A 46,194-nucleotide genomic window follows, 5' to 3' on the forward strand; every position below is an offset into this window, starting at 1 on the left:
CGGAAGCTAAGCCTTTCAGCGCCGATGGTACTGCAGGGGGGACCCTGTGGGAGAGTAGGACGCCGCCGAACAATTATTGGCCTCAACCCCCGCACACAGTGCGGGGGTTGAGGCATTTCTGCGTTCATGTCGAGGTTTTCAGCACGCCGTGCTTCGGGTATGATCTCTCTCGTTGCCCCGCCCCAATAGCTCAGTCGGTAGAGCGTCTCCATGGTAAGGAGAAGGTCTACGGTTCGATTCCGTATTGGGGCTCCAACACGAAGAAGGGCCCAGCCTGTTGGCGGGGCCCTTCTTCGTTGGGTCCTACTGCGGCTCCGGCACACGCATCGCCAGGATCGCCATGTCGTCCGACGCCGGCTCCGCCGCGAACCTCTCCACCGCTCGCAGCACACGCGACGCGACAGCTCCGGCCGTGAGGCCCGTACAGCCCGTCAGTACGTCGACGAGGCCATCGTCGCCCAGCATCCGCGCACCCTCGCGGCGTTCGGTGACGCCGTCGGTGACGCAGAGAAGCACGTCGCCCGGGTCGAGGGTGACCATCTGCTCGTACAACTCAAGGTCGTCCATGACACCGAGCAGCGGCTGCGGGTCCGCAGCCGCCTCCACCGAGCCGTCCTGGCGCAGGCGTAGCGGCAGCGGGTGGCCCGCGCAGACGACCTTGAGGACCGCGCTGCCGTCCTCCTGGGGCCACAGCTCCCCGTACAGCAGCGTCAGGAAGCGGCTGCGCGCGCCCTCGTCGAGGATCGCCGCGTTCAGGCGCTCCAGCACCGCCGGGCCGCTGAAGCCCTCGCGGGCGAGGAGCCGGAGCGCGTGCCGGGCGAGGCCTGTCACCGCTGCGGCTTCCGGGCCTGTGCCGCAGACGTCGCCGATCGCGAAGCCGTACGCGCCGTCGCGGATGGGGAAGAGGTCGTAGAAGTCGCCGCCCACCTCGTTGCCCTCGCCCGCCGCGCGGTAGATGACCTCGACCTCGACGTTGGGCACTTGGGGCAGTTCCGGCGGTAGCAGGCTGCGTTGGAGGGACTGACTGATCGCCATGCGCTCCGAGTACAGGCGCGCGTTGTCGAGCGCGAGCGCCGCTCGGCGGGACAAGTCCTCGGCCAGTTCGAGGATTTCCTGGCGGAAGTGGTCGTCGGACGGCTTGCCGAGGGTCAGCATCCCGATCACGCGGTTACGCGCGACGAGAGGCAGCACGACGGTCTCGCCGCCAACCGCCGCCGCTGTGGCGAGCGTTGTGCCGATTCCGGACGAGACGGGCGTGGAGGCCCCTCCCAGTTCCCTCATGGACGTACGGAGCGCCGCCTGGTGCGCGGCGTCGGCGGGGCCGGTCCAGACTCGGGCGCCCGGAGTGGGGACCGGGTCGGGCGGGTCGATCTTGGAGAGCAGGGCCTTGAGGCCGTCGATGCGCTCCTCGTCCTCGTGCAGCACGTAGGAGAGGTACGGGTCCGACGCCTGGTCGGCGATGGTGTAGACGGCGCACCAGGTGGCGAGCGTCGGCACCGTCATCTGGGCCATCAGCGCGAGTGTCTGGTCCCGGTCGAGGGTGCCGGCCAGCAGGTCGGAGGCCTCGACCAGGAAGGAGAGAGAACCGCGCCGCAGGCGTTCCAGCTCGCCGAGTCGGGCCGACTCGACGGCCAGCGCGATCCGGTCGGCGGCGAACTGGAGGCGCAGCGCCTCCTCGTTGGAGTACCGGCCCGCCGATTCGGCGGCGACGCCGAGCGAGCCGGTGAGCCGCCCCTCGACCTTGAGCGGGACGGTGACGACGGAGCGCATGCCGGTGCCGTTGAGGAGCGGGACGGCGCCGGGGACGATGGCGAGGTCTTCGTGGACGGCGGGCATACGGGCGGAGCCGTACCGCCCCGTGCCGGCTTCCACCGGGACGCGGGCGAAGCGCTGCCGGGCCGAGGGGAGGCCGGTGGTGGCCCGTACCTCCAGCTCCGTCTCGTCGTCGGTGGCGAGCAGGAGGAAGGCGGAGTCGCCTTCGAGCATGTCGCGGGCGCGCTCCACGGTGCGCTGGAGCAGACCGTCGAGGTCCTCGGGCGCCGGTGAGCCGATGAAGACCTCGAAAGGGTCCACCGTGCGGCTCTCGGCGCCGGCCTCGGTCGCGGGGGCGCGCTGCGGGGTCTGGATGATGGCGCGTTCGTCGTCGCGCACGAGGAGGCAGACGGTGGACGGCTCGCCCTCGGTGTCGCGCACCCGGAGGTGGGAGGCGTACACGGGGATGACTCGGCCGTCGCTGCCCCGGATTCCGTAACTGCCCTCCCAGCGCGACAGCAGCAGCGCCTCGGCGATGCCGGTGCCGATGCCCGGTGTGTGCGGCCAGGCGGCGTAGTCGGTGAGGGGTTTGCCGACGACCTGGTCCGCCGGGTAGCCGAAGAGGTGTTCGGCGTCCTCGTTCCAGGTCGAGACGGCGCCGGTTCTGTCGATCTGGATGACGGCGACCCTGACCCGTTCGTCGGTGACGGGCAGGAGCGCGTTCGGGATGACCGGGCCGGCGGACCGCGCGCCCACGGGGCGGTCCGGGAGGTCGAGCTGGAACCAGACCTGCTTGTGTGTCGGGGTGTAGTCGACGCCCCAGCGCGATGCCAGTGCCGCGCAGAGCAGCAGCCCGCGGCCGTTCTCCCGGTCGGGGCTGCCCAGCGACAGCCCCGTTCCCTGCAATGGGATCTCACGTTCGGGATAGTGGTCGGAGACCTCGACGCGGACGCCGTCCTCCGTACGGAGGCAGAGCACGTCCGCCGATGTGCCGGCGTGGATGACGGCATTGGTGACGAGTTCGCTGGTGAGGACCACGGCGTCGTCGACGACGTCGGAGTAGCCCCAGCCCTGGAGCGTGTCACGGACAAAGGCGCGGGCGGTCGCGACGGACCGCCCGACAGGGTCGAAGCTGGCAGCCGCCCGCGCGGTGATCACATAACTCCTCGTACGCGTCTCGACGCCCGGCTCTGCCATGATGCGGCCCCGCCCTCCCGGTGCCCGGTGTGGTAGTACGTTCGCCATACCGCCCCGGCCGGGCGGACCGGGACAGTTGGACAGCCGGATGCCAGGTTACTTACCTTCGCTGCGAGGGCGGATGCCGGTCGTCACTGTTTCCGCCTACCGGGGGTGGGGACGCTAAGCGAAGCTGCCGAACTGTTATCGCCAGGTTCAGCCGTGGTGAAACACTGGGCAGGATCCCAAAGACAGTCCGAGCAACAGTCTGAGCAGTCAGTACGGTCAACCCCCGCGGGAGGGACACGGTGGAGTCTGGCGTGGCGGCGCGTGGCAACAGCACGCGCGCAAAGGGCGGACGGTCCCGGAACAACGGGGCCACTGAGGTCGATGCGGCGGCGCTGAGCAGACTGCTGACGGCCCTGGTGGCGATGCGGGACGGCAACTTCCGTAAACGCCTTACCGTCTCCGGTGACGATGTGATGGCGGAGATCGCCGCCGTGTTCAACGAGGTGGCGGACCGGAACCTGCACCTCACGGGCGAGCTGGCCCGCGTACGGCGCATGGTCGGGCGCGAAGGGAAGCTCACGGAGCGTCTGGAGACGGGCGCCTGTGAAGGGTCCTGGGCCACTGCCATCGACGCCTCGAACGCGCTGGTGGACGATCTGGCGCGCCCCGTCTCGGAGGTCGGACGGGTGCTGTCGGCGGTCGCCGAGGGTGACCTGGAGCAGCGGATGGAGCTGCGCTCGCACTTCGCCGAGGGCTCGGCGGGGACGGAGCGCCCGCTGCGCGGTGAGTTCCTGAAGGTCGCCCGGACCGTCAACAACCTGGTCGACCAGCTGTCCGCGTTCACCGACGAGGTGACGCGTGTGGCGCTGGAGGTCGGTACCGAGGGCAAGCTCGGCGGTCAGGCCAAGGTGCGCGGTATGTCGGGTTCGTGGAAGGACCTCACGGATTCCGTCAACACGATGGCGTACCGCCTCACCGCTCAGGTGCGTGACATTGCTCTCGTTACGACGGCTGTCGCCAAGGGCGATCTGTCGCGCAAGGTCACCGTGCATGTGGCCGGCGAGATGCTTCAGCTGAAGAACACCGTCAACACGATGGTGGACCAGTTGTCGTCGTTCTCCTCCGAGGTCACGCGGGTGGCCCGTGAGGTCGGCACCGAGGGTGAACTCGGTGGTCAGGCGACTGTGCCCGGCGTGGCCGGGGTGTGGAAGGACCTCACCGATTCGGTGAACACGATGGCCGGCAACCTGACCAGCCAGGTGCGTGGCATCGCCGAGGTCACCACCGCCGTGGCGAACGGCGATCTTTCTCAGAAGGTCACGGTGAGCGCGCGCGGTGAGGTCGCGCAGCTCGCCGAGACGATCAATCAGATGACCGAGACCTTGCGTACGTTCGCCGACGAGGTGACGCGGGTCGCGAGCGAGGTCGGCGGCTCGGGTGTGCTCGGCGGGCAGGCGCAGGTGCCGGGCGCCGCGGGCACGTGGAAGGACCTGACGGACTCGGTCAACACCGTCTTCCGCAATCTGACCACCCAGGTGCGGGACATCGCGCAGGTGACGACGGCGGTCGCGAACGGTGACCTTTCTCAGAAGGTCACCGTCGACGTGGCCGGCGAGATGCTCGAACTGAAGAACACCGTCAACACGATGGTGCGGCAGCTCAATTCGTTCGGCTCCGAGGTGACGCGGGTCGCCCGCGAGGTCGGCGTCGAGGGCCAACTGGGCGGCCAGGCCGAGGTACCGGGCGCGGCGGGCACGTGGAAGGACCTGACGGACTCGGTCAACACCGCGTTCCGTAACCTCACCGGCCAGGTGCGGGACATCGCTCAGGTGACGACGGCGGTCGCGAACGGCGATCTTTCTCAGAAGGTCACCGTCGACGTCGCGGGCGAGATGCTCGAACTGAAGAACACCGTGAACACGATGGTGGCCCAACTGTCGTCGTTCGCCGACCAGGTGACGCGGATGGCGCGTGACGTGGGTACGGAGGGCAGGCTCGGCGGCCAGGCGCGGGTGGACGGCGTCTCCGGTACGTGGAAGGAGCTGACGGACTCCGTCAACTTCATGGCCGGCAACCTGACGGACCAGGTGCGGCAGATCGCGCAGGTGACCACGGCGGTGGCGCGTGGTGACCTGTCGCAGAAGATCGACGTGGACGCCCGTGGCGAAATCCTGGAGCTGAAGAACACCATCAACACGATGGTCGATCAGCTCTCGGCCTTCGCCGAGCAAGTGACCCGCGTGGCCCGTGAGGTGGGCACCGACGGCAGGCTCGGCGGTCAGGCCCAGGTGCCGGGCGTCGCCGGTGTCTGGCGCGATCTGACCGACTCGGTGAACGGCATGGCGGGGAACCTGACCTCCCAGGTCCGTAACATCGCGCAGGTCGCCACGGCGGTGGCGCGTGGCGACCTGTCGCAGAAGATCGACGTGGACGCGCGCGGCGAGATCCTGGAGCTGAAGAACACTCTCAACACGATGGTGGACCAGCTGTCGAACTTCGCGGAACAGGTGACACGGGTCGCCCGCGAGGTCGGTACGGAGGGCATGCTCGGCGGGCAGGCCGAGGTCCAGGGTGTCTCGGGCACCTGGAAGGACCTCACCCAGTCCGTCAACTTCATGGCGAACAACCTGACTTCCCAGGTCCGCAACATCGCCGAGGTCACGACGGCCGTCGCCAAGGGCGACCTTTCGAAGAAGATCACCGTCGACGCCAAGGGCGAGATCCTCGACCTCGTCACGACCGTCAACACGATGGTCGACCAGCTGTCGAACTTCGCCGACGAGGTCACCCGCGTGGCCCGCGAGGTGGGTACGGAGGGCATCCTCGGCGGTCAGGCGCGGGTGCGCGGTGTCACCGGCATCTGGAAGGACCTCAGCGACAACGTCAACACCATGGCCAACAACCTGACCAGTCAGGTGCGGAACATCTCGCGCGTCTCCTCGGCCGTCGCCAACGGTGACCTGACGAAGAAGGTCACCGTCGAGGCGCGCGGTGAGGTCGCCGAACTCGCCGACACCGTCAACATCATGGTGACGACGTTGTCCTCGTTCGCCGACGAGGTCACGCGGGTCGCCCGCGAGGTGGGCACCGAGGGCGAGCTGGGCGGCCAGGCGCGTGTTCCGGGTGTCTCCGGGACCTGGAAGGACCTCACGGAGTCGGTGAACTCGATGGCGTCCAACCTGACCGGTCAGGTGCGCCAGATCGCCACGGTCACCACCGCCATCGCCAAGGGCGACCTCACCAAGAAGATCGACATCGATGCCCGCGGTGAGATCCAGGAGCTGAAGAACACCATCAACACGATGGTCGACCAGCTCTCCTCGTTCGCCGACCAGGTCACGCGCGTGGCCCGTGAGGTGGGCACGGACGGGCAGTTGGGCGGCCAGGCCCGCGTCAGGGACGTCGACGGGACCTGGCGCGACCTCACCGAGTCCGTGAACGAGATGGCTGGCAATCTGACCCGTCAGGTGCGGGCGATCGCCGCCGTCGCCACCGCGGTGACCCGCGGTGATCTGAATCTGAAGATCGACGTCGACGCCGCGGGCGAGATCCAGGTCCTCCAGGACAACATCAACACCATGATCGCCAACCTGCGCGACACCACCCTCGCCAACGAGGAGCAGGACTGGCTCAAGGGCAACCTGGCCCGTATCTCCGGACTGATGCAGGGACGCCGCGACCTGGACGACGTGGCCTCGCTGATCATGAGCGAGCTGACCCCGGTGGTCTCGGCGCAGCACGGCGCGTTCTTCCTCGCCATGCCGACCGGCACCGGCACCGCCTCCGAGCTGGGGACGGGCGGCGGGCGCGACGGCTCGTACGAGCTGTGCATGCGCGGCAGTTACGGCTACTCGGCCGGTGCGATGCCGACCTCCTTCCGGCCGGGCGAGACTCTCATCGGTACGGCGGCCGAGGAGAAACGCACGATCCAGGTCAACGTTCCGCCGGGCTATCTCAAGATCTCCTCGGGGCTCGGCGAGGCGTCACCGGCGTACGTGATCGTGCTGCCGGTGCTGTTCGAGGGCAAGATCCTCGGTGTGATCGAGCTGGCGTCGTTCCAGCCCTTCACCCAGATCCAGCGGGACTTCCTCAACCAGATCGCGGAAATGATCGCGACGAGCGTCAACACCATCAGCGTCAACACCAAGACCGAGGTGCTGCTCAAGCAGTCGCAGGAGTTGACGGAGCAGCTGCGGGAGCGCTCGGCGGAGCTGGAGAACCGGCAGAAGGCGCTGCAGTCCTCCAACGCGGAGCTGGAGGAGAAGGCGGAGCTGCTGGCCCGTCAGAACCGCGACATCGAGGTGAAGAACACCGAGATCGAAGAGGCGCGGCAGGTGCTGGAGGAGCGCGCCGAACAGCTCGCGGTGTCGATGCGCTACAAGTCCGAGTTCCTGGCGAACATGTCGCACGAGTTGCGTACGCCGCTGAACTCGCTGCTCATCCTGGCGAAGCTGCTCGCGGACAACGCGGAGATGAACCTCTCACCGAAGCAGGTGGAGTTCGCCGAGACGATCCACGGCGCGGGCTCCGACCTGCTTCAGCTCATCAACGACATCCTCGATCTGTCCAAGGTCGAGGCGGGCAAGATGGACGTCAGTCCGACGCGGATCGCGCTCGTGCAGCTCGTCGACTACGTCGAGGCGACGTTCCGGCCGCTGACGGCGGAGAAGGGGCTCGACTTCTCCGTACGGGTCTCGCCGGAGCTGCCGGCGACGCTGCACACCGACGAGCAGCGGCTGCTCCAGGTGCTGCGCAACCTGCTGTCCAACGCGGTGAAGTTCACCGATACGGGCGCCGTGGAGCTGGTGATCCGGCCCGCCGGTGCGGATGTGCCCAACGCGATCAGGGAACAGCTGTTGGAGGCCGGTTCGCTGCGTGACGCGGACGCCGATCTGATCGCCTTCTCGGTCACCGACACCGGTATCGGGATCGCGGCGAGCAAGATGCGGGTGATCTTCGAGGCGTTCAAGCAGGCGGACGGTACGACGAGCCGTAAGTACGGAGGCACGGGTCTGGGTCTGTCCATCAGCCGGGAGATCGCCCGGCTGCTCGGCGGCGAGATCCACGCGGCGAGCGAGCCGGGCCGCGGCTCGACGTTCACGCTGTACCTGCCGCTGCACGCCGCTGAACTGCCCCCGCAGGGCTACCCGCAGCTGACTCCGGGCATCGAGCCGCTGCGTGGTCGTGGCGGCTCCGCGGGCCTGTCGCCGGAGCGGGCGCGGCTGGACCGGCCCGCGGGCCCGTCGGAGCCCCGTGGGGGGCCGGCCGCGCTGTTCCGGCGCCGTCGCAAGGCGCTGGGCGGTCCGGAGCAGCTGAACTCGCTGTCAGGGCGCCCTGGCGGGCCGGGAGGTCCGCCGAGTGGGCCGGCGGGTGGTGGGAACGGTTCGGCGGGCGTGGCCAACGGCTCGCGGCCCTCGGGGGGTTCGGAGGCGGACGCTTCGTGGGCGGCCGACGGGCAGGACGCTCCGGAGGAGCGGCGTACGTACTCGTTCGGCGGCGAGAAGGTGCTGATCGTGGACGACGACATCCGCAACGTCTTCGCGCTGACCAGCGTCCTCGAACAGCACGGTCTGTCGGTGCTGTACGCCGAGAACGGCCGTGAGGGCATCGAGGTGTTGGAGCAGCACGACGACGTGACGCTGGTGCTGATGGACATCATGATGCCGGAGATGGACGGATACGCGACGACGACGGCGATCCGCAGGATGCCGCAGTTCGCCGGGCTGCCGATCATCGCGCTCACCGCGAAGGCGATGAAGGGCGACCGGGAGAAGGCGATCGACTCCGGCGCATCTGACTATGTGACAAAACCGGTCGACCCCGATCATCTTCTGTCAGTCATGGAGCAGTGGATGCACCAAAAGTGACAAGGATTCGACGCTGGGAGCGACTTCAGAAGTGACCGGCGGTTGTGTGAACCTGTGGAAGAAGGTGAGTTCTTGTGGTCGTTCACGTGTGGGCCACCGCTAATCGGGGAACTTTCCCGGCTCCTGTGACGTTTTTGCTACGTGCACAGTGACATCGCGGTGACAGGGTGTGGCGACAGGCGGGGTGCGGCTACCATGACCGGCACAAGGACGGACGGCGTAAGGGAGTCGTCCCCTGGGGCGGCGCCCGGTGCACAGCCGGGGCGAGGAGGGCGGGCCATGGTGCAGAAGGCCAAGATCCTCCTGGTCGATGACCGGCCGGAGAATCTGCTGGCGCTGGAGGCCATCCTCTCCGCGCTCGATCAGACGCTGGTGCGGGCATCGTCAGGGGAGGAAGCGCTCAAAGCGCTGCTGACGGACGACTTCGCGGTCATTCTGCTGGACGTCCAGATGCCTGGGATGGACGGTTTCGAGACCGCCGCGCACATCAAGAGGCGTGAGCGGACACGGGACATCCCGATCATCTTCCTCACGGCCATCAACCACGGTCCCCACCACACCTTCCGGGGCTACGCCGCAGGCGCGGTGGACTACATCTCCAAGCCGTTCGACCCGTGGGTGCTGCGGGCGAAGGTCTCGGTCTTCGTCGAGCTGTACATGAAGAACTGCCAGTTGAGAGAGCAGGCCGCACTGCTCAGGCTGCAACTGGAGGGAGCGGGCGAGGTCAAGGAACCGGCGGGGCTACTGGCTGAACTGTCCGCCCGGCTCGCCGCAGTTGAGGAACAGGCCGAAGCGCTCTCCAAGCAGCTTGACGACGAGTCCGCGGACGCGGCGGCCGTCGCCACGGCCGCACATCTGGAGCGCAAACTGACTGGACTCCGCCGGGCGCTGGACGCCTTGGAGCCGGGCAGCGGAGGCGGCTCCCCGCTTCCCTCACCGAGCTGACCGAGCAGGTCCCCCGCGCCTCAACGCGCCCATGGGCGGCCCGTTTCGCACCGCTCCGCGGTCCGCCGGGAGCCCGAGCAAGTACGCCGGAGCCCGCCGGGAGCGCCTGAGGGCGCGTCAGTTCGCGGCCGACAGTGGACGACACGAACGGGTGAAGCAGTGGGCACACGTGTCCGCCGCCGTTCACACCGGTAACCTCACCCCCATGGCCTCACGTACGTCCGGCAAGGGTTCCCAGGGCACGGCGGGCACCGCGAAACCGCGTGCCGGCCGTACGAGCGGTGCCGCGAAGAAGTCGGCCCCCGCCGCCAAGGCCGCGGCGAAGAAGACATCTCCCACAAAGAAGTCACCGGCCAAGAAGGCTCCCGCGAAGAAGGCCGCGGCCAAACCGGCACCCAAGCCCGCACCGTCCCCGACGAACGGCGTCTACCGCCTCGTACGCGCCCTCTGGCTGGGTCTCGCGCACGCGGTCGGCGCGATGTTCCGCGGCATAGGGCGGGGCGCGAAAGGCCTCGACCCGGCGCACCGCAAGGACGGCCTCGCCCTCCTGCTGCTCGCGCTCGGCCTGATCGTCGCCGCCGGTACGTGGTCGAACCTGCGCGGCCCGGTCGGCGATCTCGTGGAGATGCTGATCACCGGCGCCTTCGGCCGGCTCGACCTGCTCGTCCCGATACTGCTCGGTACCGTCGCCGTCCGGCTGATCCTCTACCCGCAGCGGCCCGAGGCCAACGGACGCATCGTCATCGGCCTCTCCGCGCTCGTGATCGGCGTCCTGGGGCTCGTTCACATCGCCTGCGGCTCGCCGGGCCGGGACGCCGGTACGGAGGCGATGCAGGACGCCGGAGGGCTCATCGGCTGGGCAGCGTCCATGCCGCTGATCTTCGCCATGGGCGAGGTCCTGGCCGTACCGATGCTGGTGCTGCTCACCGTCTTCGGGCTGCTCGTCGTCACGGCGACGCCCGTCAACGCGATTCCGCAGCGGCTGCGGCAACTCGGCGTCCGGCTCGGCATCCTCGATCCCTCCCCGGCCGATCACGACGACGAGGAGCGCGAGCACGAGCAGGAGTACGGGAGCGACGACGAGCGGTACGACGACCAGTGGCGTGAGGCGCTGCCCGCGCGGGGGCGCCGCTCGACGGCGCGGCGCGGCGAGGCGCCCGACGAGTACGACCCCGACCAGGCGGAGGTCCAGGCGCTGGCCCGCCGTCGACGCCCGCGCAAGCAGGCGGCGCAGCCCGCGGCCGGCCGGCCCATGGACGCCGTCGACGTGGCCGCCGCCGCTGCCGCCGCGCTGGACGGAGCCGTGCTCAACGGGATGCCGCCCTCGCCGATCGTCGCCGACCTCACCCAGGGCGTCTCGGCGGACCGCACGCGGGACGCGGCGAGGGCGCGGCCGGGGGAGGGGCCGTGGGAGCGCTCCGTACCCACGGCGCGCGAGCCCGAGCCGCGCGGCGGTGGTGCGGCGGCGCAGTCGCTGCCCGGCGCCGTCGCCGACCTGACCAAGCCGCCGCCCGCGCAGGACCGCCCGCTGCCCCCGCGCGCCGAGCAGCTTCAGCTCGCCGGCGACATCACCTACTCCCTGCCGTCGCTGGACCTGCTGGAGCGGGGCGGCCCCGGCAAGACCCGCAGCGCCGCCAACGACACGGTCGTCGACTCGCTGACCAACGTCTTCATGGAGTTCAAGGTCGACGCGACCGTCACCGGCTTCACCCGCGGACCGACCGTCACCCGCTACGAGGTGCAGCTCGGCCCGGCCGTGAAGGTCGAGCGCATCACCGCCCTCACCAAGAACATCGCCTACGCCGTGGCCAGCCCCGATGTCCGGATCATCAGCCCCATCCCCGGCAAGTCCGCCGTCGGCATCGAGATTCCGAACTCCGACCGGGAGATGGTCAACCTCGGCGACGTCCTGCGGCTCGCCGACGCCGCCGAGGACGACCATCCGATGCTGGTCGCGCTCGGCAAGAACGTCGAGGGCGGCTACGAGATGGCCAACCTCGCGAAGATGCCCCACCTGCTGGTCGCCGGCGCCACCGGATCCGGCAAGTCCTCCTGCATCAACTGTCTGATCACCTCGGTGATGGTCAGGGCGACCCCGGAGGACGTCCGGATGGTCCTCGTCGACCCCAAGCGGGTCGAGCTCACGGCGTACGAGGGCATCCCGCACCTCATCACGCCCATCATCACCAACCCCAAACGGGCCGCCGAGGCGCTCCAGTGGGTGGTGCGCGAGATGGATCTGCGCTACGACGACCTCGCGGCGTACGGCTACCGCCACATCGACGACTTCAACCAGGCCGTACGCAAGGGCAAGGTCAAGGCCCCCCTGGGCAGCGAGCGGGAGCTGACGCCCTATCCGTACCTGCTGGTGATCGTGGACGAGCTGGCCGACCTGATGATGGTCGCGCCGCGCGACGTCGAGGACGCGATCGTCCGCATCACCCAGTTGGCCCGCGCCGCGGGCATCCATCTGGTGCTCGCCACCCAGCGCCCCTCGGTCGACGTCGTCACCGGTCTGATCAAGGCCAACGTGCCCTCCCGGCTCGCCTTCGCGACCTCCTCGCTCGCCGACAGCCGGGTCATCCTCGACCAGCCCGGCGCTGAGAAACTGATCGGCAAGGGCGACGGGCTTTTTCTCCCCATGGGGGCTAGCAAGCCGACACGTATGCAGGGCGCCTTCGTTACAGAGGAGGAGGTCGCGGCCGTCGTCCAGCACTGCAAGGACCAGATGGCGCCGGTCTTCCGGGAGGACGTCGTCGTCGGCACGGCCAAGAAGAAGGAGATCGATGAGGACATCGGCGACGATCTCGATCTGCTGTGCCAGGCGGCCGAGTTGGTGGTCTCCACGCAATTCGGTTCGACTTCCATGCTTCAACGCAAGTTGCGCGTGGGTTTCGCCAAAGCGGGCAGACTCATGGATCTGATGGAATCGCGGAACATCGTCGGTCCGAGCGAGGGTTCCAAGGCGCGTGATGTGCTGGTGAAGGCAGACGAGCTGGACGGGGTTCTCGCCGTGATCCGCGGTGGGTCCGCTCCCGAAGGAGCTGACGGAAATTGACGGAACCTGAGGCCATCCGAGGGATACCTGGAGCAACCCCTTACCCCGGTCGGGCGTCAAGGTGGAGGGAGAGACATCACCGTGTCTCGCCGACACGCCGTCCGGCCATTCAGATGGCGTACAAAGTGCGTCCGCCCGGTTGCCCCACCCTTTCGTACCACCCATAGACTGAACATCCAGCAGGTGGCTACACGCTCGAAAGGCACTCCCGTGTCCATCGGCAACTCCCCCGAAGACGACCAGCCTTCCGCCGTCGACCCCGCTGTGGACGAGCAGCCCGCGACCGAAGTGGACAAGCCCTCGGTCGGTCACGTTCTCCAGCAAGCGCGCTCCGCCGCCGGCATGACCGTCGAACAGGTCAGCGCCTCCACCCGAGTGCGTGTTCCCATCGTGCAGGCGATCGAGGAGGACGACTTCTCGCGCAGTGGCGCGGACGTCTACGCACGCGGCCACATCCGCATGCTCGCGCGCGCCGTCGGGATCGACCCCGAACCTCTTGTGAGGCAGTACGACTCCGAGCACGGCGGACGCCCGGCGCCGACGCCCGCAGCCCCGCTGTTCGAGGCCGAGCGGATCCGCCCGGAGCGGCGCCGTCCCAACTGGACGGCGGCCATGGTCGCCGCGATCGTCGCGGTGATCGGCTTCGTCGGCTTCACCATGTTCAACGGCACGGAGGACGAGGGCCAGGGCAAGCAGGTCGCCGAGGGCCCGGCGCCGGAGAAGACGGGCCCGAAGCCGAGCGCCTCGAAGCCCGCCGACCCGAAGCCCGATCCGTCGGACAGCGCCATCGCCGCAGCCCCGGCCGACAAGGTGACCGTCAAGCTCTCGGCGGTCGAGGACAAGAGCTGGATCTCCGCGAAGTCCCCCAACGGTGAACTGATCTTCGACGGACTGCTCCTCAAGGGTGAGTCCAAGACGTTCCAGGACGACGAGCAGATCGACTTCATCCTCGGCAACGCCGGGGTGATCGACATCTTCGTCAACGGCAAGCAGGTCGACAAGGACTTCAAGCCGGGCCAGGTCGAGCGGCCGTCGTACACGAAGGGCGACCCCGAGGCCGGCTGATGCCGCGGCCGATGCCGGACAGAGTTCTGGCGGCGTCGGCGGGCACGGGGTGAGCGTCACGGGGCGATGGACGGGCCGGAGGGGGGAGCGGCCCGCGATCCCGGGGTGGGCCGGTCAACCCTGCACGGCAGGAGGGCGGCCAGGACAAAGTAGTCTTGAGCCCATGCCCGAACGCCGTACCGTCGCCCTTGTCACGCTTGGCTGCGCCCGTAACGAGGTGGACTCGGAGGAGCTTGCAGGCCGCTTGGCAGCGGACGGCTGGGAGCTCGTCGAGGAAGCCGCCGACGCGGATGTCGCCGTCGTCAACACCTGTGGCTTCGTCGAAGCCGCCAAGAAGGACTCTGTCGACGCCCTGCTGGAAGCCAACGATCTGAAGGATCACGGCAGAACCCAGGCTGTCGTCGCCGTCGGCTGCATGGCCGAGCGCTACGGCAAGGAACTCGCGGAATCGCTCCCCGAAGCGGACGGCGTGCTCGGATTCGACGACTACGCGGACATCTCGGATCGCCTCCAGACCATTCTCAACGGCGGTATCCACGCCTCGCACACGCCCCGCGACCGGCGCAAGCTGCTGCCGCTGAGCCCGGCCGACCGGCAGGGGGCCACCGGTGTGGCTCTGCCCGGACACGGCGCCGGGGCGGAAGCCGCGTCGACGCCGTCTCCTACGGAGGCGGGCCTCCTGGATGTGGTCGTCCCCGCCCCCGCGGATCTGCCGCAGGGGCTCGCGCCGGCCTCCGGCCCCCGCGCCCCGCTGCGGCGGCGTCTCGACAACAGCCCCGTCGCCTCCGTGAAGCTGGCCTCCGGCTGCGACCGGCGCTGCTCCTTCTGCGCCATCCCCTCCTTCCGCGGCTCCTTCATCTCGCGCCGCCCCTCCGACGTCCTGGGTGAGACGCGCTGGCTGGCCGAGCAGGGCGTGAAGGAGGTCATGCTCGTCTCCGAGAACAACACCTCCTACGGAAAAGACCTCGGCGACATCCGCCTCCTTGAGACGCTGCTGCCCGAACTCGCGGCGGTCGACGGGATCGAGCGCGTACGGGTCAGCTACCTCCAGCCCGCAGAGATGCGCCCCGGACTCATCGACGTCCTCACGTCGACTCCGGGCGTCGCCCCGTACTTCGACCTGTCCTTCCAGCACTCCGCGCCCTCCGTGCTACGCGCGATGCGCCGCTTCGGCGACACCGACCGCTTCCTGGAACTGCTGGAGACGATCCGGGGCAAAGCCCCGCAGGCCGGGGTGCGCTCCAACTTCATCGTCGGCTTTCCGGGCGAGACGGAGGCCGACTTCGCCGAGCTGGAACGCTTCCTCACCGGCGCGCGGCTCGACGCCATCGGTGTGTTCGGCTATTCGGACGAGGACGGCACCGAGGCGGCGACGTACGAGCACAAGCTTGACCAGGAGGTCGTGGCCGAGCGGCTGGCCCATCTGTCGCGGCTGGCCGACGAGCTGACGTCGCAGCGGGCCGAGGAGCGCCTGGGGGAGACCCTGACGGTGCTCGTGGAGTCCGTGGCGGTCGACGGCTCGGACGAGGCCGAGGAGCCCGCCGTGGGCCGGGCGGCCCACCAGGCGCCCGAGACCGACGGCCAGGTGATCTTCACATCGGGCGAGGGCCTGCGCCCCGGTCGTATGGTCGAAGCGAAGGTGGTAGGGACCGAGGGCGTTGACCTGGTGGCCGAGTACTGCGGCTTCACCGGGGACGAGCCCCGGAGCTCCGGCGAGGAGGCAGCCAGATGACCGGAGTCCCGGCATCGGCCGAGGGCGGCCAGGGTAGGCCGGCGCCCGGCGGCAAGCTGGGGGCTGCGGCCGTCAATCAGGCCAGCGTGTGGAACATCGCCAACATCCTCACCATGATGCGGCTGGTGCTCGTACCGGCCTTCGTGATGCTGCTGCTCCAGGACGGCGGGTACGACCCGGCCTGGCGTGCCTGGGCGTGGGCCGCGTTCGCCGTGGCCATGATCACCGACATCTTCGACGGGCATCTGGCCCGTACGTACAACCTGGTCACCGACTTCGGGAAGATCGCCGACCCGATCGCCGACAAGGCGATCATGGCGGCGGGGTTGATCAGTCTCTCCGCCCTCGGAGATCTGCCGTGGTGGGTGACCGGCGTCATTCTCTTCCGGGAGCTCGGGATCACCCTGATGCGGTTCTGGGTGATCCGGCACGGGGTCATTCCGGCCAGCCGCGGCGGCAAGATGAAGACGCTGGCGCAGGGCACGGCGGTCGGCATGTACGTGCTGGCGCTGACGGGGCCGCTGGCGACGCTGCGATTCTGGGTGATGGGGGTCGCGGTCGTGCTGACCGTGCTGACCGGCCTGGACTACGTACGCCAGGCGATCCTCCTACGGAGGGCGGGGCTGGCGGCCGAGCGTGACCGCGCGGAGCGCGCTTCGTGACGTTCGCGACCGAGGGCGGTGGGAGCGTGCCGGCCACCGGGAAGGATGCGGCGGCCGACGACGTTCCAACGAGGGGCCTGGCCGCTCGGGTGCTCGATCTGCTCGTACGGGAGGGCGCGACGCTGGCCGTCGCGGAGTCGCTGACCGGCGGTCTCGTGGCTGCGGAGCTGACATCCGTCCCCGGCGCCTCTCGCGCGCTGCGCGGGGGAGTCACGGCCTACGCGACGGACGTCAAGTGCGATGTCCTGGGCGTGGACGGCACACTTCTGGCGGAGCGCGGGGCGGTGGATCCCGAGGTCGCACGGCAGATGGCGGTCGGCGTACGGGGCGTGCTGGGCGCACACTGGGGCATCGCGACCACGGGGGTCGCGGGTCCCGATCCACAGGACGGACAGCCCGTGGGCACGGTGTACGTGGCTGTCAGAGGTCCGCACGGTGCCGAGAAAGTGGCCGCACTGCGGTTGAACGGTGACCGGGCGGACATCCGTAGAGAGAGTGTACGGAGCGTGCTGGAACTGCTCTCCGGCGAACTGACCGGGAACAGGCGGACACAGGATACGGAACGGAACGGGGGGACTTGATGTTTGCAGCCCTGAGTGAACACGACATCGCTCCCCGCACGGCCGCAGCGCGAGGCGGTACGGTGGGGCGAGAAGGATGCGGCTACGCGGTCCGAGGAGGGAGCCACCGATGATTCTGCTCCGTCGCCTGCTGGGTGACGTGCTGCGTCGGCAGCGCCAGCGCCAGGGCCGTACTCTGCGCGAAGTCTCCTCGTCCGCCCGAGTCTCGCTCGGCTATCTCTCCGAGGTGGAGCGGGGGCAGAAGGAGGCTTCCTCCGAGCTGCTCTCCGCCATCTGCGACGCGCTTGACGTACGGATGTCCGAGCTCATGCGTGAGGTGAGCGACGAACTGTCGCTGGCCGAGCTGGCTGCGTCCGCAGCGGCCAGCGAGCCGGTGCCCACAGCAGTACGTCCGATGCTCAATTCCGTTTCCGTGACGTCGGTGGCAGGTGTGCCGACGGAGCGGGTGACCATCAAGGCGCCAACAGAAGCGGTGGATGTCGTCGCCGCTTGATCCGCACGCGCACGACGTGACCGAGGCCTGAGCCCCGGACGGTCCCCGTGACCGGCCGGGGCTTCTGCTTTGCCCGTCTCCGCCCGACGGAGCAGGGGGTCGGTGCTGAATTTAACTAATTTCCCCCGAAATGATCCTTTTGGGGTCTTGTGCCATGGTGGGCGTACGTGTGAATGGAACTGGAGGACGCCCCATGTCTGTCGTCAAGAGCTCACTGCCCGAGGCGGATCTGAAGCTGGTCGGCGAGGCCCTGCAGGGCGCGCTCGTGGATCTGCTCGATCTGTCGCTGGTGGCCAAGCAGGTGCACTGGAACATCGTCGGGCCGCGCTTCCGGTCCGTACACCTCCAGCTCGACGAGGTCGTCGGCACGGCGCGGCAGCACTCGGACACCGTGGCGGAACGGGCCGCGGCGATCGGCGTGACCCCGGACGGCCGTGCGGCGACGGTGGCGGCGCAGAGCGCGATCGGCACCGTTCCCAGCGGCTGGATCAAGGACGGGGACGCCGTACGGACACTGGTGGACGCTCTCAGCGCCGTGATCGTCCGCATGCGTGAGCGGATCAGCGTCACAGACAAGCCCGACCCGGTCACCCAGGACATCCTGATCGGGCTGACGGCCGATCTTGAAAAGCACCACTGGATGTTCCAGGCGGAGAGCGCGTAGGGCACGTGGGCCGGATGCGAGTGCTGCGCATGGTGTGCCACGGCGGCTGTCGGATACACGCCGTGCACGCCTCCGATGCGCCCTTTCGCCGGATACGCGGACCGGTCTAGCGTCGGTCTGAGGAGGCGGCCATGGCACGGCGACGGATCCTTCTGCCGGCTCTCGTCGTGGGCGGGCTCTGGTGGTGGGCCGTACTGCGGCTCGCGCTGGCGCCCGAGCACGCCGGGGTCATCGAGGGGGCGGTGGCCGCGGGTGGCTGGGGGCTGAGCCTGCTGCCGGTGCACGCGGCGGCCCGTACGCCGATGAGGTCCGGGAAGGGCGCCGTGGTGGAGGGGGACGGGGCGGACGGGTCTCAGGGGACGGGGCCCAACTGGCAGCGGGGGCACCAGTAGACGGGGCGGTCGTCATCCGTCGTCTTGCTGACGGGGGTGCCGCAGCGGCGGCAGGGGAGGCCGCCGCGGCCGTATACGTACAGATGACGGCGCGAGCGCGCCCGGTTGGCCTCCAGGAGCTTCTTCGCGGCCGTCACCAGCCGCTCGGGGGCCGGCAGGTCACCGATGGGCAGCCAGGGGGTGGTGCGGGTGAGGAAGCAGATCTCGCACCGGAAGACATTGCCGATGCCCGCGAGATTCCGCTGGTCCAGCAGCGCTTCGCCGACGGTGAGCGCCGGGTCGGCGAGCAGATTGCGCAGCGCGATGTCCGGATCCCAGTCCGGTCCGAGGATGTCCGGACCCAGGTGGCCCACCACGCTCGCCTCGTCCGCCGTGCGGAGCAGTTCGAGTACGGGGAGCCGGTAGCCGACGGCGGTGCGCTCGGCGTTGCCGAGAATGGCCCGGATCTGGTGGGCGGGGCCGCCGCGCCAGCGCTCGTCGGGGCCGTACACCCGCCAGGCTCCGTCCATCCGCAGGTGTGAGTGGAGGGTGAGGCCGCCCTCGATGCGGGTCAGGAGATGCTTGCCTCGCGGGGTGACGTCGAGGACCGTCCGGCCGGTGAGGTCGGAGGTCGCGAACCGGGGGACGCGTAGGTCGGACCTGGTCAGCAGCCGCCCGGCGAGGGCGGTGTGCAGGCGCAGGGCGGTCTGCAGGACGGTGTCACCTTCGGGCATGTCTCCATCATGCGCGAGAGGGGGGCCGTGGGTGGGTGGCGTACGGGGTGTGGCGTGCGCAGATGTACGGCGACGGGCCTTGGCTCACGCCCGCAGACGCAGCCCCCTCGGGGTGGCGTGGAAGCCCGCCGACTCCAGAACGCGGCCCACGGGGGAGGTCAGCGCCTGCTCGCCGTTGGCCCGCTCCACCGTGACCGTCCCGAGCGCGCCGGCGCGGGCGGCGGAGGCCAGAGCCTCGGCCGCCGCCTGCAGCGCCGCATCATCGGCGGCGTCCGGATGGGCCGGGCCGGACCGGGCGGCATCCTCGCCCGGCCAGGCGAGGAGGGTCTTGCCGCCGCGTTCCATGTACAGCGTCAGCGCGCCGTCGACCAGGACGACCAGGGAGCCCGCCTTGCGGCCGGGCTTGTGGCCCGCGCCCGTCGGCGGATCGGGCCAGGGCAGCGCCGCCCCGTAGGCGTTGGCGGGGTCTGCGGCGGCCAGGACCACGGCGCGGGGCGCCGGGTCGGACGCCGCGCGGTCACGGGCCGTGGAGGCCGCGCGGAGGCGGTCCACCGCCCCGTCCATGGCGAACTGGGCCGCGCCGAGGCCCTCGACGACATAGCCGCGGCGCGCCTGCCCGCTGTCCTCGAAGGCGGACAGCACGCGGTACACGGCCGAGAAGCCGCCCTCGATGCCTTCGGAGGCGACGGCGCCGCGGGTCACCACGCCGTGCCGGTCCAGGAGGGTGCGGGCCAGGGCGTGCGCGCGGCGCGTGGTGTCCGGATCGGCGGCCGGGAGCAGTGACCAGCGTCCGCTGACTGTCGGCGGCCCTGTGCGGGAGGCGGGCCGGGCCGCAGCGGTGAGGCTGCCGTAACGGCCGCGTGGGACGGTCCGTTTGGCGCGGTGGGCCGTCGAGCCGGCCGTACGCCCGGAGCCGAGGAGGGAGCGCAGCGGCGCCAGGGTGTCGTTGGTCAGTCGCCCCGACCAGGCCAGGTCCCAGACGGCGTCGGCCAGTTGGGGATCGGTGACATCGGGGTGGGTGGTGGCCCGTACCTGGTCGGCGATCTGACGGAAGAACAGGCCGTAACCCCCGGACAGGGTGGCAAGGACCGATTCGTGCACCGCCGTCAGCTCAAGAGGGTGCGGCGGCGGGAGCAGCAGCGGGGCGGAGTCCGCCGGATAGAGCGAGATCCAGCCGTCCTTGCCGGGGAGGGCCCCGGCTCCGGCCCAGAGGACCTCGCCGGTGGTGGTCAGCTCGTCCAGGAGCGTCGGGGCGTAACCCGTGACACGGGAGGGGAGCACCAGCTTCTCCAGAGCGGACGCCGGGATGGGCGCGCCCTGCAACTGCTCGATCGCACGGGCCAGTCCGTCGATGCCGCGCAGACTGTGGCTGCCCAGATGCTGCCACTGCGGCAGGAACGTGGCGAGCGCGGCGGGCGGCACCGGCTCCAGCTCGTGCCGCAGCGCGGCGAGCGACCTGCGGCGCAGCCGGCGCAGGACCGTGGCGTCGCACCACTCCTGGCCGATCCCGGAGGGATGGAACTCGCCCTGGACGACACGGCCGCCTGCGGCGAGGCGCTGGAGCGCGCCTTCGGTGACGGCGGGGCCGAGTCCGAAGCGGTCGGCGGCTGAGGAGGAGGTGAACGGGCCGTGTGTGCGGGCGTGGCGCGCCAGGAGATCGCCGAGGGGGTCCTTGACGGGCTCGGTGAACGCCTCGGGGACGCCGACGGGCAGCGCGGTGCCGAGCGCGTCACGGAGCCGGCCCGCGTCCTCGATCGCCGCCCAGTACTCGGCGCCGCCGATCCGGACCCGGATGGCGCGGCGGGACGCGGCGAGATCGGCCGGCCAGCGCGGCTCGGACCCGCGCGCCGCCAACTCGGCGTCGGTGAGCGGTCCGAGGACCCGCAGCAGGTCGGCGACGCCCTCCATGTCCTTGACGCGTCGGTCGTCGGTGAGCCACTGGAGCTCGCGTTCCAGCTCCTGAAGGACGTCGGCGTCCAGCAGCTCGCGCAGCTCCGCCTGGCCGAGGAGCTCGGCCAGCAGCCGCGAGTCGAGGGAGAGGGCGGCTGCGCGCCGCTCCGCGAGGGGGGAGTCGCCCTCGTACAGAAACTGCGCGACATAACCGAAGAGGAGCGAACGGGCGAAGGGGGACGGCTCGGTGGTCGTGACCTCGACCAGCCGGACCCGGCGGGATTCGATGTCGCCCATCAGCTCGGTGAGTCCGGGCACGTCGAAGACGTCCTGGAGACATTCCCGGACGGCTTCCAGAACGATGGGGAACGAACCGAACTCGCTTGCCACCTGGAGCAGTTGGGAGGCCCGCTGGCGCTGCTGCCAGAGCGGTGTCCGTTTGCCGGGACTGCGGCGCGGCAGCAGCAGGGCGCGCGCCGCGCACTCACGGAAGCGGGCGGCGAACAGCGCGGAGCCGCCCACCTGGTCGGTCACGATCTGGCCGACCTCGCCCTGCTCGAAGGCGACATCGCCGGCGCCGACCGGCGCCTGCTCGTTGTCGTACGTCGTGTCGAGCGACATCGGGTCCTGGTCGAGGAGGTCCAGACTCATCAGATCGGCGTCCGGCAGCCGCAGCACGATGCCGTCGTCGGCGTGCATGACCTGGGCGTCCATGCCGTACCGCTCGGAGAGCCGGGCACCGAGAGCCAGCGCCCACGGCGCGTGCACCTGAGCACCGAACGGGGAGTGGATCACGACCCGCCAGTCGCCCAGGTCGTCCCGGAACCGCTCCACGAGGATCGTCCGGTCGTCGGGCACATGACCGCAGGCGCGGCGCTGCTCGTCCAGATACGCCAGGACGTTGTCCGCCGCCCAGGCGTCGAGCCCGGCGGCCACCAGCCGCAGCCGGCCGTCCTCCGGGGACAGCGCGCCGACCTCGCGCAGGAACGCGCCCACCGCGCGGCCCAGTTCGAGCGGCCGGCCCAGCTGGTCGCCCTTCCAGAAAGGCAGCCGGCCCGGCACTCCGGGGGCGGGGGAGACCAGCACCTGGTCGCGGGTGATGTCCTCGATACGCCACGAGGTCGTGCCGAGCGTGAACACGTCGCCGACCCGCGACTCGTACACCATCTCCTCGTCCAGCTCGCCCACCCGGCCGCCGCCGCGGCCCTTGCCGTTGCCGGAACCGGCGCCGGACGCCCCGGCGAGGAACACTCCGAAGAGGCCGCGGTCGGGGATGGTGCCGCCCGAGGTGACGGCGAGCCGCTGGGCACCGGGGCGGCCCGTGACCGTACCCGTCACGCGGTCCCACACCACACGGGGGCGCAGCTCGGCGAACGCGTCGGACGGATAGCGGCCCGCGAGCATGTCGAGGACGGCGGTGAACGCGGACTCGGGGAGCGAGGCGAACGGCGCCGCGCGGCGGGCCAGAGCGAGCAGGTCGTCGGCCTGCCAGGTGTCGAGCGCGACCGTCGCGACAAGTTGCTGGGCGAGCACGTCCAGTGGGTTGGCCGGGATCCGCAGGGCCTCGATGGAGCCGGTGCGCATCCGCTCGGTGACGACGGCGGCCTGCACCAGATCGCCCCGGTACTTGGGGAAGACGACGCCGGTGGAGACCGCCCCCACCTGATGGCCGGCCCGGCCCACGCGCTGGAGGCCGGAGGCCACGGACGGCGGCGACTCGACCTGGACGACGAGATCCACCGCGCCCATGTCGATGCCCAGCTCCAGGCTGGACGTCGCCACGACGGCAGGCAGGCGGCCCGCCTTCAGGTCCTCCTCGACGCGGGCGCGCTGCTCCTTGGAGACCGAGCCGTGGTGGGCGCGGGCCAGGAGGGGCGGGGCGCCCTTGGCGGCGCCCGCCTCGGCCATGATCTCGGCGGGCGAGTGGGCCTCGGGCATGGGCTCGCCCGTGGCCCGTTCGTACGCGATCTCGTTGAGCCTGTTGCACAGACGCTCGGCGAGGCGGCGGGAGTTGGCGAAGACGATCGTCGAACGGTGCGCCTGGACGAGATCGGCGATCCGCTCCTCGACGTGCGGCCAGATCGAGGGCTTGTCGCCGTCGCCGGAGCCTCCGCCGCTCCCGGTGTCGGATGCCGGGGAGCCTCCCAGCTCGCCCAGGTCCTCGACGGGGACGACCACCGACAGATCGAACTCCTTCCCGGAGGGAGGCTGCACGATCTCGACCCGGCGCTGGGGGGAGAGATAGCGGGCGACCTCGTCCACCGGACGCACCGTGGCCGACAGGCCGATACGGCGGGCCGGACGCGGCAGCAGCTCGTCGAGCCGTTCCAGGGAGACCGCGAGATGCGCGCCGCGCTTCGTGCCCGCGACGGCGTGCACCTCGTCCAGGATCACCGTCTCGACACCGGCCAGCGCGTCCCGTGCCGAGGAGGTGAGCATCAGGAAGAGGGACTCGGGGGTGGTGATCAGGATGTCCGGCGGCTTGGTGGACATCGCGCGGCGCTCGGCGGGCGGGGTGTCGCCGGAACGGATGCCGACCCGGATCTCCGGCTCGGGCTGTCCGAGGCGGACGGACTCCTGCCGGATGCCGGTGAGCGGGCTGCGCAGATTGCGCTCCACATCCACCGCGAGGGCCTTGAGCGGGGACACGTACAGCACCCGGCAGCGCTTTTGCGCCTCGGCCGGCGGGGGGACCGAGGCCAGCCGGTCGAGGGCGGCGAGGAAGGCGGCCAGGGTCTTGCCGGAGCCGGTCGGGGCCACGACCAGCACGTCCGAGCCCTCGGCGATGGCACGCCAGGCGCCCTCCTGCGCGGCGGTGGGCGCGGAGAAAGCCCCGGAGAACCAGCTGCGGGTCGCGGGGGAGAACGAGTCGAGTGCGGTGCCGGACATCTCCCCATCGTGCACCCGACCACTGACAATCGCCCGGACCTGCGGAAACGGAGGAGCCAACGGGGTGGGGGGGGCGACACGGCACGGGGCAGGGGGCGGGGAGGGCGTGGGGCAGGCGGGGGCGAAACCGGGAGGTGGGACGGGGCGCGGCCGGTGCAGACTTAAGCCATGGCGGCTCGGGAGCAGGCACGGCACTGGCGCTACTCCGAGCTGCCCGGTGTCGACCTGCTGCGGGCCAGATACATCCGGAAGGCGTTCCTCAGGCACACCCATGAGACGTTCGTCATGGCCGCGATCACCGACGGCGTGGATGTCTTCCACCACGGCGGCAGCCTCCAGTACGCCGGACCCGGCTCCCTCGCGCTGGTCAACCCCGACACCCCGCACACCGGCCACGCACAGGGCCCCGAGGGCTGGCAGTACGGCGCCGTCTACCCGTCGCCCGGCCTCGTCGCGGAGATCGCGGCCGAGACGACCCGGATCAGCGGCACCCCCGGCTTCGTCGCCCCCGTCGTGGACGACCCGTACGCCGTCCGCCTCGTCCACCAGGTCCTGCGCGCCGCCGACGAGGGGAACGCGCTGGCCGCCGACACACTGCTGCGGGTCGCCGTCACCCGCCTCCTGCGGTTGAACGGGGGGACGCTGCCGCAGCGTACGGTGCGGGGCGCGGGCGCCAGGACGGCGGCACGCGCGCGAGCCGTGCTGGAGCGACGGATGGCCGACCCGCCGTCCCTGGAGCGGCTCGCCGCGGAACTGGGCACCAGCCCGTTCGCCCTGCTGCGGGCCTTCCGGGACACGTACGGCATGCCGCCGCACACCTGGCTCACCGACGCGCGGGTGCGCCGGGCCCGCCATCTGCTGGACGGCGGGACGACCCCCGCCGACGCGGCGGGCCTCGTCGGCTTCACCGATCAGCCGCACCTCAACCGGCACTTCACCCGCATCGTGGGCGTGCCACCGGGCGCGTACCGCAAGGAGCGGACGCCGGGCGGCGCCTGAGTGGGCGGGAGACGTGACGAAGGCCGGAGGGACCGGCCTCCGTGGAGAACCCCGCCTGACGCAGAGCCGACTCCGTACCCGGAGAGGTGTCGGTTGTGACCTGCACGCGGGGCTGAAGGCCACGCTCGCGGAAGGCTTCGACCAGCGCCGCGATGGCGCGGGGGGACACGAACGCCCCGTACTCCGCGACCTCCAGGGGCCGGCGCAGGGTGGCGACGGCGAAACTCTGGATACCGACGTCCACGGGGCTCGGGCTCCTTCCAGAGACGCCGGCGGTTCGTGGTCGCCCGGTAACGCGCAAGAACGTACAAGACGGGGCGCGAGCCCGCCCCGTAGCGTCCCTGACGTGGCAGAACAGACAGCATCCGCAGACAGGCCCGAAGCCGCGGGGATATCCGCCGGGTCGGCCCCCGAGTACGAGAATCACGGCGCGAGAGGTACGGGGACGGGCTCCCCGCACGGCGGGGGCGGCACACGTGCGGCCGGGGACGGCGCCGAGGACGGCGCGACCGCCCGTACGGCGCCGCGAGGCGTCCCCGGCGGTGAGCCCGGCGGTGAGCCGAAGCCGGACTCGGCCGTCGTACGCGACGCGCTGGGTGTCGGCATCGCCGTCGGTCTCTCCGGCTTCGCCTTCGGCGTGACGTCCGCCGGGGCGGGCCTCACCCTCCTACAGAGCTGCGCACTCAGCCTGCTGGTCTTCACCGGCGCCTCGCAGTTCGCACTCGTCGGCGCGCTCGCGACAGGCGGCAACCCCCTGACCGCCGCGGCCGGTGCCTTCTTCCTCGGCGTACGGAACACCTTCTACGGTCTGCGCCTGTCCCAACTGCTGGCGCTGCCACGCTTCGTACGCCCCTTCGCCGCCCAGTGGGTCATCGATGAGACGACGGCCGTCGCACTCGCGCAGCCCACGCGTCGCAGCGCGCGCCTCGGCTTCACCGTCACCGGGCTCAGCCTCTACGTGCTGTGGAACCTCACCACGCTGCTGGGCGCGCTCGGGGCCGAGGCCATCGGTGACACCGCCGCGTGGGGACTCGACGCGGCCGGTCCCGCCGTCTTCCTCGCCTTGCTCGCCCCCATGCTGCGGACGACCACGGAGCGCGCGGTCGCCGCAGTCGCCGTGGTCCTCGGGCTCGGCTTCCTGCCGGTGCTGCCCGCAGGTGTGCCGGTGCTCGTCGCGGCGCTGGCCGCCCCCGCCGTGCTCTGGTTCGAGGGCCGCGGGACCGGCGGTCGTCCTGACCCTGGCACCACCGACCCGAAGGGAACGGACCGTTGACTATCTGGATCGCCATCGGGCTGACCGCGGTCGGCTGCTACCTCGTCAAGTTGCTCGGGCTGCTCGTACCCGCAGGCGCGCTGGAACGCCCCCTCGTACAGAGGCTGTCCGCGCTGCTCCCCGTCGCGTTGCTGGCGGCTCTCACGGCGCAGCAGGCCTTCGGCGGCGCCGACGGTTCGCTGGTGGTCGACGCCAGGGTGGCCGGGCTCGTCGCGGCGGGGATCACGCTGGTGCTGCGTGCCCCGTTCCTGGTCGTCATCGGCGCGGCCGTGGTGGTGACCGCAGGAATACGCGCCCTGGGCGGCTGACCCCTGACCCCTGGCCGCTCGTCCCGGATGCGGGTGTCAGCCGATGGCCCGCCCGTACGCCCGCAGTGTCCGCAGTGTCCGCAGGGCTTCGATCGTCGCCATGGAACGCCGCTCCAGGGCCGCGAGGGGCGTCCACGGCGGCCGACCGGGCGGCCAGCCGCCGTCGTCGCGCTGCGCCCCGACACCTGCGTGAGATACCGGCACACCCGCTCCACCCGGGGCCCACCGCAGCGCCCGACGGAGCCCAGGACATCCAGCGCATGCGCCGTGCGCCGTGCGCCGTGTGCGGCGTGCGGCTTACGGGGCCGCGCAGATCGGGCTCCAGGCCGTGACCGTAACCGCCGTCCTCGTTGAGATACGTGGCGAGCGCCGTCTCGACGGCCTCCGCCCGGCCGCGGGTGAAGTGATGGGCGAACCGCCGCTGTTCGAGGACCCGCCCCGTCAGCCACACGAAGCGCTCCGCGCGGGCGAGGGGAGTCGACTGGGATGCTGCGGTCACGGCCATGCGCCGACGGTAGGACGCGAGGCGGCCCCGTAAGGGGCGGACGGCTCCGGCCGCACTCTCAGGAGCGGGATACTGGGGTCATGCGGTTGACGATTTTCTGGGAACGGATGGCGGACCACTTCGGCCCCGCGTACGCGGACTCCTTCGCGCGCGACCACGTGATGGCGGAGCTCGGCGGCCGTACGGTGCACGAGGCCCTCGCCGCCGGCTGGGAGGCCAAGGACGTCTGGCGGGCGGTCTGCGCGGCTATGGGCGTGCCCGCCGACAAAAGGTGACGTACGCGTAGGCCAGACTGGCTCCGTGGCACTGACCGACGAAACAGCCCAGGATCCTCAGCCGTCCACCCCGCCGCCGACCCCTCCCGCAGCGGGCGACGGCGGTGAGGCGGCCCGCATGCCCCGCTGGCTGCCACGTGCCATGGTGCTTGCGCTCACGCTCATCGCCTGCTTCCAGCTGGGCAGCTGGGCCTTCCACCAGCTCGTCGGGCTGCTGATCAACATCCTGATCGCCTTCTTCCTGGCGCTGGCGGTCGAGCCGGCCGTCAGCCGGATGGCATCGCGCGGCATACGGCGCGGACTCGCCACCTTCCTGGTCTTCTTCGCCGTACTGATCGTGAGCGTCGGCTTCGTGCTGCTGCTCGGCTCGATGCTCGCGGGGCAGATCATCGAGATCGTCGAGGACTTCCCCAACTACCTCGACTCCCTCATCAACTCGATCAACCAGAACTTCCGTACCGAGCTGTCACGGGTGGCCGTCCAGGACAGCCTCCTCCACTCCGAATGGCTCCAGAGATACGTCCAGAACAGCGCGAGCGGCGTGCTCGACATCTCCACCACCGTGCTCGGCGGCCTCTTCCGGCTCCTGACGATCTTCCTGTTCTCCTTCTACTTCGCCGCCGACGGGCCGCGGCTGCGGCGCGCGGTGTGCTCCGTTCTGCCCCCGGCCAAGCAGGTCGAGGTGCTACGGGCCTGGGAGATCGCGGTCGACAAGACCGGCGGCTACATCTACTCGCGCGGACTGATGGCGCTCATCTCCGGTGTCGCGCACTACATCCTGCTGGAAATCCTGGGGATCCCCTACGCGCCGGTGCTCGCGGTGTGGGTGGGCCTCGTCTCGCAGTTCCTGCCGACCATCGGCACCTATCTGGCCGGCGCCTTGCCGATGCTGATCGCCTTCACGGTGGATCCCTGGTACGCGCTGTGGGTGCTCGGATTCGTCGTGATCTACCAGCAGTTCGAGAACTACGTCCTTCAGCCCAAACTCACCGCCAGGACCGTCGACATCCACCCCGCCGTGGCCTTCGGCTCGGTCATCGCCGGCACAGCGCTGCTCGGCGCCGTCGGCGCGCTGATCGCCATCCCCGCGGTCGCGACGCTGCAGGCGTTCCTCGGGGCGTACGTGAAGCGTTACGACGTGACGGACGACCCGCGGGTGCACGGGCACCGGCGGCGGGGCAGCGGGCGCACGCTGGCGCGGATCCGCGGGGCGCTGCGACGTGGTGCCCGGCGCGTCAGACCGCCGCGCGCGCGGGACGGCGCCTGACCGTCGCGAGGGGCTTCCTGTGATTGGTGCCCGCGTTTCGCCTGCCGGGGCTTGCCTCAGCCGCGCAGATAGGCAAGCACGGCCAGGACGCGGCGGTTGGTCGCGTCGGTCAGAGAGAGGTCGAGTTTGGTGAGGATGCTGCCGAAATGCTTGCTCACCGTCCCCTCGCTTACGTGCAACGCCTCGGCGACCGCGGCGTTGGACCTGCCCTCCGCCATCAGCGCCAGTACTTCCTGTTCGCGGGGCGTCAGCCTCGACAGAGGGTCGCGCCGGTGCCTGAGCAGCTGCCGTACGACCTCGGGGTCCACCACCGTGGCACCGTCGGCGACGCGGCGGACGGCGTCGACGAATTCCTCGACGTGCCCGATCCGTTCCTTGAGCAGATAGCCGACGCCGGTGCCGTCCGAGGAGTCGAGCAGTTCCTCGGCGTACGCGCGCTGCACGTACTGGCTCAGCACGAGGATGGGCAGCCCCGGCTGCCGCTCACGCAACTCCAGCGCGGCCCGCAGGCCCTCGTCGGAGAATCCCGGTGGCATGCGCACGTCCGTCACCACGATGTCGGGCCGGTGCTCGGCCACCGCCGCGGCCAGCTCGTCGGCGGTCCCGGCCCCGGCGACGACCTTGTGCCCGAAACGTTCGAGCAGGCCGGTGAGTCCGTCCCGCAGGAGCACGCTGTCCTCTGCCAGCACGATGCGCAACATCAGGTCCTCGTTCGGGTGGGAGTGCGGGTGGGAGCGCCGGTAGGAGTGCGGCTGGGAGTGCGGCTGGGAGCGCCGGAGGGCGTGTCGCCGGGCGGGCAGGGAATCCGTACCCGGAACACGGTGGGCCCGCCGGCGGGGCTGGAGACCAGCAGATGGCCGTCGAGCACCGAGATACGGTCCGCCACGCCCTGCAGGCCACTGCCGCCGGCGAAGTCCGCGCCGCCCGCCCCGTCGTCCCTGACCTCCACGACCAGCTCGCCGTCGGCGATCCTGCCACTCACCTCCGCGTGGTCGGCCCCGCTGTGCTTGGCGACGTTCGCCAGCGCCTCGGAGACCGCGAAGTACGCCGCCGTCTCGACCGGCTCGGACAGCCGCCCCGGCAGCTCGAACCGTACGTCGACCGGCACCGTCGACCGGTCGGCGACGTCCTCGACCGCGTCCTTCAGCCCCCGGTCGGTGAGCACCTGGGGGTGGATCCCCCGGATCAACTCCCTGATCTCCACCAGCGCGGTGCCCGCCTCGTCGTGCGCCTTGGCCAGCAGGCCGCCCAGTGGTTCACCGGGGTTCTCCAGCCTCGCCAGGCCCAGCGTCATAGACAGGGCCACCAGGCGCTGCTGCGCGCCGTCGTGGAGGTCGCGCTCGATCCGGCGGCGTTCCGCCTCGAAGGCGTCCACCAGCCGCATCCGGGACCGGCCCAGCTCTTGGATCCGGGAATCGACGGCGGCGTCAGGGGAGGACAGCAACTGCCTGGTCAGCGCAGCGCGTCCGGCCGCCACCACACCCAGCGGATACGCGAGGACGGGCAGCAGGAGCGCACCGACCAGCGCCGCCGCGAACGCCTGCGGATACGAGTCGGCCAGCCAGATCTTCAGCACGCGGACCTCCTCGCCGCCGCCGACCGTGGCCATCACGACGGGCGTGGCCAGCAGGCCGCCGCTGACGCCGAGCACCGTTCCCAGGACCACCGCCTCCAGGGGCCACAGCACGAACGCGAACAGCAGGGCGTAGCCCAACTCCCGCCACGTGATCGGCTCTTTGAGACGGACGCGAACCCAGGCGGCCGGACCCGTGCCGGCCGGTTCGCGGTGCGCGTCGGCCAGCACGACGGGGTCGACCAGCCGCATGCGGCGACGCTCCAGCGCGGCCACCGGGATGCCCGCGAGCGCGAACATCAGCAGCAGCGGAACACCGATGAGGACCACCGCCAGCGCGCTTCCCGTGACCGCCAGCAGAAGCAGCGAGACCAGGGTCGCGAGACCGACCACGACGCCGCTCAGCAGATACGCCGCGGAGCGCCACGGCCAGCCGCTGAGGAGGTAACGGGGCGCCCGGAGCGCCTGCCAGAGGCTGGGGGAGTGCATGGACGCACGGTAGGCGGATGCCGTACGGGGCGACCACCCAGCTAGCTCCACCACAGGCATGCCGTCCTGCCGTGATGTGCGCGGCGTCCGGCGCGGCTTGAGTGATCGCCATGAACGACATCGGCACGAACAGCGCCCCCACGTATGGCATCGCCACGAACAGCGTCCCGACGGACTGCACGGCGGTCAGGCTCCGTTCGGTCACCCGGTCCTACGGGAAGGGCGCGGCGGCGGTGACCGCGCTCGACCGGGTCACTCTCGACATACCCAAGGGCACCTTCACCGCCGTCATGGGGCCGTCCGGCTCGGGCAAGTCCACCCTGCTCCAGTGCACGGCCGGACTGGACCGGCCCACCAGCGGCACCGTGACGCTCGGGGACCGCGAACTGACCGCGCTCAGCGAGAACAAGCTGACCCTGCTGCGGCGCGAACGCATCGGCTTCGTCTTCCAGGCGTTCAACCTGTTGCCCTCGCTCACCGCCGAACAGAACGTGGCGCTCCCGCTGCGGCTGGCCGGTCGCCGGCCGAAACGGGGCGCCGTTCTCGACGTGCTGGAGCGGGTGGGGCTGCGTGAGCGCGCGGGACACCGGCCCAGTGAACTCTCCGGCGGCCAGCAGCAGCGTGTGGCACTCGCCAGGGCGCTGGTCACGCGCCCCGACGTGCTCTTCGGGGACGAGCCGACCGGGGCGCTGGACTCCCGGACGGGACGCGAGGTCCTGACCCTGCTGCGCGACATGGTCGACGGGGGCCAGACAGTGATCATGGTGACGCACGACCCGATGGCGGCGTCGCACGCGGACCGTGTGCTGTTCCTGGCGGACGGCCGGGTGCGCGACGCCCTCGACTCCCCGACCGCGGACCGGGTCGCGGAGCGGATGACCGCGTTGGCGGTGGCCCCGTGCTGAGGCTGACGCTCCAAGGGATGCGGGCCCGTTGGGTCACCTTCACCGGGTCGTTCGTCGCCCTCGCCCTCGGGGTGGGGCTCATCGCCGCGACCGGGCTGGCGCTGGCGGCCACGTTCCAGGCTCCTCACCGCGGCCCTGAACGCTTCGCCGCGGCCCCGGTGGTCGTCCGGGCCACCGACACCCTTCGGGTGTCCACACCCATCGGTGAGCGTACGCAGCACCTCGCCGATCCACGTGCGGTGCCGGCCGCCCTGGCCGCCGAACTCGCGCGGCTCGGCAGGACGGTGGAGGACCGGACGTTCCCGGTGTCGTTCGCCGACGCCTCCTTGGGAGGCGGAGCCGACCGTACGGACAGTGAGGGTGACGGGGCGGTCGGGCATCCGTGGTCCGTGGCGGCGGCCACGCCGTACCGGCTCACGGACGGTCGCGCGCCCGCGGCGCCCGGCGAGATCGTCGTCGCCGTGGCGCCCCGTGCACATGACCGGACCGGCGGAGGAGTGGCGGTCGGCGACCGCGTCCAGGTCGTCACCCCGGCCGGGGCCGGCGGCCGCACCGTCGTCGGCACCGTGGCCGCGACGGGCTTCGAGAGCGCCGTGTTCTTCACCGACGCCGAGGCGGCCCAACTCTCGCCCCGTATCGACGCGTTGGTGGTGCACGCGGACGCGGCGGCCGTACGCGAGGCCGTACGCGCGACCACCGGACAGGGCGCGACCGGCGCAGGCAGCGGCACCGGCACCGGCACCGGCACGGGGATCGACGTCCTGACCGGAGACGAACGGCGCGAGGCCGACCCGGACCCGGACCGGGACAGCGAGGCTCTGGTCGCGGTCAACGCGCTGCTGGGTACGGCGGCCGGCATTACCTGCTTCGTCTCCGTCTTCGTGGTGGCTTCGACCTTCGCCTTCGCCGTCGCCGAGCGCAGACGCGAGTTCGGTCTGCTCCGTACGGCGGGCGCCACACCGCGACAGATACGGAGCACGGTGTTCGCCGAGGCGGTCCTCGTCGCCGTACCCGCATCGGCCGCCGGCTGCCTGCTCGGCGCCCTCGGTGCGCCACCGCTCGCCGCGTGGATGGTCGACAGCGGCATCGCACCGTCCTGGTTCGCGATCGGCGACCAGACCTGGCCGCTGCACACGGCCTTCTGGACCGGCCTGTGCGTGGCGATGGCCGGCGTCCTGACGTCTTCCTGGCGGGCGGGACGGATCAAGCCCACAGAGGCGTTGCGCGAGGCCGCAATCGACAGCAGGGCGATGCCCCCGAGCCGCTGGGTGCTCGGAGCCCTTGTCCTGCTCGCGGGCCTGGGACTGCTCGTGTGGTCGCTGGCGACCGATCCCGGCGAGGCACTCAAGCGGAAGACCTACACCACCCGGCCGATGCTGCTGATCGTCGGCTTCGCCCTGTTCGCGCCGGCGCTCGTACCGCCATTGGTCAGGTTCGTCACCTGGCTGCCCGCCCGACTGCCGGGCGCCACCGGCCTGCTGGCGCGGGAGAACGCGGCCACCGGGGTGCGCCGCACGGCGGCCGTCGCCGCTCCCGTACTGATCACCGTCGCGCTCGCCGCCTCCCTCCTGGGGACGACGGCGACGATCAACGAGGCCAAGGCCACCGAGGCCGCGACACAGACGACCGCCGACTACGTGGTGACTGCGCCAGGTGAGGAGGGCACGGTGCCCGCACCGTTCGTGGCACGGGCGTGGAGCATCCCCGGCACGGCCGTGAGCGCTTCGCGCTCCACCTCCGTGACCGTTCTCGAAGAGGGTGTCGCGCTCGTCAGGTCCGAGGCCAGAGCGGTGGACCCGGCCGATCTCGCGGCGGTGTCCCGGCTGCCGGTGGCGTCCGGCCGGGTGGCCGATCTCGACGACGGCGGCATCGTCGTCAACGAGGAATGGCTGACACGGACGGTCGGGCAGCGGGTCAGGGTCTGGCTCGGCGACGGCCGTGAGGTGACGCTGCGGATCGTGGCGGTGCTCCGGACCGGCACCGGCGACAACGGTGTGTACGTGACCCCGCGCAACGCCCCCGGCGCCACGGTCGATCGCGTCGACGTCAAGCTGCGTGACGGCGCGGACGCCGCCGCTGTCGACACCGCACTGCGCGAGGCGGGACGGGCGACGCAGACGACCGTCCTTACGAAGGACGCGTGGATGGCGCGGAGCCACCCCCGTTCCAGCGAGACGACCCACCTGGGGCTGCTGCTGGTTCTGGGGATCGCCCTGCTGTACACGGGGATCGCGCTGGCGAACACCCTGGTCATGGCGACGTCCGACCGGGTAGGCGACCTCGCGGTGCTCCGGCTGACCGGGGCGACCAAACGGCAGGTGCTCCGCCTGGTCGCGGCCGAGGCCCTGGTGGTCGTCGCCGTGGGTTCCCTCCTCGGCGCCGCCGTCGCCGGCCTGAACCTCCTCGGGCTGCGGAGCGCCCTCGCGCTGCTCTCCGTCCGGTCACCCCTGGTCGTGCCCTGGGGAAGCCTGGGGGCGGTGGTGGCGGCGAGCGCCGTACTGGCGGTGGTGGCCGCCGTCGTACCCGCGCTGACGGCGCTGCGCACGAGGCCGGCCGAGTACGCGGGGACGCGCGAGTAGCCACGCCGTCGTGACGACCGCGTACAGCGCACGGCTCACGGCGCACGGCTCACGAGCGGTCAGGCGGGTCCGCCGGCGGTTCCGCGATACCGACGACGGCTCCGTCCCGAGTCCGGACGTCGGCCGTCCACCCCAGCGCCGCGAGGTCACCCATGAGCGTCCTGGCTTCGTGGAACACCTTAACGATGCGGTACCGACTGCCGTCGCCGAGTCGGCGCAGCACCGCGGGAACGGGCCCCTCCGCGAGGACTTCCTCGCTCGCCACCGCATCGGGGCCGTCGTCGACGAAGACCGCCCTGCCACCCGGCGCGAGCATGGAGGCGACGGTGTTCCAGAAGTCGGGCAACCGCGCCGGCGGGACATGGGAGAGCCAGAAGGCGAAGAAGACCGTGTCGTAGCGCCGCGGCGGCTGCCACTCGAACACATCGGCCTGCAGGAAGTGGACGTGCGGGAAGGGTGTACGCGCACGAGCCAGGGCCAGTACCTCGGCGGCCACGTCGACAGCCGTCACCGAACGTGCGCGAGCGGCGAGCATCGGGGTCCACCGGCCCGTTCCGCAGGCCAGTTCCAGCACGTCCCCGCCGATCGGAAGCTCATCGACCACGGTCAGCAGCCGCCGCAGCTCCTCGCGCTCCGTATAGGCCCGGTCGTACTCGGCCGCGCCTGCGCGGTAGTAGGCGATCTGCTCGGCGAGAAGGGCATCGTCGTCGCTGTTCATGAGCAGAAGGGTGAGGTCTGCCCCTGAGGCAAGGTCAACCCGCCAGAACCGCCCCCTCACCCCCGCCCGCTCCGCGACACACCCACGCGATGCGCTTGACACCAAAATCGAACAAGCATTCTCATGGACTCGGGACGCCGGTCGGCCGGGGTCCCGGGAGCCGGAGTTTTCCACAGGCCGGGAGGACGTCGAGGCCCATTGTCAGTGGCAGGGGATAGCGTCTTCGATGTGAAGCGATCGACACAAGCAAATCGGGTGGAACCCATGGCAGGATCCGACCGCGAGAAGGCGCTGGACGCCGCTCTCGCCCAAATTGAACGGCAATTCGGCAAGGGCGCGGTGATGCGCCTCGGCGAGCGGCCGAACGAGCCCATCGAGGTCATCCCCACCGGATCGACCGCGCTCGACGTCGCTCTCGGAGTCGGCGGCATCCCCCGCGGCCGTGTGGTGGAGGTGTACGGCCCGGAGTCCTCCGGCAAGACGACGCTGACGCTGCACGCGGTGGCGAACGCCCAGCGGGCGGGCGGCACGGTGGCGTTCGTGGACGCCGAGCACGCCCTCGACCCGGAGTACGCGAAGAAGCTCGGCGTCGACATCGACAGTCTGCTGCTCTCCCAGCCGGACAACGGCGAGCAGGCCCTGGAGATCGTGGACATGCTGGTCCGGTCCGGGGCGCTCGACCTCATCGTCATCGACTCCGTCGCGGCCCTGGTGCCGCGCGCGGAGATCGAGGGCGAGATGGGCGACTCGCACGTGGGTCTTCAGGCGCGGCTGATGAGCCAGGCGCTCCGCAAGATCACCAGTGCGCTCAACCAGTCCAAGACCACGGCCATCTTCATCAACCAGCTCCGCGAGAAGATCGGCGTGATGTTCGGCTCGCCCGAGACCACGACCGGTGGGCGGGCGCTCAAGTTCTACGCCTCGGTGCGGCTCGACATCCGTCGTATCGAGACGCTGAAGGACGGCACCGACGCCGTCGGCAACCGCACCCGCGTCAAGGTCGTCAAGAACAAGGTCTCGCCGCCCTTCAAGCAGGCCGAGTTCGACATCCTCTATGGCCAGGGGATCAGCCGCGAGGGCGGTCTGATCGACATGGGCGTGGAGGAGGGCTTCGTCCGCAAGGCCGGCGCCTGGTACACGTACGAGGGCGACCAGCTCGGCCAGGGCAAGGAGAACGCCCGCAACTTCCTCAAGGACAATCCCGATCTCGCCGACGAGATCGAGAAGAAGATCCTGGAGAAGCTGGGTGTTGGTGTGAAGCCGGAGGAGTCTCCCGGCGGGGCCGGAGCGGACGCGGCCGGAGCTGTCGCGGCCGGTGCCCCGGCCACCGACACGGCCAAGACGGTTCCCGCTCCCGCCACCAAGGCCAAGTCCGCCAAGGCGGCGGCGGCAAAGAGCTAGTTCGGCGCCGTGCCTTACGCGAAAAGGCGGCGAACTGAGCGGCAGGGCGGCAGCCCCGACTCGTCGAGGGCCGAGAAGGAGCTGCCGCCCCAGGACCCGGCGGAGCGGGCGCGGGCGATCTGTCTGCGCCTGCTCACCGGGACCCCTCGCACCCGGAAACAACTGGCGGACGCGCTGGAGAAGCGCGACATCCCCGAGGATGTCGCGGCGGAAGTCCTCTCCCGCTTCGAAGACGTGGGACTGATCAACGACGGTGCGTTCGCCGACGCGTGGGTGGAGTCACGGCACCACGGCCGGGGGCTGGCCCGCCGCGCCCTGGCGCGTGAACTGCGCACCAAGGGTGTGGACTCCGACCTGATCGACGAGGCGGTCGGGCAGCTCGACTCCGAACAGGAGGAGGCGACGGCACGGGAGTTGGTCGCCCGCAAGCTCCGCTCCACCCGTGGCATGGATCGGGACAGGCGGGTGCGCAGGCTCGCGGGAATGCTGGCCCGCAAGGGATATCCGCAGGGCGTGGCCCTGCGGGTGGTCAAGCAGGCACTGGAGGCGGAAGGCGAGGACACGGAAGGATTGGACGAGGGGATCTACTGAGGTCCGGGAAGCCGGGAGCAAGTCAGAAACACAGGGGGGCGAGAAGAACGACGAACGAAACCCGGCCCGCGCGGGGGGAGGGCCGGGCTCAGGCCGAGGCGACCGACGGCCGAAGTGGCCGACCGGCAGCGGGTGTTGTCAGATCGATCGGCTCAGTGCGGGAGTGAGACCGGCAGACCTGCCGCTTTCCAGGCCTGGAAGCCGCCGACGAGGTCCGTCGCGCGGTGCAGCCCCAACTGGCGCAGTGAGACCGCCGCGAGACTCGACGCGTAGCCCTCGTTGCAGAACACCACGACGCGCAGATCGTGGCTCGTGGCCTCCGCTGCGCGATGGCTGCCCTGCGGGTCGAGGCGCCACTCCAGTTCGTTGCGCTCGACGACCAGTGCACCGGGGATCAGCCCGTCGCGGTCCCGCAGTTGCGCGTACCGGATATCGACCAGCAGCGCGCCGTTCTCGGCGGCGGCGAAGGCCTCGCGCGGGTCGATCCGGTCAAGTCCCTCGCGGACCCGGTCGAGCAGTTCGTCTATCCCCAACGGCGCCTCAACTCCCGCCGCCGCCCGGCTCTGCCCTGTCTGTTCGCCCCGCCCGTCGCTCACTGCCACTCCTGCGGGCGCTCGACCTGCTCAAGGCGGAGCACCGCGCCGGTGCGGCTGTAACGGCGCATCAGGGGCAGCGGCGGGTAGTAGGCGTGCACCGATACGGCGTGTTTCGAGTCCGACTCGTTGCGCACCTCGTGGACATGGTGGCTGCCGAACGCTCTGGCGTCACCCTTCGTCAACTTCCGCTCCCGGTCCACCCCTTCGGCCAGCTCCAGCGTCTTCCAGCCCTCGGTGGGCAGCCGCGCGGCCAGCGAGTCCTCCTGGAGCGCGCCCGCAGCCGTGGCGAAGGCGCCGTACGAGCCGCCGTGGTCGTGCCAGCCGGTCCCCGTGCCGGGCGGCCAGCCGATGATCCACGCCTCGCTGCCGGCGGGGCCTTCGAGGCGGATCCAGGTACGGCCCCCGGGGTCGAGGGGAAGGGTGGAGACAAGCTCCGCGTCGGCCGCCGTACGCCGGACGAAAGCCAGCAGGTCGGCCTGGGTGGGAGAGGCAACAGCCGGAGAAGCAACGGCAGTTGACGCCGGGGCGGCTGGCGCGGGGGTGTCGAGAGAGGAAGACATGAGCACCGTCCTGGAAGTTCGCGAGGTCGCGCCGCCATGTGCCGACACGACGAGCGCTACGAGAAGGGGGGGCGAATTCAGCAGGACGGACGACACACGCAGCCCGCATAGCGGACCAGGTCCATATGGACCCTCCGCCACAGGCGCACATCGGTGTCAGTCACGTTCCGGAGTACACCATGTGATCACCACGACGGTCAATTGATGTTGGCGGTCCGATCCGAACGGTTGGAGCGATCTCTCGCCGAAGTGGCTTCGGGCGCGCCCCCACGTGCGGCGTCGGCCGCCGCGTACAGCTCGTCGGGGCGCACTCCGCCGAAGGCCGCGACCAGGTGCCCGTCGGGTCGGACCAGCAGCACCGAGTGCGCGGACGCCCCCGGATAGCTCTCGGTGACCAGCAGTTCGGCTGCTGACGGCAGCGCCGCCACGGCCTCCGCGAGCCTCGGCATCACACCCGCGGTCAGCCAGTGCCGGCGATCCCACACGCCCGTCCCCGGCGCGACCAGCACCACGAGGAACTTGCCTCTGCCGAGCCGGTCCCGCAGCCGTACGGTGTTGCCGTCCGGCGCGGTCACGAGCACGTCGTCGACGGGCGCGCCCGTTCGGGTGTCGACCGTCGTGTGCGCCTCGGCGTACGGAGGCGCTAGGGGGGAGTGCGGGTACGCGGGGGGCGCGCCCAGCGGCCCGTTCCCCAGGTGCCCGTCGGCGAGCAGTGAGTCATGGCCGCGCGCGGTGCCCGGAAGGTACGTACGCAGCCCTCCGCCGCTGCGAAGTATCGTCAGCGACTGGTCGGCCGCGCGCAGCCGCGAGGCGACGGCGGTACGGCGTTCCGCCTGGTAGCTGTCCAGCAGCGTCTCCGACGCCCCGTGGTGCCAGGTCTGCGCCAGCTTCCAGCCCAGATTGTCGGCGTCTCGCAGCCCCTCGTCGAGCCCCTGCGTGCCCAGCGCGCCGAGCAGGTGCGCGGCGTCCCCGGCCAGGAAGGCCCGGCCGACGCGCCAGCGCCGCGCGAGCCGGTGGTGCAGCGTGTACACGCCGGTGTCGAGCAGGTCGTACGGCGGCGTCTCGCCGCACCAGCCGGCCAGGGTGTCGCGCACCCGCGCCACCAGCGACTCCGGCGTGACCAGCTCCCCCCGAGCCGGCAGCAGCCAGTCCAGCCGCCACACGCCGTCGGCCAGCGGCCTGGCGGACACCTCCTGGCCGCCGCCCCGCCACGGCGGCTGACGGTGCAGCACGGCCTCACCGGGCCAGGGCAGTTCGACACGGAGCGCGGCGACCGCGTGCCGTTCCACCGCCGTACGGCCCGGGAAACGGACGCCCAGGAGCTTGCGGACGGTGGATCTGGCGCCGTCGCAGCCCACCACATGACTTCCCCGCCACCAGGTCGCGCCGGGGCCGCGTGTGTGCACCGTGACGCCCCGCGCGTCCTGCTCCAGCGAGTCGAGCCTGCTGTCCGTCACCAGCCGCACCAGGTCATGGTGAGCGACGGCGCCCCTGAGGGCACGCGTCAGGGCGTGCTGGGGGAGGTGTAAGGGCGAGGGGAACACCGCGTCGGCACGTTCCCCGTCCCCGACGGCACCCCCCGCGCCAGAACCCGCACCCGCGCCGGCACCCGCGCCGGCACCCGCACCGCCACCCGAAAACGCGCCGCCACCGGCCCCCCTCGCCTGACCGACCTCGTCGGGCTCACCCGTCCCACCGGCCTTACCGAGTACCAACTGCCGCATCTGCTGCTTGCGCCGCAGTTGTCGCCATCCGACCCACCAGGCCCCTTCGTCACGGAGCGTGGAGCAGCCCAGCCGCGCCATCAGCGCGGCGGTGTCGGGCCGCAGCACCGCCGTACGGGCCGGGCGCGGGTCGTCGTTGCCCGCCCCCTCGTCCAGCACGACGACGGGAACGCCCTGGGTGGCGAGGCAGAGCGAGAGCGCGAGCCCCACAGGGCCCGCGCCGACGACGATCACCGGGTCCACGGCGCGACCCCTCCGGCCCGTACGGTCATGTGGCGATTGGCGGTTGGAACCCGGGGAGCGATCACAGAACGTATGCAACCTACTGCGAGTGCTTGCGTCAAGTGACGGAGGCAGCGACGCCGCGCGCCGCTGCCTCCGTCGGGTCCTCCGGCCCCGCTTTCGGGGCCGCGCGGCTAGCTTCCGCCGCCTTCGTCGCCGGTGGCTCGGTCGGTCTTGCCCACCGGGCCCAGACCCGCCGGCGTACCGGTGGCGCTCAGATTGTCCATGGCCCCGCCCGTCAGCACGGCCCCGGTGCTCCGTTTGGCGCGGCGCAGCCGCTTCTCCAGCCAGGACGCGAACGTCGTGAGCAGGAGATTCAGCAGGATGAAGATCACCGCGACGACGATGAAGCTCGGGATGACGTTGCCGTAGTTCGCGGCGAGTGTCTTCCGGGCGTTGAGCAGTTCGGTGAAGCTGAGCAGCGCACCGCCGAGCGCGGTGTCCTTCACGATGACGACGAGCTGGCTCACCAGCGCGGGCAGCATCGCGGTCACCGACTGCGGCAGCAGGATGGTGCGCATCGTCTGGCCCTTGCGCAGACCGATCGCCTTCGCGGCCTCAGTCTGCCCCTTGGGCAGCGACAGGATGCCCGCGCGGACGACCTCGGCCAGCACCGAAGCGTTGTACAGCACAAGGCCGGTGACAACCGCGTACAGCGGACGCATGTCCGTGCTGATGTCGGTGTACTCCGCGTAGAGCTGGTTCGCGAACACCATCAGGATCAGCACAGGGATGGCGCGGAAGAACTCGACGACCACACCGGACGGGACTCTGACCCACCGGTGGTCGGAGAGCCGTGCGATACCGAAGAGGGCTCCCAGCGGCAGCGCGATGGCCAGCGCCAGCGAAGCGGCCTTGATGGTGTTGACGAGACCCGGCAGCAGATACGTCGTCCACGCCTGGGACTCGGTGAAGGGGCTCCACTTCGCCCACTCCAGCTGCCCCTTGTCCGACATGGCGGAGTAGACCCACCAGGCGCCCAGGGCCAGGACGATCAGGAACAGCACCGAGTAGACGGTGTTGCGCCGCTTGGCGCCGGGACCCGGCGCGTCGTACAGAACGGAAGTCATCGCTTCACCGCCACTCGCTTGGCGACCCAGCCGAGGATGAGACCGGTCGGCAGTGTCAGGACCACGAACCCGAAGGCGAAGATCGCCGAGATGAGGATGAGTTGCGACTCGTTCTCGATCATCTCCTTCATCAGGAGGGCCGCTTCGGCGACACCGATGGCCGCGGCCACCGTCGTGTTCTTCGTCAGGGCGATCAGCACGTTGGTGAGAGGCCCGATGACGGAGCGGAACGCCTGGGGAAGGACTATGAGGGACAGGACCTGGGTGAAGTTCAGCCCGATGGCCCGCGCCGCCTCCGCCTGCCCGACGGGCACCGTGTTGATACCGGAGCGGATGGCCTCACAGACGAACGCGGCCGTGTACGCCGTCAGTCCGAGAATGGCCAGCCGGAAACTCAGAGCGTCGAAGTCGTCGGCCGCGCCCAGAGTGATACCGAAGACGTCGGCGAGACCGAGGGAGGAGAAGACGATGATGACGGTGAGCGGAATGTTCCGGACCACGTTGACGTAGACCGTGCCGAATCCACGCATCAGCGGAACCGGGCTCACCCGCATCGCGGCAAGTATGGTGCCCAGGATGAGGGAGCCGATTCCGGAGAAGACGGCGAGCTGCACCGTCACCCAGAACGCCCCGAGCAGGTCGTAACCTTCAAGAAAGTCGAACACGATCTCCCGCGCTCTCGCGTTTGTTGATGGCGTGGCGCGCCACCCTCACGGGGCGGCGCGCCACATCTGCGCCGAATGAGCCGTACGGGCCGACGGGCCCGCCGATTCAGCTGACGATGTTGCCGATCTTCGGGGCGGGCTCGTTCTTGTACTCGGCCGGACCGAAGTTGTCCGTCACGGCCTTGTCCCAGGCCTTGTCCGAGACCATCTTCTCCAGGGCGGCGTTGATGTCGTCGACCATCTTGGTGTCGCCCTTCTTGACACCGATGCCGTAGTTCTCGTTGCTCAGGCTGAGGCCGGCGAGCTTGAACTTGCCCTTGTTCTGTTCCTGCGAGGCGTAACCGGCGAGGATCGAGTCGTCCGTGGTCAGCGCGTCGACGGCACCGCTGGAGAGTCCGTCGATGCACTCCGAGTACGTGCCGTACTCCCTCAGCTGCGCCTTGGGCGCGACCTTGTCCTTGACGTTCTGCGCCGAGGTGGAGCCGGTGACGGAACAGAGCTTCTTGCCGTTGAGGTCCGAGCCCTTGGCGATGTTGTCGTCGTTGCGGATCAGCAGGTCCTGGTGGGCCAGCAGATACGGTCCGGCGAAGTCGACCTTCTGCTTGCGCTCGTCGGTGATCGAGTAGGATGCCGCGATGAAGTCGACGTCGCCGCGCTCAAGGGCGGTCTCACGGTCGGCGCTCGGGGTCTCCTTCCACTCGATGTCCTTCTCGGCGTAACCGAGTTCCTTCGCGACGTACGTCGCGACGTCGACATCGAAACCGGTGTAGGAGCCGTCCGGCGTCTTCAGGCCGATACCGGGCTGGTCGAACTTGATACCGATGGTGATCTTCTTGCCACCACCGTCGCCCTCGCTCGCCGAGTCGCTGTCGTCGGAACCGCACGCGGTCGCGGTGAGGGAAAGGGCCAGTACGGTGGCGGCAGCAGCGCTTGCTTTACGGAGATTCATGGTCAACATCCTTCGTTGTCTCGAAAGTTACGGGCAGCTCAGTGGTGCAGGATCTTCGACAGGAAGTCCTTGGCCCGGTCGCTGCGAGGATTGGTGAAGAACTGCTCCGGCGTCGCCTCTTCGACGATCTGGCCGTCCGCCATGAAGACGACCCGATTCGCGGCGGACCGCGCGAAGCCCATCTCGTGGGTCACTACGACCATGGTCATGCCGTCACGTGCGAGCTGCTGCATGACTTCGAGCACCTCGTTGATCATCTCCGGGTCGAGCGCCGAGGTCGGCTCGTCGAAGAGCATGACCTTGGGCTCCATGGCCAGCGCGCGGGCGATCGCGACGCGCTGCTGCTGGCCACCGGAGAGCTGTGCGGGATACTTGTCCGCCTGGTTGGCCACACCGACGCGGTCGAGCAGGGTCCGCGCGAACTCGTCCGCGGCCCCCTTGTCCTTCTTGCGGACCTTGATCTGCCCCAGAGTGACGTTCTCCAGGACGGTCTTGTGCGCGAAGAGGTTGAAGGACTGGAAGACCATGCCGACATCGGCGCGCAGTCGGGCCAGCTCCTTGCCTTCGGCGGGCAGCGGCTTCCCGTCGAGCGAAATGCTGCCGGAGTCGATCGGCTCCAGACGGTTGATGGCGCGGCACAGTGTGGACTTGCCGGACCCGGAGGGCCCGATCACGACGACGACCTCGCCACGGGCGATGGTCAGATCGATGTCCTGGAGCACATGCAGCGCGCCGAAGTGCTTGTTGACGTTGCTCAGCACGACCAGGTCGCCCGACGCCGGCCCGGCGCCCTCGGTTTCCTTGGTCACTGAAACTCCGCTCATCGGCTTCTTGCTCCGTCCTCCTCGGTTGGGAGGACCTTAGTCACGCACTGCGACCAGCGTCATTACATCTGAGGGGAAATTGAGCATAACGATCCGGCCGCAACCGGACACACCGTGTGAAGAGGGCCGGTTCGGCGTACCGGGTGGGTAACGGAAACTGTCCCTTAACGGGAAGTGACTTGACTGGTGCCGCGGCCATGGGCGTGGATGCCCTGGTACGTACTGTGACGGACGCACCACGGAGGAGGGCCATGAGGCTGCTGCTCGTCGAGGACGACGACCACGTCGCGGCGGCCCTCGCCGCCGTACTGGCGAGGCACGGCTTCGACGTCACGCACGCGCGCAGCGGTGAAGAGGCGCTGCAGGCCCTGCTCCCGGTGACCGACGGGACGAAGTCTCCTTACGGAGTCGTACTCCTCGACCTCGGGCTGCCCGACCAGGACGGCTACGCGGTCTGCGGCAAGATCCGCAAGCTCTGCTCGACCCCGGTGATCATGGTGACGGCGCGGGCCGACGTGCGTTCCCGGATCCACGGGTTGAACCTCGGCGCCGACGACTACGTCACCAAGCCGTACGACACCGGGGAGTTGCTCGCCCGGATCCACGCCGTCAGCCGGCGCAGCGTCGGCGGTGAGGAGACCGGAGTGGCCGGCGGGGACTCGCTGCGCCTCGGACCGGTCACCATCGAACTGTCCACCCGCCGCGTCACCGTGGGCGACGCCCCCATCCAGCTGACCCGCAAGGAGTTCGACCTGCTCGCGCTCCTCGCGCAGCGTCCCGGCGTCGTCTTCCGCCGGGAGCAGATCATCAGCGAGGTGTGGCGCACCAGTTGGGAGGGGACCGGCCGGACGCTCGAAGTGCACGTGGCGTCGCTGCGCTCCAAACTCCGGATGCCGGCGCTGATCGAGACCGTGCGCGGCGTCGGCTACCGCCTCGTCGCCCCCGCCGCGCACCAGGGACCGTAGTACCCGGTGGGTACCCGACTTCTGCCGCTGCTCATCGTCCTCATGGCGGGCGTGCTCCTCGCGCTCGGCTTCCCGCTGGCCGTGAGTCTCGCCGCGGCCCAGCAGCAGGACGTCGTCGTCGACCGGATCGACGACACGGCGCGCGTCGCCGCCCTCGCGCAGTTCGTCAGCGAGGGCGACGCGGGGGCCGCGGGCTCCGGCGCGGGCAGAGGGTCCGACGAGCGCGGATCCATGCTGGGGGAGGAGCTCACCCGCTACTACGACGTGTACGGCATCCGGGCGGGCGTCTTCTACCGCGACGGAGAGGCCATGGCGCGGGCCCCGGAGGGCTGGAGGGTGCCCCGGACCGGGGAAGGGCGCCTGGCCTTCCAGGAGGCCCTTCTGGGGCGGCGCAGCGACGATCCCCAGCAGGTCTGGCCCTGGCAGGGCCACGGCCGGCTGATCGTCGCGTCCCCCGTCGTACGGGACGGGGACGTCGTCGCCGTCGTCGTGACCGACTCGCCCACCGGGCAGATGCGGTCGCGGATCCTCGAAGGCTGGCTGTACATCGCGGTCGGCGAGGCCGCCGCCATGCTGCTCGCCGTCGGGGCCGCGTTCCGTCTGACGGGCTGGGTGCTGCGTCCGGTACGGGTCCTGGACGCCGCCACGCACGACATCGCCACCGGCCGGATGAAGTCCCGCGTCGCCGCCGCCGGGGGCCCGCCGGAACTCAGACGGCTCGCCCACTCCTTCAACGAGATGGCCGACAACGTCGAGGACGTACTGGAACAGCAGCGCGCCTTCGTCGCCGACGCCTCCCACCAACTGCGCAATCCGCTCGCCGCTCTGCTGCTGCGGATCGAACTGCTCGCCCTCGAACTGCCCGCCGGGAACGAGGAGATCGCCTCGGTCCGTACGGAGGGCAAGCGGCTCGGGCAGGTGCTCGACGACCTGCTGGACCTGGCGCTGGCCGAACACGCCCCCGCCGATCTGCGGCTCACCGACGTCGGGGCGCTGGTGTCCGAGCGCGTCGCGGCATGGCGGGCGTACGCGGAGGAGAAAGGCGTACGGCTGACCGAGAGTACCGGCGCGGTCACCGGCTGGGCGGACCCGGTCGCCCTCTCCAGCGCGCTCGACGCGGTCGTGGACAACGCCCTGAAGTTCACACCGGAGGGCGGCGAGGTGGATGTGCGGGTGGCTCGCGGCGGCAGCGACCGCACCACCATCACTGTCACCGACGGCGGGCCCGGACTCTCCGACGACGAGATGGACCGGATCGGCGACCGCTTCTGGCGCAGCAACCGCCACCAGAACGTCAAGGGGTCGGGACTGGGCCTGTCGATCTCGCGGGCGCTGCTCGCGGCGGGAGGCGGGACGATCGCGTACGAACACGGTGAACCGCGCGGGCTGCGGGTGACGCTCACGGTCCCGAGGTCGTCACCGGCCTCCTCCTGAAGAGGACGTCCACGTGGACGGTGCGACGAGGCGTCGTCCCTAGGCCGTGTCTGACAAATAGCGCCGTCCGCCTTTGGGGCGGGGCGAGCGGCGTCCGGTGCGTGCGATCGCAAGGCGGAGGATCGCTCTCGTACTGGGCGTACTCGGGTGCCTTCGAGAGCGCTGCCAACGCGGCGAGCGTGCGTGCCGGGCGTCGCGCGCCAGGCGGGATTTGTCAGACACGGCCTAGATGAGTAAGTCCGAAGTCGTGGTCGTGTGAATGAAGCGAGGGTCTCGTTGGTCCGTTTGTGACGACAGACCTCGAAACCCTCGCGCTTGCACTGTACGTGAAGATCGATGACTCTCTGGCGGGTT

At 70.4% G+C, this 46,194-nt stretch carries 35 protein-coding genes, 1 tRNA gene and 1 pseudogene; 22 read left to right on the forward strand and 15 right to left on the reverse strand.

Going from position 1 to position 46,194, the window contains the following annotated elements:
- Positions 1–179 precede the first annotated feature (179 nt).
- A tRNA-Thr gene (locus ACIBLA_RS35115) sits at positions 180–255 on the forward strand.
- A gap of 48 nt (positions 256–303) precedes the next feature.
- On the opposite strand, the gene ACIBLA_RS35120 is transcribed toward ACIBLA_RS35115, so the two are convergent.
- Positions 304–2,949 (reverse strand): SpoIIE family protein phosphatase, encoded by a 2,646-nt coding sequence (locus tag ACIBLA_RS35120; protein ID WP_363245971.1) that lies wholly within the window; start codon positions 2,947–2,949, stop codon positions 304–306.
- A 287-nt stretch (positions 2,950–3,236) separates the two neighbouring features.
- On the opposite strand from ACIBLA_RS35120, the gene ACIBLA_RS35125 reads away from it, so the two are divergent.
- The 10 genes from ACIBLA_RS35125 to ACIBLA_RS35170 all read left to right on the forward strand — a co-directional run bounded on the left by ACIBLA_RS35125 (position 3,237) and on the right by ACIBLA_RS35170 (position 18,396).
- On the forward strand, positions 3,237–8,804 hold the full coding sequence (locus ACIBLA_RS35125; RefSeq protein ID WP_363245970.1) for a HAMP domain-containing protein: 5,568 nt from the start codon (positions 3,237–3,239) through the stop codon (positions 8,802–8,804).
- A 279-nt stretch (positions 8,805–9,083) separates the two neighbouring features.
- Complete coding sequence (locus ACIBLA_RS35130) at positions 9,084–9,749, forward strand: response regulator (protein WP_363245969.1); 666 nt, start codon at positions 9,084–9,086, stop codon at positions 9,747–9,749.
- A 205-nt stretch (positions 9,750–9,954) separates the two neighbouring features.
- A complete protein-coding gene (locus ACIBLA_RS35135) occupies positions 9,955–12,807 on the forward strand; it encodes a DNA translocase FtsK (protein WP_399200930.1) in 2,853 nt (950 codons plus the stop codon).
- 210 nt (positions 12,808–13,017) lie between these two features.
- On the forward strand, positions 13,018–13,872 hold the full coding sequence (locus ACIBLA_RS35140; protein ID WP_399200940.1) for a helix-turn-helix domain-containing protein: 855 nt from the start codon (positions 13,018–13,020) through the stop codon (positions 13,870–13,872).
- 163 nt (positions 13,873–14,035) lie between these two features.
- Positions 14,036–15,604: a 30S ribosomal protein S12 methylthiotransferase RimO gene (gene rimO, locus ACIBLA_RS35145; protein WP_363245967.1), complete on the forward strand. Its 1,569-nt coding sequence runs from the start codon at positions 14,036–14,038 to the stop codon at positions 15,602–15,604.
- Positions 15,601–16,266: a CDP-diacylglycerol--glycerol-3-phosphate 3-phosphatidyltransferase gene (pgsA, locus tag ACIBLA_RS35150; protein ID WP_363245966.1), complete on the forward strand. Its 666-nt coding sequence runs from the start codon at positions 15,601–15,603 to the stop codon at positions 16,264–16,266. The genes rimO and pgsA overlap by 4 nt, the downstream gene beginning before the upstream one ends.
- Before the next feature lie 89 nt (positions 16,267–16,355).
- Positions 16,356–16,847 (forward strand): CinA family protein, encoded by a 492-nt coding sequence (locus tag ACIBLA_RS35155; RefSeq protein ID WP_363245973.1) that lies wholly within the window; start codon positions 16,356–16,358, stop codon positions 16,845–16,847.
- Positions 16,848–16,956: 109 nt separating this feature from the next.
- Entirely contained in the window at positions 16,957–17,340 is a 384-nt protein-coding gene (locus ACIBLA_RS35160) for a helix-turn-helix transcriptional regulator (RefSeq protein WP_363245965.1), read from the forward strand.
- Between the two features lie 193 nt (positions 17,341–17,533).
- A complete protein-coding gene (locus tag ACIBLA_RS35165) occupies positions 17,534–18,004 on the forward strand; it encodes a DNA starvation/stationary phase protection protein (protein ID WP_363245964.1) in 471 nt (156 codons plus the stop codon).
- Between the two features lie 131 nt (positions 18,005–18,135).
- Positions 18,136–18,396, forward strand: coding sequence for a hypothetical protein (locus ACIBLA_RS35170; protein ID WP_363245963.1), 261 nt, complete (start codon positions 18,136–18,138; stop codon positions 18,394–18,396).
- On the opposite strand, the gene ACIBLA_RS35175 is transcribed toward ACIBLA_RS35170, so the two are convergent.
- Both ACIBLA_RS35175 and ACIBLA_RS35180 read right to left on the reverse strand, forming a co-directional pair.
- Positions 18,357–19,109: a DNA-formamidopyrimidine glycosylase family protein gene (locus ACIBLA_RS35175; protein ID WP_363245962.1), complete on the reverse strand. Its 753-nt coding sequence runs from the start codon at positions 19,107–19,109 to the stop codon at positions 18,357–18,359. The genes ACIBLA_RS35170 and ACIBLA_RS35175 overlap by 40 nt on opposite strands.
- Positions 19,110–19,193: 84 nt before the next feature.
- A complete protein-coding gene (locus tag ACIBLA_RS35180) occupies positions 19,194–23,888 on the reverse strand; it encodes an ATP-dependent helicase (protein ID WP_399200931.1) in 4,695 nt (1,564 codons plus the stop codon).
- A gap of 168 nt (positions 23,889–24,056) precedes the next feature.
- Here ACIBLA_RS35180 and ACIBLA_RS35185 point away from each other — a divergent pair, with 168 nt between their 5' ends.
- The 3 genes from ACIBLA_RS35185 (at position 24,057) to ACIBLA_RS35195 (ending at position 26,468) form a co-directional block, all read left to right on the forward strand.
- Positions 24,057–24,887: an AraC family transcriptional regulator gene (locus ACIBLA_RS35185; protein ID WP_363245960.1), complete on the forward strand. Its 831-nt coding sequence runs from the start codon at positions 24,057–24,059 to the stop codon at positions 24,885–24,887.
- Between the two features lie 592 nt (positions 24,888–25,479).
- Positions 25,480–26,160 carry an AzlC family ABC transporter permease gene (locus tag ACIBLA_RS35190; RefSeq protein ID WP_363245972.1) on the forward strand — a complete coding sequence of 227 codons (681 nt, stop codon included), beginning with the start codon at positions 25,480–25,482 and terminating at the stop codon, positions 26,158–26,160.
- Positions 26,157–26,468, forward strand: coding sequence for an AzlD domain-containing protein (locus tag ACIBLA_RS35195; protein WP_399200932.1), 312 nt, complete (start codon positions 26,157–26,159; stop codon positions 26,466–26,468). The genes ACIBLA_RS35190 and ACIBLA_RS35195 overlap by 4 nt, the downstream gene beginning before the upstream one ends.
- 113 nt (positions 26,469–26,581) lie before the next feature.
- Here ACIBLA_RS35195 and ACIBLA_RS35200 read toward each other — a convergent pair.
- Positions 26,582–26,973, reverse strand: a pseudogene (locus tag ACIBLA_RS35200) (hypothetical protein); the annotation flags it as partial.
- Positions 26,974–27,053: 80 nt separating this feature from the next.
- Between ACIBLA_RS35200 and ACIBLA_RS35205 the strand changes: the two are divergent.
- Both ACIBLA_RS35205 and ACIBLA_RS35210 read left to right on the forward strand, forming a co-directional pair.
- Positions 27,054–27,248 carry a DUF3046 domain-containing protein gene (locus ACIBLA_RS35205; protein WP_147878199.1) on the forward strand — a complete coding sequence of 65 codons (195 nt, stop codon included), beginning with the start codon at positions 27,054–27,056 and terminating at the stop codon, positions 27,246–27,248.
- A gap of 25 nt (positions 27,249–27,273) precedes the next feature.
- Complete coding sequence (locus tag ACIBLA_RS35210; protein ID WP_363245957.1) at positions 27,274–28,515, forward strand: AI-2E family transporter; 1,242 nt, start codon at positions 27,274–27,276, stop codon at positions 28,513–28,515.
- A 56-nt stretch (positions 28,516–28,571) separates the two neighbouring features.
- Here ACIBLA_RS35210 and ACIBLA_RS35215 read toward each other — a convergent pair whose 3' ends face one another.
- Together ACIBLA_RS35215 and ACIBLA_RS35220 are read right to left on the reverse strand one after the other, a co-directional pair.
- Positions 28,572–29,216, reverse strand: a complete 645-nt coding sequence (locus ACIBLA_RS35215; protein ID WP_363245956.1) for a response regulator transcription factor — start codon at positions 29,214–29,216, stop codon at positions 28,572–28,574.
- A complete protein-coding gene (locus tag ACIBLA_RS35220) occupies positions 29,216–30,577 on the reverse strand; it encodes a sensor histidine kinase (RefSeq protein WP_399200933.1) in 1,362 nt (453 codons plus the stop codon). The genes ACIBLA_RS35215 and ACIBLA_RS35220 overlap by 1 nt, the downstream gene beginning before the upstream one ends.
- A 110-nt stretch (positions 30,578–30,687) precedes the next feature.
- Between ACIBLA_RS35220 and ACIBLA_RS35225 the strand changes: the two genes are divergently transcribed.
- Positions 30,688–31,482 carry an ABC transporter ATP-binding protein gene (locus tag ACIBLA_RS35225; RefSeq protein WP_399200934.1) on the forward strand — a complete coding sequence of 265 codons (795 nt, stop codon included), beginning with the start codon at positions 30,688–30,690 and terminating at the stop codon, positions 31,480–31,482.
- A complete protein-coding gene (locus ACIBLA_RS35230; protein WP_399200935.1) occupies positions 31,476–34,061 on the forward strand; it encodes an FtsX-like permease family protein in 2,586 nt (861 codons plus the stop codon). Before ACIBLA_RS35225 ends, ACIBLA_RS35230 begins: the two co-directional genes overlap by 7 nt.
- A 49-nt stretch (positions 34,062–34,110) precedes the next feature.
- On the opposite strand, the gene ACIBLA_RS35235 is transcribed toward ACIBLA_RS35230, so the two are convergent.
- The gene (locus ACIBLA_RS35235; RefSeq protein ID WP_363245952.1) at positions 34,111–34,779 is read right to left on the reverse strand and encodes a class I SAM-dependent methyltransferase; all 669 of its coding nucleotides are present in this window, start codon (positions 34,777–34,779) and stop codon (positions 34,111–34,113) included.
- Between the two features lie 264 nt (positions 34,780–35,043).
- Between ACIBLA_RS35235 and recA the strand changes: the two genes are divergently transcribed.
- Both recA and recX read left to right on the forward strand, forming a co-directional pair.
- On the forward strand, positions 35,044–36,180 hold the full coding sequence (recA, locus tag ACIBLA_RS35240; protein WP_363245951.1) for a recombinase RecA: 1,137 nt from the start codon (positions 35,044–35,046) through the stop codon (positions 36,178–36,180).
- Between the two features lie 9 nt (positions 36,181–36,189).
- Positions 36,190–36,771: a recombination regulator RecX gene (gene recX, locus ACIBLA_RS35245; protein WP_363245950.1), complete on the forward strand. Its 582-nt coding sequence runs from the start codon at positions 36,190–36,192 to the stop codon at positions 36,769–36,771.
- A gap of 152 nt (positions 36,772–36,923) precedes the next feature.
- Here the strand turns inward: recX and ACIBLA_RS35250 are convergent, their stop codons facing one another.
- The 8 genes from ACIBLA_RS35250 to ACIBLA_RS35285 all read right to left on the reverse strand — a co-directional run bounded on the left by ACIBLA_RS35250 (position 36,924) and on the right by ACIBLA_RS35285 (position 43,441).
- Entirely contained in the window at positions 36,924–37,367 is a 444-nt protein-coding gene (locus tag ACIBLA_RS35250; protein WP_363245949.1) for a rhodanese-like domain-containing protein, read from the reverse strand.
- Entirely contained in the window at positions 37,364–37,927 is a 564-nt protein-coding gene (locus ACIBLA_RS35255) for a cysteine dioxygenase (RefSeq protein WP_363245948.1), read from the reverse strand. Before ACIBLA_RS35255 ends, ACIBLA_RS35250 begins: the two co-directional genes overlap by 4 nt.
- Positions 37,928–38,004: 77 nt before the next feature.
- Positions 38,005–38,052, reverse strand: coding sequence for a hypothetical protein (locus ACIBLA_RS35260; protein WP_309506048.1), 48 nt, complete (start codon positions 38,050–38,052; stop codon positions 38,005–38,007).
- A 72-nt stretch (positions 38,053–38,124) separates the two neighbouring features.
- Positions 38,125–39,894, reverse strand: coding sequence for an FAD-dependent monooxygenase (locus ACIBLA_RS35265; RefSeq protein WP_399200936.1), 1,770 nt, complete (start codon positions 39,892–39,894; stop codon positions 38,125–38,127).
- A gap of 173 nt (positions 39,895–40,067) precedes the next feature.
- On the reverse strand, positions 40,068–41,003 hold the full coding sequence (locus ACIBLA_RS35270) for an amino acid ABC transporter permease (RefSeq protein ID WP_399200937.1): 936 nt from the start codon (positions 41,001–41,003) through the stop codon (positions 40,068–40,070).
- The gene (locus tag ACIBLA_RS35275) at positions 41,000–41,668 is read right to left on the reverse strand and encodes an amino acid ABC transporter permease (protein ID WP_363245945.1); all 669 of its coding nucleotides are present in this window, start codon (positions 41,666–41,668) and stop codon (positions 41,000–41,002) included. The genes ACIBLA_RS35270 and ACIBLA_RS35275 overlap by 4 nt, the downstream gene beginning before the upstream one ends.
- Before the next feature lie 106 nt (positions 41,669–41,774).
- Positions 41,775–42,617 (reverse strand): glutamate ABC transporter substrate-binding protein, encoded by an 843-nt coding sequence (locus ACIBLA_RS35280; RefSeq protein WP_363245944.1) that lies wholly within the window; start codon positions 42,615–42,617, stop codon positions 41,775–41,777.
- A 38-nt stretch (positions 42,618–42,655) separates the two neighbouring features.
- Positions 42,656–43,441, reverse strand: coding sequence for an amino acid ABC transporter ATP-binding protein (locus ACIBLA_RS35285; protein ID WP_354605626.1), 786 nt, complete (start codon positions 43,439–43,441; stop codon positions 42,656–42,658).
- A 251-nt stretch (positions 43,442–43,692) separates the two neighbouring features.
- On the opposite strand from ACIBLA_RS35285, the gene ACIBLA_RS35290 reads away from it, so the two are divergent.
- Together ACIBLA_RS35290 and ACIBLA_RS35295 are read left to right on the forward strand one after the other, a co-directional pair.
- Entirely contained in the window at positions 43,693–44,406 is a 714-nt protein-coding gene (locus tag ACIBLA_RS35290; protein ID WP_399200938.1) for a response regulator transcription factor, read from the forward strand.
- Positions 44,407–44,412: 6 nt separating this feature from the next.
- Positions 44,413–45,840 (forward strand): ATP-binding protein, encoded by a 1,428-nt coding sequence (locus ACIBLA_RS35295; RefSeq protein ID WP_399200939.1) that lies wholly within the window; start codon positions 44,413–44,415, stop codon positions 45,838–45,840.
- Positions 45,841–46,194 lie beyond the last annotated feature (354 nt).

Origin of the sequence: Streptomyces sp. NPDC050433 (genome assembly GCF_044458565.1) — a bacterium.
In the GTDB taxonomy this organism is placed as follows: Bacteria; Actinomycetota; Actinomycetes; order Streptomycetales; family Streptomycetaceae; genus Streptomyces.

Coding starts and splice junctions, on each gene's coding strand:
- ACIBLA_RS35175 (WP_363245962.1), bottom strand. CDS start 19,109: ATGCCCGAAGGTGACACCGTCCTGCAGACCGCCCTGCGCCTGCACACC.
- ACIBLA_RS35215 (WP_363245956.1), bottom strand. CDS start 29,216: ATGTTGCGCATCGTGCTGGCAGAGGACAGCGTGCTCCTGCGGGACGGA.
- ACIBLA_RS35130 (WP_363245969.1), top strand. CDS start 9,084: ATGGTGCAGAAGGCCAAGATCCTCCTGGTCGATGACCGGCCGGAGAAT.
- ACIBLA_RS35285 (WP_354605626.1), bottom strand. CDS start 43,441: ATGAGCGGAGTTTCAGTGACCAAGGAAACCGAGGGCGCCGGGCCGGCG.
- ACIBLA_RS35170 (WP_363245963.1), top strand. CDS start 18,136: ATGGCACGGCGACGGATCCTTCTGCCGGCTCTCGTCGTGGGCGGGCTC.
- ACIBLA_RS35160 (WP_363245965.1), top strand. CDS start 16,957: ATGATTCTGCTCCGTCGCCTGCTGGGTGACGTGCTGCGTCGGCAGCGC.
- ACIBLA_RS35270 (WP_399200937.1), bottom strand. CDS start 41,003: ATGACTTCCGTTCTGTACGACGCGCCGGGTCCCGGCGCCAAGCGGCGC.
- ACIBLA_RS35280 (WP_363245944.1), bottom strand. CDS start 42,617: ATGAATCTCCGTAAAGCAAGCGCTGCTGCCGCCACCGTACTGGCCCTT.
- ACIBLA_RS35120 (WP_363245971.1), bottom strand. CDS start 2,949: ATGGCAGAGCCGGGCGTCGAGACGCGTACGAGGAGTTATGTGATCACC.
- pgsA (WP_363245966.1), top strand. CDS start 15,601: ATGACCGGAGTCCCGGCATCGGCCGAGGGCGGCCAGGGTAGGCCGGCG.
- ACIBLA_RS35235 (WP_363245952.1), bottom strand. CDS start 34,779: ATGAACAGCGACGACGATGCCCTTCTCGCCGAGCAGATCGCCTACTAC.
- ACIBLA_RS35225 (WP_399200934.1), top strand. CDS start 30,688: ATGAACGACATCGGCACGAACAGCGCCCCCACGTATGGCATCGCCACG.
- ACIBLA_RS35205 (WP_147878199.1), top strand. CDS start 27,054: ATGCGGTTGACGATTTTCTGGGAACGGATGGCGGACCACTTCGGCCCC.
- ACIBLA_RS35255 (WP_363245948.1), bottom strand. CDS start 37,927: ATGTCTTCCTCTCTCGACACCCCCGCGCCAGCCGCCCCGGCGTCAACT.
- ACIBLA_RS35290 (WP_399200938.1), top strand. CDS start 43,693: ATGAGGCTGCTGCTCGTCGAGGACGACGACCACGTCGCGGCGGCCCTC.
- ACIBLA_RS35220 (WP_399200933.1), bottom strand. CDS start 30,577: ATGCACTCCCCCAGCCTCTGGCAGGCGCTCCGGGCGCCCCGTTACCTC.
- ACIBLA_RS35185 (WP_363245960.1), top strand. CDS start 24,057: ATGGCGGCTCGGGAGCAGGCACGGCACTGGCGCTACTCCGAGCTGCCC.
- ACIBLA_RS35165 (WP_363245964.1), top strand. CDS start 17,534: ATGTCTGTCGTCAAGAGCTCACTGCCCGAGGCGGATCTGAAGCTGGTC.
- recA (WP_363245951.1), top strand. CDS start 35,044: ATGGCAGGATCCGACCGCGAGAAGGCGCTGGACGCCGCTCTCGCCCAA.
- ACIBLA_RS35180 (WP_399200931.1), bottom strand. CDS start 23,888: ATGTCCGGCACCGCACTCGACTCGTTCTCCCCCGCGACCCGCAGCTGG.
- rimO (WP_363245967.1), top strand. CDS start 14,036: ATGCCCGAACGCCGTACCGTCGCCCTTGTCACGCTTGGCTGCGCCCGT.
- ACIBLA_RS35135 (WP_399200930.1), top strand. CDS start 9,955: ATGGCCTCACGTACGTCCGGCAAGGGTTCCCAGGGCACGGCGGGCACC.